At 46.8% G+C, this 57,671-nt stretch carries 53 protein-coding genes (2 of these 53 cut by a window edge); 19 read left to right on the top strand and 34 right to left on the bottom strand.

Features of this window, described 5'->3' with window-relative positions; genetic code table 11:
* On the top strand, positions 1-493 hold the 3' end of the coding sequence (locus GXP65_RS13210; protein ID WP_162093015.1) for a Tex family protein. Its footprint begins 1,829 nt before the window's first position; the window shows 493 of its 2,322 coding nt (coding positions 1,830-2,322); its start codon lies off the left edge, out of view; the stop codon is at positions 491-493.
* Between the two features lie 124 nt (positions 494-617).
* On the opposite strand, the gene GXP65_RS13205 is transcribed toward GXP65_RS13210, so the two are convergent.
* Together GXP65_RS13205 and bioH are read right to left on the bottom strand one after the other, a co-directional pair.
* Positions 618-1,082, bottom strand: a complete 465-nt coding sequence (locus GXP65_RS13205) for an ATP-dependent Lon protease (RefSeq protein WP_077201183.1) — start codon at positions 1,080-1,082, stop codon at positions 618-620.
* 135 nt (positions 1,083-1,217) lie between these two features.
* A complete protein-coding gene (gene bioH, locus GXP65_RS13200) occupies positions 1,218-1,982 on the bottom strand; it encodes a pimeloyl-ACP methyl ester esterase BioH (protein ID WP_077201292.1) in 765 nt (254 codons plus the stop codon).
* A gap of 84 nt (positions 1,983-2,066) precedes the next feature.
* Between bioH and GXP65_RS13195 the strand changes: the two genes are divergently transcribed.
* From GXP65_RS13195 to cysQ, 4 genes are all read left to right on the top strand, one after another.
* A complete protein-coding gene (locus tag GXP65_RS13195) occupies positions 2,067-2,792 on the top strand; it encodes a phosphoribosyltransferase family protein (protein WP_162093014.1) in 726 nt (241 codons plus the stop codon).
* Between the two features lie 97 nt (positions 2,793-2,889).
* On the top strand, positions 2,890-3,474 hold the full coding sequence (gene nfuA, locus GXP65_RS13190) for a Fe-S biogenesis protein NfuA (RefSeq protein WP_005430072.1): 585 nt from the start codon (positions 2,890-2,892) through the stop codon (positions 3,472-3,474).
* 175 nt (positions 3,475-3,649) lie between these two features.
* On the top strand, positions 3,650-4,216 hold the full coding sequence (nudE, locus tag GXP65_RS13185; RefSeq protein WP_005448482.1) for an ADP compounds hydrolase NudE: 567 nt from the start codon (positions 3,650-3,652) through the stop codon (positions 4,214-4,216).
* Between the two features lie 47 nt (positions 4,217-4,263).
* A complete protein-coding gene (cysQ, locus tag GXP65_RS13180) occupies positions 4,264-5,091 on the top strand; it encodes a 3'(2'),5'-bisphosphate nucleotidase CysQ (protein WP_162093013.1) in 828 nt (275 codons plus the stop codon).
* Between the two features lie 290 nt (positions 5,092-5,381).
* On the opposite strand, the gene GXP65_RS13175 is transcribed toward cysQ, so the two are convergent.
* Genes GXP65_RS13175 through gspC form a run of 12 tightly spaced genes read right to left on the bottom strand, consistent with a single transcriptional unit; the run spans position 5,382 to position 16,779 of the window.
* Positions 5,382-6,143, bottom strand: a complete 762-nt coding sequence (locus GXP65_RS13175) for a type II secretion system protein N (RefSeq protein WP_162093012.1) — start codon at positions 6,141-6,143, stop codon at positions 5,382-5,384.
* Between the two features lies 1 nt (position 6,144).
* Positions 6,145-6,636 carry a type II secretion system protein M gene (locus GXP65_RS13170; protein ID WP_005430160.1) on the bottom strand — a complete coding sequence of 164 codons (492 nt, stop codon included), beginning with the start codon at positions 6,634-6,636 and terminating at the stop codon, positions 6,145-6,147.
* 7 nt (positions 6,637-6,643) lie between these two features.
* Positions 6,644-7,846: a type II secretion system protein GspL gene (gene gspL, locus GXP65_RS13165; protein ID WP_162093011.1), complete on the bottom strand. Its 1,203-nt coding sequence runs from the start codon at positions 7,844-7,846 to the stop codon at positions 6,644-6,646.
* Entirely contained in the window at positions 7,815-8,825 is a 1,011-nt protein-coding gene (gspK, locus tag GXP65_RS13160; RefSeq protein WP_045456064.1) for a type II secretion system minor pseudopilin GspK, read from the bottom strand. The genes gspL and gspK overlap by 32 nt, the downstream gene beginning before the upstream one ends.
* Positions 8,818-9,534 (bottom strand): type II secretion system minor pseudopilin GspJ, encoded by a 717-nt coding sequence (gspJ, locus tag GXP65_RS13155; RefSeq protein WP_228904541.1) that lies wholly within the window; start codon positions 9,532-9,534, stop codon positions 8,818-8,820. Before gspJ ends, gspK begins: the two co-directional genes overlap by 8 nt.
* 22 nt (positions 9,535-9,556) lie before the next feature.
* Positions 9,557-9,952 (bottom strand): type II secretion system minor pseudopilin GspI, encoded by a 396-nt coding sequence (gene gspI, locus GXP65_RS13150; RefSeq protein ID WP_005430093.1) that lies wholly within the window; start codon positions 9,950-9,952, stop codon positions 9,557-9,559.
* On the bottom strand, positions 9,933-10,538 hold the full coding sequence (locus GXP65_RS13145; protein ID WP_005430102.1) for a GspH/FimT family pseudopilin: 606 nt from the start codon (positions 10,536-10,538) through the stop codon (positions 9,933-9,935). The genes gspI and GXP65_RS13145 overlap by 20 nt, the downstream gene beginning before the upstream one ends.
* Positions 10,539-10,569: 31 nt before the next feature.
* Positions 10,570-11,013, bottom strand: coding sequence for a type II secretion system major pseudopilin GspG (gspG, locus tag GXP65_RS13140; RefSeq protein WP_005430189.1), 444 nt, complete (start codon positions 11,011-11,013; stop codon positions 10,570-10,572).
* Between the two features lie 60 nt (positions 11,014-11,073).
* On the bottom strand, positions 11,074-12,294 hold the full coding sequence (gene gspF, locus GXP65_RS13135) for a type II secretion system inner membrane protein GspF (protein WP_162093009.1): 1,221 nt from the start codon (positions 12,292-12,294) through the stop codon (positions 11,074-11,076).
* On the bottom strand, positions 12,294-13,796 hold the full coding sequence (gene gspE, locus GXP65_RS13130) for a type II secretion system ATPase GspE (protein ID WP_038890212.1): 1,503 nt from the start codon (positions 13,794-13,796) through the stop codon (positions 12,294-12,296). The genes gspF and gspE overlap by 1 nt, the downstream gene beginning before the upstream one ends.
* Complete coding sequence (gene gspD / locus GXP65_RS13125; RefSeq protein ID WP_061007893.1) at positions 13,789-15,819, bottom strand: type II secretion system secretin GspD; 2,031 nt, start codon at positions 15,817-15,819, stop codon at positions 13,789-13,791. The genes gspE and gspD overlap by 8 nt, the downstream gene beginning before the upstream one ends.
* Positions 15,820-15,855: 36 nt before the next feature.
* A complete protein-coding gene (gene gspC, locus GXP65_RS13120) occupies positions 15,856-16,779 on the bottom strand; it encodes a type II secretion system protein GspC (RefSeq protein ID WP_162093008.1) in 924 nt (307 codons plus the stop codon).
* Between the two features lie 255 nt (positions 16,780-17,034).
* Here gspC and hslR point away from each other — a divergent pair, with 255 nt between their 5' ends.
* From hslR to GXP65_RS13100, 4 genes are all read left to right on the top strand, one after another.
* Positions 17,035-17,421 carry a ribosome-associated heat shock protein Hsp15 gene (gene hslR, locus GXP65_RS13115; protein WP_005430076.1) on the top strand — a complete coding sequence of 129 codons (387 nt, stop codon included), beginning with the start codon at positions 17,035-17,037 and terminating at the stop codon, positions 17,419-17,421.
* Positions 17,422-17,452: 31 nt separating this feature from the next.
* The gene (gene hslO / locus GXP65_RS13110) at positions 17,453-18,328 is read left to right on the top strand and encodes an Hsp33 family molecular chaperone HslO (RefSeq protein WP_005430180.1); all 876 of its coding nucleotides are present in this window, start codon (positions 17,453-17,455) and stop codon (positions 18,326-18,328) included.
* Positions 18,329-18,665: 337 nt separating this feature from the next.
* Positions 18,666-20,294, top strand: coding sequence for a phosphoenolpyruvate carboxykinase (ATP) (gene pckA, locus GXP65_RS13105; protein ID WP_162093007.1), 1,629 nt, complete (start codon positions 18,666-18,668; stop codon positions 20,292-20,294).
* A 160-nt stretch (positions 20,295-20,454) separates the two neighbouring features.
* The gene (locus tag GXP65_RS13100) at positions 20,455-22,650 is read left to right on the top strand and encodes an AsmA family protein (protein ID WP_162093006.1); all 2,196 of its coding nucleotides are present in this window, start codon (positions 20,455-20,457) and stop codon (positions 22,648-22,650) included.
* Here the strand turns inward: GXP65_RS13100 and GXP65_RS13095 are convergent.
* The 3 genes from GXP65_RS13095 to GXP65_RS13085 form a co-directional block, all read right to left on the bottom strand.
* Positions 22,636-23,553 (bottom strand): bifunctional GNAT family N-acetyltransferase/hotdog fold thioesterase, encoded by a 918-nt coding sequence (locus tag GXP65_RS13095; protein WP_038890206.1) that lies wholly within the window; start codon positions 23,551-23,553, stop codon positions 22,636-22,638. The two genes, GXP65_RS13100 and GXP65_RS13095, sit on opposite strands and share 15 nt — an antisense overlap.
* 108 nt (positions 23,554-23,661) lie before the next feature.
* Positions 23,662-24,096 carry a D-aminoacyl-tRNA deacylase gene (dtd, locus tag GXP65_RS13090; protein ID WP_005430105.1) on the bottom strand — a complete coding sequence of 145 codons (435 nt, stop codon included), beginning with the start codon at positions 24,094-24,096 and terminating at the stop codon, positions 23,662-23,664.
* A complete protein-coding gene (locus GXP65_RS13085) occupies positions 24,068-25,012 on the bottom strand; it encodes a virulence factor BrkB family protein (RefSeq protein WP_005529070.1) in 945 nt (314 codons plus the stop codon). The genes dtd and GXP65_RS13085 overlap by 29 nt, the downstream gene beginning before the upstream one ends.
* Positions 25,013-25,047: 35 nt before the next feature.
* Between GXP65_RS13085 and GXP65_RS13080 the strand changes: the two genes are divergently transcribed.
* Positions 25,048-25,689 carry a DUF2959 domain-containing protein gene (locus GXP65_RS13080; protein ID WP_005529068.1) on the top strand — a complete coding sequence of 214 codons (642 nt, stop codon included), beginning with the start codon at positions 25,048-25,050 and terminating at the stop codon, positions 25,687-25,689.
* Positions 25,690-25,778: 89 nt separating this feature from the next.
* On the opposite strand, the gene GXP65_RS13075 is transcribed toward GXP65_RS13080, so the two are convergent.
* Entirely contained in the window at positions 25,779-26,333 is a 555-nt protein-coding gene (locus tag GXP65_RS13075; RefSeq protein ID WP_162093005.1) for an AAA family ATPase, read from the bottom strand.
* Between the two features lie 75 nt (positions 26,334-26,408).
* Positions 26,409-28,238, bottom strand: a complete 1,830-nt coding sequence (gene typA, locus GXP65_RS13070) for a translational GTPase TypA (RefSeq protein ID WP_005430066.1) — start codon at positions 28,236-28,238, stop codon at positions 26,409-26,411.
* A gap of 531 nt (positions 28,239-28,769) precedes the next feature.
* Between typA and glnA the strand changes: the two genes are divergently transcribed.
* From glnA to add, 6 genes are all read left to right on the top strand, one after another.
* On the top strand, positions 28,770-30,179 hold the full coding sequence (gene glnA / locus GXP65_RS13065; RefSeq protein ID WP_005529054.1) for a glutamate--ammonia ligase: 1,410 nt from the start codon (positions 28,770-28,772) through the stop codon (positions 30,177-30,179).
* A 197-nt stretch (positions 30,180-30,376) separates the two neighbouring features.
* Positions 30,377-30,958: a DUF4124 domain-containing protein gene (locus tag GXP65_RS13060; RefSeq protein ID WP_162093004.1), complete on the top strand. Its 582-nt coding sequence runs from the start codon at positions 30,377-30,379 to the stop codon at positions 30,956-30,958.
* A gap of 130 nt (positions 30,959-31,088) precedes the next feature.
* A complete protein-coding gene (glnL, locus tag GXP65_RS13055; protein WP_009707979.1) occupies positions 31,089-32,135 on the top strand; it encodes a nitrogen regulation protein NR(II) in 1,047 nt (348 codons plus the stop codon).
* A 60-nt stretch (positions 32,136-32,195) separates the two neighbouring features.
* Positions 32,196-33,599 carry a nitrogen regulation protein NR(I) gene (gene glnG, locus GXP65_RS13050; protein ID WP_038890201.1) on the top strand — a complete coding sequence of 468 codons (1,404 nt, stop codon included), beginning with the start codon at positions 32,196-32,198 and terminating at the stop codon, positions 33,597-33,599.
* A 112-nt stretch (positions 33,600-33,711) separates the two neighbouring features.
* Positions 33,712-36,258 carry an EAL domain-containing protein gene (locus tag GXP65_RS13045; RefSeq protein ID WP_162093003.1) on the top strand — a complete coding sequence of 849 codons (2,547 nt, stop codon included), beginning with the start codon at positions 33,712-33,714 and terminating at the stop codon, positions 36,256-36,258.
* Between the two features lie 151 nt (positions 36,259-36,409).
* Entirely contained in the window at positions 36,410-37,414 is a 1,005-nt protein-coding gene (gene add, locus GXP65_RS13040) for an adenosine deaminase (RefSeq protein ID WP_162093002.1), read from the top strand.
* A 67-nt stretch (positions 37,415-37,481) separates the two neighbouring features.
* On the opposite strand, the gene hemN is transcribed toward add, so the two are convergent.
* From hemN to GXP65_RS13015, 5 genes are all read right to left on the bottom strand, one after another.
* Positions 37,482-38,873, bottom strand: a complete 1,392-nt coding sequence (hemN, locus tag GXP65_RS13035; RefSeq protein WP_005529036.1) for an oxygen-independent coproporphyrinogen III oxidase — start codon at positions 38,871-38,873, stop codon at positions 37,482-37,484.
* 185 nt (positions 38,874-39,058) lie between these two features.
* On the bottom strand, positions 39,059-39,547 hold the full coding sequence (locus tag GXP65_RS13030) for a DUF2489 domain-containing protein (RefSeq protein WP_162093001.1): 489 nt from the start codon (positions 39,545-39,547) through the stop codon (positions 39,059-39,061).
* A 7-nt stretch (positions 39,548-39,554) separates the two neighbouring features.
* Entirely contained in the window at positions 39,555-40,097 is a 543-nt protein-coding gene (yihI, locus tag GXP65_RS13025; protein ID WP_045402659.1) for a Der GTPase-activating protein YihI, read from the bottom strand.
* Positions 40,097-40,735 (bottom strand): class I SAM-dependent methyltransferase, encoded by a 639-nt coding sequence (locus tag GXP65_RS13020; protein WP_005430039.1) that lies wholly within the window; start codon positions 40,733-40,735, stop codon positions 40,097-40,099. Before GXP65_RS13020 ends, yihI begins: the two co-directional genes overlap by 1 nt.
* Positions 40,736-41,510: 775 nt before the next feature.
* Positions 41,511-42,128, bottom strand: a complete 618-nt coding sequence (locus GXP65_RS13015) for a c-type cytochrome (RefSeq protein ID WP_005430024.1) — start codon at positions 42,126-42,128, stop codon at positions 41,511-41,513.
* A gap of 159 nt (positions 42,129-42,287) precedes the next feature.
* Between GXP65_RS13015 and yihA the strand changes: the two genes are divergently transcribed.
* Complete coding sequence (gene yihA, locus GXP65_RS13010) at positions 42,288-42,947, top strand: ribosome biogenesis GTP-binding protein YihA/YsxC (protein ID WP_005429993.1); 660 nt, start codon at positions 42,288-42,290, stop codon at positions 42,945-42,947.
* A gap of 757 nt (positions 42,948-43,704) precedes the next feature.
* Here the strand turns inward: yihA and polA are convergent.
* The 3 genes from polA to hemB all read right to left on the bottom strand — a co-directional run bounded on the left by polA (position 43,705) and on the right by hemB (position 48,738).
* Positions 43,705-46,497, bottom strand: a complete 2,793-nt coding sequence (gene polA / locus GXP65_RS13005) for a DNA polymerase I (protein ID WP_045402661.1) — start codon at positions 46,495-46,497, stop codon at positions 43,705-43,707.
* Positions 46,498-47,116: 619 nt separating this feature from the next.
* On the bottom strand, positions 47,117-47,551 hold the full coding sequence (locus tag GXP65_RS13000; protein ID WP_162093000.1) for a GNAT family N-acetyltransferase: 435 nt from the start codon (positions 47,549-47,551) through the stop codon (positions 47,117-47,119).
* A 125-nt stretch (positions 47,552-47,676) separates the two neighbouring features.
* Complete coding sequence (hemB, locus tag GXP65_RS12995; protein WP_005429984.1) at positions 47,677-48,738, bottom strand: porphobilinogen synthase; 1,062 nt, start codon at positions 48,736-48,738, stop codon at positions 47,677-47,679.
* A 186-nt stretch (positions 48,739-48,924) separates the two neighbouring features.
* Here hemB and GXP65_RS12990 point away from each other — a divergent pair, with 186 nt between their 5' ends.
* The gene (locus GXP65_RS12990; protein ID WP_162092999.1) at positions 48,925-49,689 is read left to right on the top strand and encodes a TatD family hydrolase; all 765 of its coding nucleotides are present in this window, start codon (positions 48,925-48,927) and stop codon (positions 49,687-49,689) included.
* Between the two features lie 1,044 nt (positions 49,690-50,733).
* Here the strand turns inward: GXP65_RS12990 and tatC are convergent.
* The 7 genes from tatC to rmuC all read right to left on the bottom strand — a co-directional run bounded on the left by tatC (position 50,734) and on the right by rmuC (position 56,919).
* Entirely contained in the window at positions 50,734-51,483 is a 750-nt protein-coding gene (gene tatC / locus GXP65_RS12985) for a twin-arginine translocase subunit TatC (RefSeq protein ID WP_005429982.1), read from the bottom strand.
* Between the two features lie 68 nt (positions 51,484-51,551).
* A complete protein-coding gene (gene tatB / locus GXP65_RS12980; RefSeq protein WP_005430029.1) occupies positions 51,552-51,950 on the bottom strand; it encodes a Sec-independent protein translocase protein TatB in 399 nt (132 codons plus the stop codon).
* A 3-nt stretch (positions 51,951-51,953) separates the two neighbouring features.
* Positions 51,954-52,202 carry a Sec-independent protein translocase subunit TatA gene (gene tatA, locus GXP65_RS12975; protein ID WP_005429959.1) on the bottom strand — a complete coding sequence of 83 codons (249 nt, stop codon included), beginning with the start codon at positions 52,200-52,202 and terminating at the stop codon, positions 51,954-51,956.
* A 48-nt stretch (positions 52,203-52,250) separates the two neighbouring features.
* A complete protein-coding gene (ubiB, locus tag GXP65_RS12970; protein WP_162092998.1) occupies positions 52,251-53,885 on the bottom strand; it encodes a ubiquinone biosynthesis regulatory protein kinase UbiB in 1,635 nt (544 codons plus the stop codon).
* Positions 53,882-54,517 (bottom strand): SCP2 domain-containing protein, encoded by a 636-nt coding sequence (locus GXP65_RS12965; protein WP_162092997.1) that lies wholly within the window; start codon positions 54,515-54,517, stop codon positions 53,882-53,884. The genes ubiB and GXP65_RS12965 overlap by 4 nt, the downstream gene beginning before the upstream one ends.
* Positions 54,518-54,528: 11 nt before the next feature.
* On the bottom strand, positions 54,529-55,308 hold the full coding sequence (gene ubiE, locus GXP65_RS12960; protein ID WP_162092996.1) for a bifunctional demethylmenaquinone methyltransferase/2-methoxy-6-polyprenyl-1,4-benzoquinol methylase UbiE: 780 nt from the start codon (positions 55,306-55,308) through the stop codon (positions 54,529-54,531).
* Positions 55,309-55,386: 78 nt separating this feature from the next.
* Positions 55,387-56,919 (bottom strand): DNA recombination protein RmuC, encoded by a 1,533-nt coding sequence (gene rmuC / locus GXP65_RS12955; protein WP_005430064.1) that lies wholly within the window; start codon positions 56,917-56,919, stop codon positions 55,387-55,389.
* Between the two features lie 169 nt (positions 56,920-57,088).
* Here rmuC and GXP65_RS12950 point away from each other — a divergent pair, with 169 nt between their 5' ends.
* Positions 57,089-57,671, top strand: the 5' portion of a protein-coding gene (locus GXP65_RS12950) for a DMT family transporter (protein ID WP_162092995.1). Its footprint extends 326 nt past the window's final position; 583 of the gene's 909 nt are visible here — the first part of the coding sequence; the start codon lies at positions 57,089-57,091; its stop codon lies beyond the right edge, outside the window.

The following is a 57,671-nucleotide window of genomic DNA, read 5'->3' as shown; positions in this document are numbered from 1 at the left end:
CGGTGTACCAACCATTACAGACATCATCAAAGAGCTAGATAAGCCGGGTCGTGACCCGCGTCCAGAATTCAAAACAGCAACGTTCGCAGAAGGCGTAAACTCGGTTTCTGACTTGGAGCCGGGCATGATTCTAGAAGGCGTGGTATCGAACGTAGCCAACTTCGGTGCCTTCGTTGATATCGGCGTTCACCAAGACGGTCTTGTGCATATTTCTGCACTGACAGACCGCTTTGTGTCTGACCCACGTGAAGTGGTGAAAGCGGGCGACATCGTAAAAGTGAAAGTGATGGAAGTGGACGTGCAGCGTAAGCGTATTGGTTTATCGATGCGTTTGAACGACGAACCGGGCCAAGACAACCGTAGCCAACGCTCATCAGCAGCGCCGCGTCGTAATGACCAACCGCAACGTCGTCAGCCTCGCCGTGATGACTCGTCATCTAACAGCGCAATGGGCGGTGCTTTTGCAGCAGCGTTTGCTAAAGCGAAAAAGTAATCTCGCCTAGGCTTCACCACGAATAACGAGGCTTCACCGCTAACGAGCTTTCATAGCTAAAAAGAAAACGCTCTAATCAGTTGTTCTGCTTGGAGCGTTTTTATTTGAGTAGGATATTGAGTCGTCATAATACTGCTATCACTTCTGACGGTGTATGGGGCGCGACCGAGTGACCATAATGAAACTTAATCACCTTCCTGCGCTTTTCCATCAATCCCTCTTTGACCGCAGCATCCAAAATGCGCTTAGGTAATCGAAAGCGTATCGCGTAGCCCTTACCCTGATCTTCGCTGTAACTCTTGAGCGCAAGCAAACCGAACAGACGCTCTAGCATGTCTTCTGGTTCTTCGTGATAACGGGTATCCACCTCGGGTTCCACTTCGTAGTCTGGATGCTCCGATGGGTCCCACGAGGATTGGCGTCGCCGCTTCTCATCACTTTTTACTTTGCGCTCCGCATTGGCTTTCGCCAGTGCGACTGTTGGCGTCACAGGTTCTCGGACTTTATTGTCACGAGCAGCTTGTTCCGTCTGCACATTAACGGATGGGGCGATCAGTGGCACGCTTACGTTAGCCGGTGACACAATCATTGCGAACCCTCCTCAGAGTCGCCCAACTCGTCAATACAGCAAACTCCTCCCGCAAGAAGAGTTCGCTAAAACTTATATCGACCAATTTTTAAGCAGCTTTAGGGCTTTATTCGCTTAGATTTGTAGACTCGCTAATTAAGCGGCAAATTCTCGCACTTGGAGACAAAACGCTTCATGTTCGGTCATGAACGGCGCATGAGAAGATTGGTTGAAAACGAACTGCTGAGTGCTTGGCAACTGCTCACTTAAGTCACTTGCCACTTTGATTGGCACTAAACCATCAAGTCGACCATAAAGACGCAGCATCGGCATAGAGAGAGAAGTCAGCGCATCGCGCAAGTCCACATCGGCAAGAATATTCAAGCCAACCAACAATGAATCAGGATTCGGCTGCGGACGCGATAATACAGCTTGCTTGAGTTGCTTAACGTCTTTGCGCGCAGATGGACTGCCCATCGCTTGCAGCGCCATAAAGCGCTCAATAGTGACAGAGAAGTCTTCCAGCAATTGATCGGTGAATGCGGTTAACACGTTAGGTTGAATGCCACGCCAAGGGCGTGCAGCGGCGAATTTTGGTGAACTTGCTACCGTGATTAACTTGCTTACACGCTGCGGAGCATTAAGTGCAATGTGGGTTGCCACCAAGCCACCTAATGACCAGCCAAGCCAGACAGCTTTTTCTGGTGCGTCTTGCAGAACAAGGTCAGCAATTTTTGCTAAGTCTTCAGCGTGAGATTCTGCGCTGTGTCCGTATCCAGGAAGATCGACCACATGCACTCGGAAATAAGGTTGAAGAGACTCGACGGTCTGCTGCCATACCGCACCATTCATACCCCAACCATGAAGCAACACCAAATCTGGTCCTTGACCAAATGACTGCCAGTGTAAATTCGTGCTCATGCTCTCGTTCTCTCCCACTTATCTTATTCCTTACCACGCAATCCAAGCTTTAGTCTAATGACTCGCACACCTCGGATGGATTGTATGTTATCTCATCAATGGCAAAACATCATGCATCGCGTACTCAGTAGCCAATGCGGATTATGCCGATTTCCCATGCCTCACCGCCAAACGCCCAACTTAATGCGTTGGTGTGAAAGCTGTTTTGACCACCTCACACCAATTGTGCGCTGCGTACGTTGTGGTTTAAAAATGACAGAAAAGGAATCACAAGCCGCCACAGAGTGTGGAGAATGCCTGAAAGAACCACCACCATGGCAGCGTTTGTATACCTTGGGTGATTATGACTTCCCGCTCTCTCAACAAGTACAGCGTTTTAAAGATCACGGCGAAGTCTGGCATGTGGGCGCGCTCACTCAATTATTAGCAGAGCGAGTTGAGCAGCCTGCCCCAGTGATTACAAGTGTGCCCGTTCACTGGCAGCGCTTCTTAAAACGAGGTTTCAACCAGAGCCACATCTTGGCCAAACACCTCGCCCATCATTTAGATATGCGCTATGAAAACAAGGTATTTAAACGCGTCAAAAGCGTCCAATCACAACGAGGAAACAAAAAAGCCAGTCGCGAGCAAAATTTGCAAGGGGCATTTGCCCTACAAGGTGAGGTGTACTTTTCCCACGTCGCGATTGTGGATGATGTGGTTACAACAGGTAGTACGGTCCGACAATTATGTCATTTACTACTTGAAGTTGGCGTAGAAAGCATCGATATTTACTGCATCTGCAGAACTCCTGCGCCCGGTTCGCTCTAGATCGCTTCGCCATGTCTTAGCATCAAAAAGACTAGACCGAGGCGGTAACAGGAGTAGAATAGCAGCAATAGCCTACAAATTTACTCAGGTATTCGTCGTGTCAAATATTACTATTACAGAAACTGCGCAAACGCATTTCGCCAACCTTTTAGGCCAACAACCTGAAGGTACTAACATCCGAGTTTTCGTTGTTAACCCAGGAACCCAAAACGCAGAGTGTGGCGTATCTTACTGCCCACCAGAAGCGGTTGAAGGCACTGACACAGAAATCCCTTACAGCGGTTTCTCGGCATTCATTGACGAGCTAAGCCTACCGTTTCTAGAAGACGCTGAAATCGACTTTGTGACAGACAAAATGGGCTCTCAGCTAACGCTAAAAGCGCCAAACGCAAAAATGCGTAAAGTGTCTGACGATGCACCGCTTGTAGAGCGTGTTGAGTACGTAATCCAAACTCAAGTGAACCCGCAACTTGCAGGTCACGGTGGTCACGTAAACCTAGTTGAAATCACAGACGATGGCATCGCAATCGTTGCATTTGGCGGTGGTTGTAACGGCTGTTCAATGGTCGATGTGACACTAAAAGAAGGCATTGAAAAAGAACTTCTTAATCAATTCGTTGGTGAACTGACAGCAGTTCGCGATGCAACCGAGCACGATCGTGGTGATCACTCTTACTACTAAGTCGTTCATGGCTTGCTAGTAATGCATATCGACGAGAAATGGGAGGCGTTTGCCTCCCATTTTTGTTTTCAATTGAGTTAAGCTGAACCATCACGCTAGAAACTCGAGCTTTCTTCTCATATATTAAGAAATCTCATTTCCCTCGATGAGTTAACGACACTAAGGAGCCAGCGTTATGTCGAAAAGGACCCCACCAGAGATTCTCTCTTGTCAGACGGTCGCACAATCTAAGCTGTTTGCTGTGGAAGCCCTCGACCTTCGCTTCTCTAATGGCGAACTGCGTACTTATGAACGCATGAAACCAAGTGGTCGCGATGCCGTGATGGTTGTGCCTGTCACTGAGCAAGGTGACTTACTGCTAGTACGTGAATACGCGGCGGGCACAGAACGCTACGAACTGGGCTTTCCGAAAGGTCTTATCGACCCTGGAGAAACACCGATAGAAGCAGCAGATCGAGAGTTAAAAGAAGAAATTGGTTTTGGTTCTCATGAGCTAACACCCTTAAAACAAGTGATCCTTGCGCCTTCTTACTTCTCGAGCAAAATGACACTGTTCTTGGGACAAAACCTATACCCAGAGAAACAAGAAGGTGATGAGCCAGAACCATTAGAAATCGTTCGCTGGCCATTAGCGCAAGCGGAAGAACTATTAACGCACTTAGATTTTTGTGAAGCACGAAGCATCACAGCGTTGATGTTGGCACTGAAACACTTACAAAACACCACTCACAAACAAAACTAATCGCAGCCGAAGAGCTGGACCATAATTGTGAGAAAGGACCATTACTTATGCCAATGACAAAAGATTTATCTCACCTGCTCCCGCAAGTCATCGAAATTGCTCGCAGCGCGGGACAATTGATTCTCGATATTTACGAGAACAAGCAGTACGAAGCTTACACCAAAAGTGACGAGACCCCAGTCACCAGTGCTGATATCGCCGCGCACAAGCTGATCACCGAGCGTTTAAGCGAGCTTACGCCAGATATCCCCGTGCTTTCTGAAGAAGCCGCGGACATCAGCTTAGAGCAACGTGCGCAATGGGAACGCTACTGGCTGGTTGACCCACTTGATGGTACACAAGAGTTCATCGCGCGCAGCGGTGACTTCGCGACCATTATCGCCCTTATCGACAACAACAAGCCAACCATGGGTGTGGTTTACGGTCCGGTTTCTGGCGTGACTTATTATGCTTACAACGGCAAGGGCGCGTGGAAGATTCCAGACATGTCTGAGAGCGTGAAAATCCACACTCACAAACATGAACAACCTGGGCAAAACATCGCTATCGCAATCAGCCGTCGCCAAGACATCAACCGCATCACGAGCCGCATGAGTAGCGCTTGGAATTACGATTTGATTCCACTCGGCTCTGCCGCACTCAAAGCGTGCCTTGTTGCTGAAGGTGCAGTGGACTGTTATTTACGTCTAGGTCCAACTGGCGAGTGGGATACCGCTGCTACGCAGTGCATTGTTGAGGAAGCGGGCGGACGAATTCTCAGTACGCAACTTGAACCGCTGTCTTACAATGAGCGCGAGACGTTGGAGAACCCGAACTTCATCGTACTGGGCGATGCGGATTTGCCATGGGATGAGATTCTACAGCGCAAAGATTAACCCCAACCCAATCAGCCCCATTGCTAGATTTTAAAAGGCCACGAATCGAGTTCGTGGCCTTTCTTTTTTCTTCTTGTACAGCGATAGAAGTATTTGGCCTACTATGATCTAAATACTTCCTTAGCTGTACACACTTAAATTATTCAATTAAAAATCAATAATTTACTCCAAAACCCATAATCAGCTGGATTTCTTGTACAGCGAATAGAGGGTTTGGCCTACCATGATCCAAAAGCAAAAAGAGCTGCACACTGGCAGCTCTTTGATAATGTTCTGAATGACAGATTTGGCTAGAAACGCCCTTTGTAATCAAACTCGTATTGCCCTTGAGCGTTTGGATTACCTAACCATTTCAGCTGGTCACTCATGCCTGATGGGAACTCTGCTCCTGGCTTAAACCACGCTTTGGTAGAGTAACGTTGATTTGGCATTAACTCAGCAGAAAACGCCGCTGATACTTGCTTGCTCTTTTGCTCACCCGATGCTGAAAGTACGCTGTCTTTACAGTTTAAATCAGCAATGACAGGGCCTAGTTCAAGACTGCCAAGTGGGCTTTGAATACCACTTGCGCTCCAAACTAGCGTGCCTTCAGCCGTCTTACACCAAGGTGCAGCGTACGTCGCATGACGGATGTTCAACTCGAGCTGGCCATCCACACCAACAGGTACAGGAAGGCGAGCTTGCTCCACCACTTTGGCCGCTGGAATCGACGCGACTAAGTTTTCTGCGTATGGACCGCTGGTAAGACTGTAGCCAACCAAGCCACGTCCACGCACGTCCATATCGCTCCCACGACCAAAACGTACCGCGAATTCCGCTTTACCAGTAAATAGGCCAGAAAGTTGGAAGTCCCAGTTCACTTCACCTAAGTTTTGACGCTGCCAACGCACATTGGATGCACTGCCTTGCCAAACCGTGCCTTGCGCACCTTGAATATCCAAACCTCTTACCATCGGCACTTGTTGCAATACCCAAGAGATTGGCAAGCCAGCGATCAAACTGGTCGAGAAAAAGGCAATAAAAATCACCACATAAAGAACGGCTTTCTTCACCTTAACCTCGCTTAAATTGCAGGCGGTTTACGTCAATCATACCGGCTTGGTCGGTACGGTCGATGTCTAGGAATTCCACCTCAATCCCTTGTTGTTCTTTTAGATAACGCAACCAATCCACCATCTGGTTAAACGCCAATGGTTTGATCCACACTTGGACACTGTCATTACGCGGCTGGACGCGAATGAGCTCAACTTTGTAACGGCGAGCCGATGAGGAGACTACTTGGTTCAATGGTTGATTAGAGAAGCTGACACCACCGCTTTTACGTAGCGCGGTAATATCATCGGCTTTGTTTTGCACCCACGTTAGTAGCTGCTTCTCACTTTGAATTCGAGATTGCGCTAGCTCTGCACGTTGATTCATTGGCTGCAAGATGCCCCAATAAATGATACCTAGCACAGCAATTGCGCCACAGCCCATCACCAAACGTTGTTCACGCTGTGAGATGCTACTCCACCAAGTTTGAGCTTGTGCGATTAAGTTTTTCATCATCACCTCACTGACGCTTCAACACGAAGCTGCCCATCACAACATTGCCGTTGCGGTTCAGCTGACCTTGTTCAACGTTAAACTTCTCTGCCAATTTCACACGAGCTTGCTCGAATGGCTGGAAGTCAGAGCTGCTCGCTTGAATACGAACTTCGCCACGTTGACCATCATATTTGAAGCTAGCGATCTGAAGATCATTAACCTGACCTAATGTCGCTGGCAGTGCCGCGATCCAAGACAGCATCGCCACATCACTCGAACCACCAGACAAACGACGCTCTTCATCGGTCATCTGACGCTTCAAGTAACTAACGGTAGGAATGCGTTTTTTATTCGGGAAAACTTGGCGGAAGATACGTTCACTCTCTTCACGATACGCTTGGGCCTGTGCTTCGTACTTATGCACCATCAACAACTGCTGACCAACCAACACGACAAGTAATACACCCGCAGCAATCGCGGCCTTTTGCCAAACCTTAACGTACTTACCCCAAGAGGATTTTGGCTTGAAAGTACCAGTCAGTAGGTTGACCTTGCTTTCTGTCGTTCCTTTCGCCAGAAGCGCCATCGCCATTTCTTCTGGCTTGGCGATCCAAATGTCTGACACTGCAGGTTCAGGCACAGAACTGTAGCAATCGAGCTTCCAGCCTTCATGACTTTGTAAGTAAGAGGATAAGTACAGGTCAAGCCAAGACGCATCGACAACCGCACCTTGAGTTTGAGAATGACGAATCAGCCATTGCTCACCCAATTGGACGGCAGAACTGCTTTCTTCATCAACAGGCATCGCCAGAACATCAGGCAGCATACGCTTGATAACAAGGCCTTGGCTGGAGAAACGCTGCAAAATGGTTTGAATCCAAGCACGCTCGACAGCACACACTTGTGCTGCTTCCGCTTGCTTGTCTAATACTGTGAAATGCAGGTTGTCCACGTCTTGCGCGACTTCATCTTCCACCAAATAAGGCAGCATGCTGTCAAACTGACGCGCAGCACCTGGCGGAATATCCACTTTTGTTAACACAACATCATTACTCGCCAGTAGCGCCACAATTTGTCGCTGATCGGCGTAAGCAGCCAGTTCGTCCAGATGTTCCCATCCGGCAAGCTCACCACTGGCAATCACTTCATGCTGTTGTGTCGACCATACCAACCATGGAATGGTACTTTGTTGTTCGCTACTCAGCCGAACGGTCAGAAACTCGCTCACTGATTCCTCCAAAACGACGGCGAACGACAGTCACCGTTTCTCTATCTGTACTTTGTAAAAGGCTACGGAGGCGTACTCGGGATTCATCCACCAGTACTTGAACATCCAGCTCAAAGAAAGCGCTGTCGACTCCTAAGTAACCTTTGGCATTTTTCTTTACGTCATCGCTTAAGCCAGCTAATTCTGACTCAGACAAAAATTCATCTACGCTGTCCCAACCATCAAAAGGACGCTTTTCTATCAACTGCACCGCATCGCTGCTGCTAAGGCCCGGCGTGAACATTGCCACCAAAATAGGCGCTTGTTCGACTTCAATGGTATTGATGTTCAAGCGCCAGTCATCGCTAGGGAGCGCACAGACCATTGGGGCTATCTTCTGGTAAATATCCCCACTCACTTGGTAAACCGCTCGCAGTTCACTGGCATCGGCCATCCAACCATTCGGTGGCAGGTATTGCGGTTTCATCGCTTCATAAGTACTGTCTTCAACACCAGCCGTAGAGCGCACCGTGCTGTCACTATCGACATATTCCCAAGTCGAGTCTGCAATCACTTCAGCTTGATAAGGTTCAACGTCTTTCTCTTCCATCAATCGTTGGAAGACTTGTACTAAGTATGGACGATTTGTCGAATCCCCGGAGGGTTGTACACTCGCTAACACGTTCAAATTGAAGCAGGCTTGTTTATCGATGATGCGGCCAGCGGCTTGACCATAATCCAACGGGTAGACCTGCTCTTTTATCGCCCAAGGCTGACTTAAGTTGATGTTATCGTCGTCTTCATAGCTCTGTTCGATACCAATCTCAGCCAACGCTTCTACCCCTAAGCTATACCAATAAGCTTGTTGGTAATTAATTTGATTCGAACCACGCTGAAACTGCAGAAACAATCGCTCTGACATGCTTGCGGCTACCGTGGTCATGATGGCAAGTAACATCAGCACGATAAGGAGTGCGACCCCACGTTGACGACTAGCCATTATTGCCTCCAGATGAATCGCTCCCCCCAGATGAACTGTTACCACCGGATGAGTTGCTGTCTCCTGATGAATTGCCACCACCAGAGTTATCTTGACCACTTGATACCAGTTTTCCATTTGGTGTCAGGTAGGTACGAGAGATCTCTCCGTAGTCTTTCAGCTTCAATATCACAGACACAGCTTTGGGTAACTCACTGCCGTTTTCCCACGTTTTCTTCCATGATTTTCCATCAAAGAAGCGCATATCGAATTCTTCGACATTGGTAAGCAATGGCGTCACAATGCCTTCTTGCCCTGTTGGCGTATCTGGGTAGCGCCACCACACACGTTGCAGCACTTCATCTTTAATGCGATAGCCCACTTTCGTGACTTCACCACGTGGAAATTGCTGTTGTGGGTTGTGCCAACCCAAACGCGCAAACAGCACGCCTTTCGCATCCGAATCCAGCAGGTATTCGGACCAAAACAGCAGCTGCTTTGATGGCTCTTCGCCATTGGTGCGCACCTGGCGCATGGCCATCTGACGGAAGTCATTATCCATCATCACCATCGCACGCTGCAGTTCATTCAAGCGTTGGGTGCGTTCTTGCGACAGAACATTACTGCGCTGCACTTGCGATACGACTTGGTAAGCGGCCACGCTCATGCTGGCAAAAATCGCAATCGAAACCAGTACCTCAATCAAGGTAAAACCTCGATTTGATTTCATTGTTGGCGCCTTATATCGCTTATTACTCAGCAACATAACTTCTCACCGTGACAACAGGGCTCGCTTCTTTCTCAGTTGCGACGCTGACATCAAATGCTTTCAGCAATGGCTGCGCGGTGGCAACAGGAGTGACCTTCCAATACCAAGTACGCCCCGCCAACTCTTCAGTGCCTTTTTTAGCTTTGAGTTTTTCCGTCGAGAGCATCACATTGGCCATTTGGTTATCCACAACCATGGCTGCAAACATTTTTTCTTCTAAATAACTGACGGTATTGATGTGCTGGCTCACTGAGCGAATCACACTGATCGCAGCAGTAGCAAAAATCGCCAGTGCGACTAGCACCTCAAGTAGCGTCATACCTCGAGCATTGCGGTGCGATGAACCAATACGGCTTGGCTTAGAATATTGAATTGTCATCGTCTTCCGCTTCTTCCCCAGGTGCTAACAATTTAATTTCACCTGTTTCTTTACCAATGATTCGCCAGCCATCATTGAATGCATCCCCTTCTTCAGGAAAGAAAGATAAGGTGAATGGCGTAATCTCAGCACTTGAGAAAATGAACACTTGAGGTGGTTTCACTTTCTTCTTTTTCTTGTCCTCTTCCTCGGCAAACATGTCTTCATCAAACAGCGAGCCGGGCTCGAACAATCGGTCATCGTCACCCCATGCGCCACCGCCTAATTCCAATTGCACTGAGATATCCCCTTCAAGCTTTGTTTCGCTTGGGATTTGCTTTAACTCAAGTGGTTGCCAACCGTCTTGGGTCAGGCTCAACAAAGTGTAGGTGGATTTAACGTCATCAACACGCAAGCCAAAGTCTTTACCACTTAGTACCGCTTCTTCATTAAGCAGTTGTAAGCGCTGGAAAAAGCTTTGCGCATATTGTTTGGAAAGGTCTTTTTGACTGGTAGGCAAGGTAGCGATCACCGCAACGGCGGTAAGAGATAACAAAACCAGCACCAATAGAATTTCTATCAATGTAAAACCGAGATGTTTTTGCATTTTCTTCATTAGTGCTGGTTTAAGCTAGAGCTTATTGGAAATCTTGCATGTTCCAGTTGCCGATATCCGACGCAGGACCTTCACCGCCCTCTTGGCCATCCGCGCCTAGAGTAAAGATATCAATCGTGCCATTGTCACCAGGGCTCAGGTATTGGTACTCGTTGCCCCATGGATCAGATGGTAGACGCTTGATGTAACCACCATCGCGGTAGTTGCGTGGCTCTGGGTTAGAAGGCTTGTTCACCAACGCATCTAGACCTTGGTCCGTTGTTGGGTAAACGCTGTTATCCAGCTTGTACATGTCCAACGCATTCTCCAACGCCACGATGTCAGTAATCGCTTTTTGTTGGTCTGCTTTTTCTTTGTTGCCTAGTAGGTTAGGAACAACCACACTTGCCAAAATACCTAGGATAACCACAACAACCATCACTTCTAGAAGTGTAAAGCCTTGTTGTTTACTGCGTTTAAATTTCATTATTTTCTCCGAAAGTTAGATTCAAGCCATGTCATTAGTAGACACGACTTAACTCGAATTTTATCCGCTCATCAAGTTATTCATTTCCAACATTGGCATCAATGTCGCCATTACGATGAAAAGAACGAGACCAGCCATCAATGCTATCAGCACTGGAGTGAAGATCCCTAAAGCGATATTCACTGTAGATTCAAAGTTTTGGTCTTGGTTGTCCGCCGCACGTGTCAACATGCTTTCAAGCTCACCACTTTGCTCACCACTGGAAATCATGTGTAGCATCATTGGTGGGAACAAGCGAGTTTGATCAAGGGCTTTGCGCAGACTTGCCCCTTCACGTACGTTGTCTGCCGCCACTAACACTTGTTGTTTCACATAACGGTTCGACATAACGTCAACTGCCACACGCATGCCTTCAAGAATAGGAATCGCACTTGAGGTACAAATCGACAAGGTGCGAGCAAATCGTGAGGTATTCAGACCGCGAGAAATCTTGCCAATTAGCGGTAAGCTAAGAATTTTTTGGTCCCAAGCCAAGCGAAAATTTGGTTTCTGTAGTGCCAGTTTTAAACCGTAAAAGAACACCACGAAGACAACGAAAATGATTAAGCCCCATTCTTGGACAAACTCACTCGCAGACAATAGCATTTGCGTCGACTGTGGTAGCTCTTGCCCCATTTGAATGATTGGCTCAATGATTTTCGGCACCACTGAAGACAGCAGCAACGACACAATACCCACCGCAAACACCACCAGCACAACTGGGTAAATCATGGCTTGTAGCAACTTAGAACGCATCTTTTGGCGGTTTTCTACATAATCAGCCAATCGTTCTAACACTGTGTCCAAGTGACCAGATTTTTCACCCGCAGCAACCATCGAAAGGTAAAGCTCATCGAAAACATGCGGGTAATCACCCAAACTGTCTGCCAGCGGATAACCCTCGGTGACTTTCGAGCGCACGGCCGCAATCATTGAGCGAATACGTGGCTTTTCAGCCTGCTCTGAAACGGCTTTCAAACACTCTTCCAATGGCATGCCAGATTGCACAAGCGTTGATAACTGACGCGTAATTAGGGCAAGCTCTGCGGTTTTGATACCACGTTTGAATCCAACTGATGCACCTGAAGACTTCGCAGCTTTGGCTTTGGCTTCCATCACCTCAACAGGGATCATGCCCTGTTCTTTTAGGCGTTGGCGCACCTGACGAGCATTATCCCCTTCAATGGTGCCTTTCTTTTGTTTGCCTTTCGCGTCTAGCGCTTTGTATTCAAATGCTGCCATTACGCTTCCTTGGTCACTCGCATCACCTCTTCAAGAGAAGTGATACCACGACTGACTTTGCTTAGGCCATCGCTACGAATGCTTGGTGTGTGTGCTCGTACGGCTTTTTCAATTTCTTGTTCACCCGCTTCACTGTGGATCAGTTCTTGAACTTTCTCATCCACCATCAGCAGTTCGTGAATACCAGTACGACCGCGGTAACCTTTTTGGTTACACACTTCACAGCCTTTTGCACGATGCAGAACCAGCGATTCGTGCTCTTCCAGACCGAACAGTTTCTTCTGTTCTTTATCCGCTTCGTATGGCTCTTTACAGTCAGAACAAAGGGTACGAACTAGGCGCTGTGCTAGCACGCCCAATAGCGAAGAAGAGATCAGGAAGGGTTCAATACCCATGTCACGCAGACGAGTAATCGCACCCACAGCCGTGTTGGTGTGTAGTGTCGACATAACCAAGTGACCAGTCAAAGAGGCTTGCACCGCAATCTGTGCAGTCTCTAAGTCACGGATCTCACCGACCATCACTACATCCGGGTCTTGACGAAGAATCGCACGCAGACCTCGCGCAAAGGTCATATCAACCTTAGGGTTTACCTGTGTTTGGCCGATGCCATCGATATCGAATTCGATAGGATCTTCAACAGTCAGAATGTTGCGTTCATTGCTGTTGATCTCTTGCAAGCCCGCGTACAAGGTCGTCGACTTACCCGAACCTGTCGGACCGGTTACCAGGATGATGCCGTGAGGGCGACCAATCAAATGACGGAAGTTGTCATGCACTGAAGGCGTCATACCCAAACTATGCAAATCAAGACGAGTGGCGTTCTTGTCCAGTAGACGCATTACTACGCGCTCACCATGCGACGAAGGCATGGTAGATACACGTACGTCCACCGCACGACCACCGATACGCAGAGAAATACGACCATCTTGAGGCACGCGTTTTTCAGCAATATCTAGCTTCGCCATGACCTTCACACGAGAAACCAGCAAAGGCGCTAGTTTGCGGCTTGGAGTTAAGACTTCACGCAATACACCATCGACACGGAAACGAATCGAAAGGGTTTTCTCGAACGTCTCAATATGGATATCCGACGCCCCTTCTTTGATCGCTTCACCTAACATGGCGTTAATCAATTTGATGATTGGCGCATCATCTTCCGATTCCAACAAATCTTCGTCGTGAGGTAGCTCTTCTGCTAATGAGAAGAAGTCATCACTGTCTGCGCCAATGTCTTCCATCAACTGACGGGCTTCAGAAGAATCACGTTGATAAGCTTCAGTGAGCTTTTTATCGAACGCTTCTTTGTCCATCACTTGAGGAATAAAGTTTTGTTTCAGTACTCGACGTACTTCAACCAGAGCCGCAGGGTTAAGCGGCTCTACGTAATACAGAATTGGAGGGCGCTCAGGGTGCTCCGTCTCCAAAACCAGTTTAAAGCGGTTGGCAAAACTGAATGGCAGACGACGCATACTTGGCGCTGTGTCTAACATATCAACCATTATTCTTTACCATCTGGTCAATGAACGCTTGGATTTCAGCAGGATGCTTACGATCTTGACCAAACTCAGGAATCACTGGGATATTTGAGTCGTCCATTAGCTTCAAGCCTTCTTGCGCTTTGTATAACTGCTCTGCACGAATGAAGTTGTATTTACGCTGAGTAATACCATCTGCCGTCATACCATCGCGGATGATGGTTGGTTTGATGAATACCATCAGGTTGCGCTTCTCAGTTTGCGTACTGGTTGATTTGAACAGTTGACCAATCACTGGGATATCACCCAGTAGCGGTACTTTAGATTCACTCTCCAGAGCACGTTCATCGACGAGGCCACCAAGCACCAACATCTGGCCATCTTGGATCATCACAGAGGTGTTTAGCTGACGCTTAGCAAAACGTACGTCAACCGCACCATTTGCACCCAAAACGTTAGACACTTCTTGCTCAATGTTTAGCTGAACTGAGTCACCTTCGTTGATTTGAGGAACCACTTTCAGTTTAATACCGACTTCTTTACGATCGACCGTTTGGAATGGGTTATCGTTGTTCGAGCCAGCTGTCGAGCCTGTAATTACAGGCACCTCTTCACCAACGATGAAGGACGCTTCACCGTTATCCATCACTGTAATGCTTGGAGAAGATAGGATGTTTGAGTTTGAATCCGATGACACAGCAGTAATCAATGCCGTCCAGTCACCCATCATGATGCTCATTGCCGCACCATTAACACCACCAAGTGCAGCGGCTAGTGTCGAATAGTCGCCCTCTTCCGTGTAGTTTCGGGTTTCCCATTTATTGGTGTCACTATTCCAATAACTCTCTTCTTTAGTTGTGTCTTTCGCTTCTTCAAGACCAACCATGACATTACCGATTTGTGCGCCAGTATTGCCGTATTGGATCACTGCGCCAGTTTCTAGGTTACCCCATTGGACACCTAGGTTGATACCGTCACCTTCTGACATTTCCACGATGAGCGCTTCAATCAGAACCTGTGCACGACGAATATCAAGCTGAGCGATCACGTCTTGCAGCGCCATCATGATATCTGGCGGAGCAGTCAAAACTAGCGAGTTGGTTGCTTCGTGAGCGGCAATCACTACTTCACCACGCTGTGCACTTGATGCGCCTTTTTGACCTGCTTGCTTCTCAGCCTGTAGGTTGTCAGATACGCCTTTTAGTACATCAACTAGGTCTTCCGCTTTCGCGTACTTTAAGTAAACCACGCGGTTATTGCCTTTGGTCGCCATTTCAACGTCAAGTTGACGAATCAAACGCTTCAGGCGCGCACGAACTTTAGGGTCACCAGAAATCAGGATGGAGTTAGTACGCTCATCCGCTACGATTTTTGGTTCTAGGAATTCAGGCGTGCTCTTTTGGTTGGTCGTTTTGTTCAGGGCATCAACGATACGCACCATCTCAGAAGCAGACGCATTGCGCAGCTCTACGACTTCAATTTCTTTGTCACCCGCTTGGTCAACGCGCTTGATGATTTCCGCTAGGCGGTTTACTACCGCAGCACGGCCCGTAATCAAGATGATGTTAGCTGGATCGTAGTGCACCACGTTACCGGCACCTGCGTTATCAATCAGTTGACGCAGTAGCGGAGAAAGTTCACGAACCGACACATTACGCACCGCAACCACACGGGTAATCACGCTGTCGCCTTGCGCACTGTCATCACCCAAAACAGGGATTGCTGACGTTTTTGAATCTTTCGCTTTGATGACTTTCAACACACCATTGTCCATTTCGACAACGGCATAACCGTACACTTCCAGAACGTTCAAGAAGAAGCTGTAGTACTGCTTTTCGTTAAGAACGTCGTAACTACGTACGTCAATCTTACCGCGTACAGACGGGTCAACGATGATGGTCTTCTCTAGATTGCGACCAACAATATTGATGAATTCTTGAATATCAGTGCCTTTGAAACTTGCACTAAACTCGTTCGCCATCGCACCCGGAGCGCAGAGTAGTGTCCCTGCAAGTAACCAAGTACTTTTGCTAAACCAATGTTTCACGTATGTCTCCCTGAACTTACGCAGCTTGCCTAAGTATTACAATTGGATATAGATGTCGTACTGCTGGCCATCGCGCTCAACAGTCAAATTCAGTTCTTGCGGATCGTTCATCACTTGCATCAGTTCTACTGAAGATGAAGGATCACTTAAATCGATCCCATTTAATTGCACCGCAATATCACCAGGTTTTAGACCGACATCATTAAACAACGCCGCATCACGACCTGGTGAGACGCGATAACCGACGATTCCTCCATCCTTTTTGACTGGAGAAATGTTGATGTACTTGAATACGCTTTGCGGGTCTTTGGAAATCTCCGCACGAATTTGGTCGACCTTCTCACTCACCGCTGATGATTTATCCGCTTTCGCCGCTTGCGGGCGGGCTGCTGGACGTGTTTCAGACAGTTTGCTGTACTCGATACCTTCGAGCATTAGGGTTTCATCACGGCCTTGGTTATCGATGATCACACGATCGACCAATACCGCTTTTAATTCTGCACGTGTGCCGTCAATTTCTTCGCCGATACCATAAGTGGCTTGCTTACCTCGATTGGCGATCACCGCTAGGCTCGTTTTTGCGTTGCTGCTCGCAACTGCACCAACAAGTGTTAGGTTTAAGCGAGTTTTAGGCGCATCTTGCACGACAGGTTGTTCTACTACGACCGGCTTTTGCTCGGTGTACTTTCCGAACAAGTTCGCATTTTGAAGGGCATTGAAATCAATCGCGTCCTTTTTATTCGTAGACGCAACAGCACCTGCTGATGGCTTCCATTGAGTCACATCAGAAGTTTGAGGCATTGCTAGCCACGCCACTTTACCCAATATCCAACCTGTCATTGCTATAAATAGACAAGTTAACAACAAACTGAGTTTCGCTTGTATGGTGTGATTGTTGGACTTAATCTGAGCCAGTAGCGGGCTGCTTGCTAATCCTGCACTTAGCTCTAAACGCTTCACTGAATTGATTCCTTTATTCTGACGTCGGTCGACCTTAAGTATAAGTAAAGATTGTCGACTCTATCTTGCTAAATTTGCAATAAAATTACTACTCAACAAAGAGCAGTGAACTATATCACAAGTTCTTTTTCATACCTTTTTCTTATGCAGTTTTTGCCAACTCCCTTGAAAAAAAACAGCCTTGGCTCCATCTGTAGGTGAATAATCCACCAGTCACTGCCTTATTATTGCAGTGATTAGATAGTGTAGAGTCGTATGAGTTCCGCAAATGAAGCCGTAAGGCTAGATAAATGGCTATGGGCTGCCAGATTTTATAAAACCCGCTCCATCGCACGCAATATGGTCGATGGCGGTAAAGTCCACTATAATGGGCAACGAAGCAAACCAAGCAAAATCGTTGAGTTGGGCGCTGAGATTCGTCTTCGCCAAGGTAATGAAGAGAAGACGGTGATTATCGAGAAAATCTCTGATCGTCGCATGGGCGCACCAATCGCTCAAACGCTCTATCGTGAAACTGACGAAAGCGTCAGCCAACGCGAAGAGTTCGCGAAACAGCGTAAACTCAACGCCCACAACCCAAGTCCGGAACGCCGCCCAGATAAGAAGCAGCGCCGTGACATCATTAAGTTCAAACACCAATAAAAGCCGGAATTACCGACGAGGAAAGCACTCCATGGCAAATAATGTTTTAAACCGCTACCTATTCGAAGATCTTTCAGTACGTGGCGAGTTGGTTCAATTGGATGAAGCATACCAACGTATTATCTCCAGCAAGGAATATCCGGCAGCACTGCAAAAACTGTTGGGTGAGCTACTCGTTTCAACCACTCTTTTAACGGCAACTTTGAAGTTCGAAGGCTCAATCACTATCCAACTGCAAGGTGATGGTCCTGTATCACTGGCTGTAATCAATGGCGATCACGATCAGAAGATCCGTGGCGTTGCACGTTGGGAAGGCGACATTGCGGATGACGCAAGCCTGCACGACATGATGGGTAAAGGCTACCTAGTGATCACTATCGAGCCAAAGAAAGGCGAACGTTACCAAGGTGTCGTTGGCCTAGAAGGTGAAACACTGGCTGACGTTATCGAAGGCTACTTCGCAAACTCAGAGCAGTTGAAGACGCGTCTGTGGATCCGTACTGGTGAACACGAAGGTAAAGCTCACGCAGCAGGCATGATGATTCAGGTAATGCCAGACGGCACGGGTACACCAGAAGACTTCGAGCACCTAGAGCAATTAACAGCAACCGTGAAGAACGAAGAACTGTTCACTCTACCGGCAAACGAACTGCTTTACCGCTTGTACAACCAAGATTCTGTTCGTCTATACGAACCGCAACCAGTGGAGTTCCACTGTGGCTGTTCTCGTGAACGTAGTGGTGCAGCGATCATTACCGTTGAGCGTGCTGAAATTAATGACATTTTAGCGGAAGAAGGATCAGTTTCTTTACATTGTGATTACTGTGGCACGTCATATTCGTTTGACGAAGCGGAGATCACTGAGCTCTATGCACAAGCCGCTCCAGAGAAGAAAACACTGCATTAATTTTCATAGCTTAACAAGCTTGTAATTTACCCTTCAAAAGGCCAGCATCATGCTGGCCTTTTTGTGATCAAACCCTCTAATTACCTAGCCTCAGACGTAATAAAGCAACCGCTTAATTTTAAATAATTAATAATTCTTTTCCCCTAGCGCAAAGGTTTGCGCCCACGATAAACTATTCGCACCAATATGTGACGGGTTACCTAAAACCTTACTTAAATCATGGGTATTTTTTGAGCTATATCCCTGTTTTATCCCCACCCCGTTGCTAGCATGGTGAGCAGATAAAAATTAAAACATTCTTACAAAATCCCTACAAAAATCCTTATAAGGAGCACCTATGACCGTTATGGAACATACAAAGGCTGCAACAATTGATCTGACCAAACACGGACTGCATAACGTTAAAGAGGTTGTTCGCAACCCAAGCTACGAAATGCTGTTTGAGGAAGAGACCCGTGCTGACCTAACAGGTTATGAACGTGGTGTGGTTACAGAACTCGGCGCGGTTGCCGTAGACACTGGTATCTTTACTGGTCGCTCACCAAAAGATAAGTACATTGTAAAAGATGCAACGACAGAAGAGCACATGTGGTGGACTTCTGACGCAGTGAAAAACGACAACAAACCAATCAACAAAGAAGTATGGGACGACCTAAAAGAGCTAGTGACTAACCAGCTTTCAGGTAAGCGTCTATTTGTGATTGACGGTTATTGTGGTGCAAACCCAGACACTCGTTTGAGCATTCGAGTGATCACCGAAGTAGCGTGGCAGGCGCACTTCGTGAAAAACATGTTCATCCGCCCAACAGAAGAAGAGTTGGCGACGTTTGAACCTGACTTCGTGGTAATGAACGGCGCGAAGTGCACGAACGACAAGTGGGAAGAACAGGGTCTGAACTCTGAAAACTTTACTGTGTTCAACCTAACAGAGCGCATGCAACTGATCGGCGGTACTTGGTACGGCGGCGAAATGAAGAAAGGCATGTTCGCAATGATGAACTACTTCCTTCCGCTGAAAGACATCGCATCGATGCACTGTAGTGCAAACATGGGCGAAGAAGGCGACGTAGCGATTTTCTTCGGCCTGTCTGGCACAGGTAAAACTACCCTATCTACCGATCCTAAACGTGCACTGATTGGTGATGACGAGCACGGCTGGGATGACGACGGCGTATTCAACTTCGAAGGCGGCTGTTACGCGAAGACCATCAAGCTATCGAAAGAAGCCGAGCCTGATATCTACAACGCAATCCGCCGCGATGCTCTATTAGAAAACGTGACGGTTCGTAGCGATGGTTCTATCGACTTTGATGATGGCTATAAGACAGAGAACACCCGCGTGTCTTACCCACTGCATCACATCGACAACATCGTGAAGCCAGTATCGAAAGGCGGTCACGCAAACAAAGTGATCTTCCTATCGGCTGATGCGTTCGGCGTGTTACCTCCGGTTTCAAAACTGACGCCTGAGCAAACTAAGTACCACTTCTTGTCTGGCTTTACCGCTAAGCTAGCGGGTACAGAGCGTGGCATCACTGAACCAACACCAACCTTCTCAGCGTGTTTTGGTGCAGCGTTCCTAACCCTACACCCAACTAAGTACGCTGAAGTGCTAGTGAAACGTATGGAAGCAGCAGGTGCAGAGGCTTACTTAGTCAACACCGGCTGGAACGGCAGCGGCAAACGTATCTCTATCCAAGATACACGCGGCATCATTGATGCAATCCTTGATGGCTCTATTGAAGATGCGAAAACCAAACACATTCCAATCTTCAACCTAGAAGTTCCAACTTCACTGCCAGGCGTCGATCCAAGCATCCTTGACCCACGTGATACCTACGTTGACCCACTACAATGGGAAAGCAAAGCGAAAGACTTGGCAGAGCGCTTCATCAACAACTTTGATAAGTACACTGACAACGCAGAAGGTAAATCACTAGTGGCAGCAGGTCCTCAGCTGGATTAAGCCACTCACTAGACCTTAGTGACCTAGCTACAAAAACAATCTTCAAGCCCCTCTTTTGAGGGGCTTTTTATTGAATCCAGCCCAAGATTGATACAAGCTTAAGCCTATCTAAGTAATTCAATATTCACTTACTCCAATTTATGTACAGGTTTGGGCAGGGATGAAAACAGCAAGTCGAGTTCTACTTCTAATACTCATACTGGCGATCGCAATTCCGGCCGTCTTTTTAGGCATGCTGACCACCTCGCATTCTCGCCAAACGTGGAATCTGTTTTCCGATTTAGTCGATTTGCCACTGCAAGCGGATAACGTTCAATACGAGTTTCCTTACCACCTCACACTCAATGGCATGGCAACCAAACAACAAAATCTACCCTTCATTGAGCAAGTCGATCTCTGGCTGAACCCAGATGTTCGTCGCGATGGAAAATGGATTGTCGACAGCTTGCTGATTGATGGATTGAGTCTACAGCAAGGTATGCCAACACTACCGGCGCTGGGCAACGTTTACTTCCATCAAATCGCCTTGAAGAACCTCGATTACGCCGATGATGCATTCAGCATTACGGGATTAAATGTACAAATCCAAGAGCCAATATGGTCAAGCGACACTCAGCAAGTGCCATACGGTGAGATTCAGCTCTCTGCCGAACAATTGCATTGGAATGGCGAAGCCTTTGATAAATTGCTCATCGACGTGGATTACAAAGCGCAAGACAGCACACTTTACGGCGCCTCATTTAACTGGCGTGGCAGCGAAGTATCGGGTCAAGGCGAACAATATCCACAAGGTTGGTCAATCATCAACATGACCGTCGATAAACTGAAAATCGACAACCTACAACTACAATCTTTGCTTGCTAAGCCTTGGCAAGCCCTGCCGGTTCATATCAGCCATATCAACAGTCTCGATCTGTTGAATGCAGATATCGAATACGGAGATTGGCATTGGCAAAACCTAGAGCTATCGCTAGAAAACGCCTCTTTACCATTGTCACTGTGGGGGACAACTGCGCAGCTTTCTCTGCAGGCAGACAGCGTCAGTTTTCAAGATCAAACTGCGATTGAACCTCGCTTAAATGCCACGCTCAAGCCGGGTTCGATTCAACTGCAAGAACTGAGTTTGGATTGGCAACAAGGTCGTGTGCAGGTATCTGGTGAGTTTGAGCCTGAGCATTGGAAAATCAACAACGCGACTATCAGTGGATTGAAATGGGCGATCCAACCAGATGACAAGGTGGACTGGTGGCAAAAGGCCACGGAGAGGCTCCAGCAAGTAGATGTGAAGCAGTTAGAGATAGAACGCAGCCAAGTTATCCAGTTATCCAAACAGCCTTACTGGCAGCTTTCTGGCTTGAATTTGGAAGGTGACCAGCTCGAAGTAAAGCACAACAACGGTCATTGGGGCATTTGGAGTGGCAAGCTTGATGCCAGCGTGATAAACGCGAGTTACGACCAAGTCATCACATCACACGCGGCGATCGCGACACAAAGTGACGATGGACTCTGGCAGTTAACGCGTTTGTTTGCACCTCTGGAGCAAGGCTATGTTGAAGGCTTAGGTCAAATCGACCTCAGTACCACCAGTCAACCTTGGACGCTTAACCTCAATGCGGATGGAATCCCTCTGCAGCTGCTTCATCCCTACTTACCAACAGCATTCGCGGTCAATGGCTTCTCCGATTTAAGCCTCGATTTAAAAGGCTTGGCAGGAGATCAAAATATGCTTGCTTACAGCTTGTCGGGAGAAGTGGAAGCCAACCTGCGCGATACCACCCTGAAGTCACAAGCGGATGATTCACTCAAGGCGATCACCTTCAGCCCATTACGTTTACGTGCTCAGCGTGGTGAAGTAAAACTTCAACCAGTGACCATTTCAGGCAACGCTATTTCGGGTAACTTGTCTGGTGAATTTGATATGGCAAACAACCCGCTTTCTGGCGTGATTTATCAACTCAAAGACACGTGTGGAGTGATTAAAGGTGATGTGCTGAGTGGCGAAATCGAAACAAATGAGTGCCAACATAAGCCAAAACAGACGGAGCAAGCGGAGCCAGAACAAAGCACTCCCGAACCAAGCAAGGTTACGCACATTGCGGCAATCAACTTAGAGCAGCATGAAGAAGAGGTAAGTGAGGAAGTGATGGAGGAAGAAGAGCCAACCGCAACATCACATTCCGAAGAGCAGCTTATCTCTGCTCCAGAGGCCTCAGCGAACAACTCGATTAACGAAGAAGCGTCTCCTGAAGAACACAATACTCCAGAGGCGAACCATTCAGTGACGGAACAAGGCGCTTCAGCTAATCAAGATGCGCCAAAAGAAACACCAGCCTCTTCCCCACTAACAGCTAAGTAGTTGAGAGTAATTCGGCAACAGCATGTACGTGCCTACAAAATCAACCGCTGGTACGTCTCCACTGTAAATCACCACATGGATAACAATACGCGCTTTACGCCCCGATGCGAGCCTGTCCAAATCACCACTAATACCATCAAGCGAGGTACTCGCTACTGGGTTCTGCTCGACCGGATGACGATAACGAATTGAACTGTCTGCTAATACGATGTCACCGTGCAAACCACGCTCTTTCATCAACAGCCACGTCATGCCCCACCCAGTCAGTGTCGCCAGAGTAAAAGCAGAGCCCGCAAACATGGTATTGTGTGGATTCAAGTTTGGGTTAAGCTGCGCGCTACACTCAAACTGGTAACCTGTGTATTGGTTGATTTTGATCCCCATTTTATCCGCGATCGGGATCTGCGCTTCCCAACGCTGTTGCAACTCGGTACACCAATCAGGGCGACGTAGCACATCCGCCATTGGGTCAAGCTGTTTAACCATTTGTTGGTGACGCACGGGACCACGCTCATCGGTCAGCTCACCGCGACGCTCAAAACCATTCTTCTCATAGAAGGCAATCGCGTCTTCACGGGCATTACACACCAGACGCTTCGCCCCTTCTTGCCGAGCTAACGACTCAAGCGCCACCAGCACTAATGAGCCCATGCCTTTGCTGCGACGGTTGTTCTTCACCGCCATATAGCGGATCTGACCATCGTTATCTGGGGTAATGTACAACCGACCAATCGCCATCGGACGACCACGGCTGTCGGTAATCATGCGGTGATGGCTCATGCCATCGTACTCATCACGCTCAGAGCCTACGGGCATACGCCAAGGTTCGCGTAGCAACTGCCAACGAAATTGATAGTACTTGTTGAGCTGATTTTCTGTTTTTGGAGTTATGAGTTTGAACATATCAATCCTTTGAAAGTACAAATCAAATGAAAGCCTTAGGAGAAAATACCCAAGCAAATTCAATTTACTTGGGCTTAAAGCTTAGACCATGATGTTGTGGTTGCCAGATTAGACCTGTAGCCAAAAAGTCACTGGACCGTCATTAATTAATGACACTTTCATATCCGCCGCGAAGCGACCGCGTTGTGTTGGCAGTTCTTGCTCACACAAGTCCGAGAAGTAGTCATACAGACGTTCTGCATCCGCAGGATGCGCGCCGCGAGAAAAACCTGCGCGAGTGCCCTTTTTAGTATCCGCTGGTAACGTAAATTGAGACACCACCAAAACCTGACCGTTCACTTGTTTGACGTTGAGGTTCATTTTGCCTTCGTCGTCTTCAAACACACGATAAGTGGTTACGCGCTCCATCAAACGTTTTGCTTTTGCTTCATCATCGTCCTTCTCTACACCAAGTAGGACAAGTAGACCTTGGTCGATTTCACCGACAACTTCACCTTCTACACGAACGGCGGCTTCACTGACTCGTTGAATTAGCGCTATCACGACTCTCGCTTCCTTCATCTGTTAATTGTAATTCAGCGGTCGAGTGTATCATTTCTAAGTCGTCACTCCAGTGCTCTCTTTCACCCAAAGCAGCCGTGACTTCCGCACCAATGAGCACAATCAACCAGCACAAATACACCCACACAAACAGAATCGGAATCGCAGCAAGCGCACCGTAAATCAATTGGTAAGAAGGGAATTGAGTAATGTAGAAAGCAAAGCCCTTCTTACTCAATTCAAACAACACCGCGGCGATGGCAGCACCAATGGCACCGTGGGACAGATAAACCTTCTTGTTTGGTACTAAGAAGTACAGTCCCATGAAAGCGAAAAATGACAGCAGCAGAGGCAGCCAGCGCAAAAACAGGTTATAAGCGCCCGACAAGGTTTCGTTTTCAATCAGCTTAAGCGATGTTACGTAAGAGGTTGCGGCAATACTCGCGCCGACCAGAATCGGACCAAGGGTCAACACCATCCAGTACATAGAAAATGAGAATACTGGGCGACGTTTGTCTTTCACTCGCCAAATGTAGTTTAAGTTTTTATCGATGTTGGAAATTAGCATCAAGGCTGCGACAAACAAGAACGCACCACCCACGGCTGTCATCTTGCCTGTGTTCGATACAAACTCTTGCAATGCGGTTCTTACCGCATCACCAGAAGCGGGGACGAAGTTATCAATGATATACCCTTGCAAGGTTTCGCCCACATTCTCAAATACCGGAAACTTCGACAATATCGACAGCAATACCGTCAACATCGGCACAATAGACAACAAAGTGATGTAAGCTAAATAGCCTGCGTTAACATTGACGCGATCGTGCGTCATGCGCTTGAGCAAATATTGGAAAAACGCGACGCTCCCCGGCACGAGCTTGCTCAATCTCACCTTGTAACTCTCTGATAACTGGTTCATAGTTCATCCCATAAATTAGCGTCGAGGACATAAGAATGCCTTATTTATTAGCAATTGTACTATCAATTTTCACTTTGACAGGATGTCAATCCGCATATTATTCAGCAATGGAGCAAGTGGGATACCACAAACGCGACATTATGGTTGACCGCGTGGAAGACGCCAAAGAGTCTCAACAAGATGCACAAGAAGAATTTACCAGTGCGCTAGAAGCCCTTTCGGCACTGACCAACTTTGACGGCGGTGAGCTAGAAAGCGTCTACAACAACATTAACGATAAATACGAAGACAGCGAAAAAGCGGCGCAAGATGTGCGCGACCGTATTGCTGCAATTGAAGATGTGTCGGATGCACTATTTGAAGAGTGGCAAGGCGAGCTAGACCTGTATACTAGCGCCAAACTGCGTCGCTCTAGCGAACAGAAGTTGCGTGAAACCAAAGCCTCTTACAAGAGTATGCTAAGCGCAATGAAGCGTGCAGAAGACAAGATGACGCCGGTGTTGAATACGCTGCGTGACAACACGCTTTATCTCAAGCATAACTTGAACGCGAGCGCGATCGGCTCACTGAAAGGCGAGTTCTCTAGCCTAGAGAAAGACATTCAATACGCAATTAAGCAAATGAATGCCGCGATTGCTGAATCAGACAAGTTCTTGCAACAGCTGAATCAAAAGTAATTCGATAAAGCCTCCTCCTCGTGAGGAGGTTTTGCTATCTGGCGACCAAACTCAGTTCTTCGCTAAGTGAGCTAAATACCGACCAAGCTCTATTCACCTTCATCCCCATCTACCTCGACCACTAAGCCCATCACTTGGCGAACAAACGCAACACGCATTTCGACACTACCCCATGGAACATCGATCACCTCATAGCCCAACTCAGCATAGGTATCGACTAAGGTTTGATGGATTTGCAGGGCCTCTTCAAAACTGTGTGGACGCACATCATCTTGAACATAAATAGAGGCTTCAGGTCGACAAGTGAGCACCTTACTCTGGTACCCAGCACTCTCGGTCAAGAAGGTTTGCTCAACAGGACAACCGCCTACTTTCAGGTATGCCACGATGTCTGGGATAGCGCGGTCCACGAAGGCGACCTCATGACTCAGTGCCTCTTGCTTTTGCTTGCCCATCAACTCAAGGCATAAGTTAGCGAACTCAGGTAGGTTGGTCCAAGGCAAGACACCGTTGTCCAGCTGGCTTTGCTGTTCAATTAAGGTGCGAGAGCCCTCAGCAAAGGTGGCGTAACCCAACTCTCCCAACGCATTCAATAAGGTGGTTTTACCCGCCCCAGGGCCGCCAGTAATCACGATTGGCTGCATAGCCTTATTCCTTCAGATACAAAAAGCCCCGAGCATGACTCGGGGCTTATTCTTAATCGAATCCGTTACAGCAGATTATTTTGCTGAACGTGAAGCACGTTTACGATCGCTTTCCGTTAGGAATTTCTTACGGATACGGATGCTTTCAGGTGTTACTTCTACTAGTTCGTCATCATCGATGAACTCTAGTGCTTGCTCAAGAGTCATCTTGATTGGCGGAGTAAGAACCTGTGCGTCATCTGTACCAGATGCACGAACGTTAGTCAGCTGCTTACCTTTCAGTGCGTTTACTGTTAGGTCGTTGTCGCGGCTGTGGATACCGATAACCATGCCTTCGTAAACCTCAACACCGTGACCGATGAATAGACGACCACGTTCTTGAAGGTTGAATAGTGCGTTAGTTAGCGCTTTACCCATTGCGTTAGCAATTAGTACACCGTTAACACGTTGACCGATGTTGCCGCCTTTGTGTGGGCCGTAGTGGTCAAATGTATGGTATAGAAGACCAGAACCTGAAGTCAGTGTCATGAACTCAGTTTGGAAACCGATCAGACCACGTGATGGCATTTCGAAGTCCATACGTACACGGCCTTTACCATCTGGAGACATGTCTTTCAGCTCACCTTTACGTAAGCCGATGTTCTCCATGATGCCGCCTTGGTGCTCTTCCATAACGTCGATCGTTACAGTCTCGAACGGTTCCATTAGCTGACCATCTTCTTCTTTGATGATTACTTCTGGACGAGATACAGCAAGCTCGAAGCCTTCACGACGCATGTTTTCGATCAGGATAGATAGGTGAAGTTCACCACGGCCTGATACGCGGAATTTGTCTGGATCGTCTGTTTGCTCAACACGTAGTGCAACGTTGTGTACCAGTTCCTTCTCTAGACGCTCAAGGATGTTACGTGAAGTTACGAACTTACCTTCTTTACCAGCGAATGGAGACGTGTTTACTTGGAACGTCATCGTTACTGTTGGTTCATCAACAGATAGCGGTGGTAGTGCTTCAACTTGGTTTTGTGCACAGATAGTGTCAGAGATTTTTAGCTCGCCAAGACCAGTGATTGCAATGATATCACCCGCATTCGCTTGCTCAACTTCGTGACGCTCTAGGCCTAGGTAGCCCATTACTGTACCTACTTTACCGTTGCGAGTTTTACCGTCAGCGCCGATAACTGTTACTTGTTGGTTTGGCTTAACGCTACCACGAGTTACACGAGCAACACCGATAACACCAACGTAAGAGCTGTAATCTAGCTGAGAAACTTGCATCTGTAGAGGACCGTCTAGGTCAACTTGAGGTGCTGTTACTTCTTCAACGATAGTTTGGAACAGTGGTTCCATGTTCTCGCCAGTTTCGCCTTCTTCTAGCGCAGCCCAACCGTTAAGTGCTGACGCGTAAACAACTTTAAAGTCTAGCTGTTCGTCAGTTGCACCTAGGTTGTCGAATAGGTCGAATACTTGGTCCATAACCCAATCAGGACGAGCACCAGGACGGTCAATCTTGTTGATTACAACGATTGGCTTAAGGCCGTGAGCAAATGCTTTTTGCGTTACGAAACGCGTTTGTGGCATTGGGCCATCAACTGCGTCAACGATAAGTAGTACTGAATCTACCATCGACATGATACGTTCTACTTCACCACCGAAGTCCGCGTGTCCCGGAGTATCTACGATGTTGATGCGGTAGTCATTCCAGTTAATTGCTGTGTTTTTAGCAAGAATGGTAATGCCACGCTCTTTCTCAATGTCGTTCGAGTCCATGACTCGCTCTTCAGCTTCACCGCGAGACTCTAGCGTGCCTGATTGTTGTAGCAGCTTGTCAACCAACGTTGTTTTACCGTGGTCAACGTGCGCGATAATCGCGATATTTCTTAATTTATCAATCTGTGGAGTAGCCATGGATATTGATTCACTTAGATAGATGAAATGCCCCCATGCCGAGAACGGGTGCTCTCTGGCGACATTTGCTGATTAAAAAAACGGCCATAATGTACCAGATTTTAGCAAAAAGCCTAGAAATATGTGATCTACTCCTTAGCTTTTATAGCAAATTTACGCTTAGCGCCCACTTTCTCTCGCCCGGCGAATTGATTCAACGCAATTTTATTCCAATCGTTGCTTATTAGAAATTGACTCTTGCTCAAAAACTGGGCTAGATAAGCAACACGGTTGTCACATTGTGGTGCAATAATAAAAGTATGCACCATTACAGTGCAGCCAAAGATCATTTTGGTGCAATCGTTTGCACCAAACTTGTATCTAAAAACATAATTCCTTGAAATTAATGGAATAATTTTTTTGGCACGGTTTTGGCTTTAGAGAAAACAGCATCGATTAATAAAATGTCAAATAAATTAATCAATGCTGGATTTAATCAATTTTTCATAAATCGAGCTTTTACCGCTTTATTAACACTGGAGGTTATCCAAGATGTCAGTAGAAAACGTTTTATCACTGATCCAAGAAAACGAAGTTAAGTTTGTTGACCTACGCTTCACTGATACAAAAGGTAAAGAGCAGCACATCTCTATCCCTGCTCACCAAATCGACGCAGACTTCTTCGAAGAAGGTAAAATGTTCGATGGTTCATCAGTTGCTGGCTGGAAAGGCATTAACGAATCAGACATGGTTATGATGCCAGATGCATCTTCTGCAGTGCTTGACCCATTCACTGAAGATGCAACGCTAAACATCCGTTGTGACATCCTTGAGCCTGCAACAATGCAAGGCTACGACCGTGACCCTCGCTCTATCGCTAAACGCGCTGAAGACTTCATGCGTTCTACTGGTATTGCAGATACTGTTCTTATCGGTCCTGAGCCAGAGTTCTTCCTATTTGACGACGTTAAGTTCGCAACTGACATGTCTGGTTCTTTCTTTAAGATTGACGACGTAGAAGCAGCGTGGAACACAGGTTCTGATTACGAAGAAGGTAACAAAGGCCACCGTCCAGGCGTTAAAGGTGGTTACTTCCCAGTAGCTCCAGTAGATTCATCTCAAGACATCCGTTCTGCTATGTGTCTAGTAATGGAAGAGATGGGCCTAGTTGTTGAAGCGCACCACCACGAAGTAGCAACTGCGGGTCAAAACGAAATCGCAACTCGCTTCAACACGCTAACAACGAAAGCTGACGAAATCCAAATCTACAAGTACGTTGTACACAACGTTGCTCACGCGTTTGGTAAGACAGCGACATTCATGCCTAAGCCACTTGTTGGTGACAACGGTAGCGGTATGCACGTTCACCAATCTCTAGCAAAAGACGGTGTAAACCTATTTGCTGGTGACAAGTACGGCGGCCTATCTGAAACTGCACTTTACTACATCGGTGGTATCATCAAGCACGCTCGCGCAATCAACGCATTTGCTAACCCATCAACTAACTCGTACAAGCGTCTTGTACCAGGCTTCGAAGCGCCAGTTATGCTAGCTTACTCAGCACGTAACCGTTCTGCTTCTATCCGTATCCCAGTGGTACCAAGCCCTAAAGCGCGTCGTATCGAAGTTCGTTTTGGTGACCCAGCGGCTAACCCATACCTAGCGTTCGCAGCAATGCTAATGGCTGGTCTTGACGGTATTAAGAACAAGATCCACCCAGGCGAAGCGATGGATAAAGACCTTTACGACCTACCAGCTGAAGAAGCAGCAGAAATCCCAACTGTTGCATACTCACTGAAAGATGCTCTAGAAGAACTAGATGCTGACCGTGAGTTCCTAACAGCAGGCGGCGTATTCTCTGATGACTTCATCGATTCTTACATCGGTCTTAAGTCTCAAGATGTAGAGAAAGTAAACATGACAACTCACCCACTTGAGTTCGAACTTTACTACTCTGTATAAGGTCTCAACTGTGTAAAATGTAAACACAGAAACAAAATATTAGGCTCGCCTCGCAGGCGGGCCTTTTTTGTATTCGTTCGCCCTATATGGGCGTTTAACATGGAGGGATAACTAAAATACGCTCAAACTCTTTTACTTGATAAGTCAAAGAGCTAAGCAATCCAAACGTGAAATCATCTATCAAAAGAAGGTGAGCAATGAAAGTTCAGCTTTTACCATCGCTATGCGCCTTAAGTGGCTTACTGATCGCCACAACAGCCTCTGCTCAAGTCGCTTACACTTGGGTCGATAAAGACGGCGTTGTGCATTTTAGCGATACTCCACACCAAGGCGCAAAAGCCATCTCGCTACCTAATCTAGAATCCAGTGCGCCAGCACCAAAAGTAGAAAGTACCGAGTCTCTGGCACCACAAGCAAAAACGACATCAGAGCCCACAACAGATGAGCAAACAAAGTTAGAAAAGCCACTACCTCTTTCCCTTTCTATGCTCACGCCACAGCATGATGAAACCATTCGCAGCAACCCTGGCGCTATCAATATCCAACTCGAAGCCAACCGTAAATTGGGGATTGGCGAGCAGTTGCAACTCTTCCTTGATGGTAAGCCATATGGGGCGCCACAAAGCCGTTTAACTTGGCAATTGAAGAACATCGATCGTGGTACACACACCCTCGCGGTACAAGCCAAAAGAAGCGGCAAGCTTATTGCATCTACTAGCCCTATAACGGTGCATTTACATAGAGCGAGTATCAAGCCGACCATTAAAGGGGCAAAGTAGAATATTAAGTGAAAAAAACCGCACTCTGATGGCGCTTTTCACTTTTTCTTCTTAGGTTTATTCGCCATACTTACGTTCTATTGCACCAATATAGTGCAGCGCACAAATACAACGCAAACAAGGACGTAATGTGGATACCAGTCTCTCCAGTGCTATTCTCAACAACATGGTGACAGCAACGCTGATTCTCGATGATGGATTAGCCGTTCGCTACGCCAACCCTGCGGCTGAGTTATTGTTCTCACAAAGCGCCAAGCGTATTGTCGAGCAGTCGTTGTCTCAGCTGATTCAGCATGCGTCATTGGATCTCGCGCTACTTACGCAACCTCTACAGAGCGGACAAAGCATCACGGACAGTGACGTGACCTTTGTGGTTGATGGCCGCCCTTTGATGCTGGAAGTGACTGTCAGCCCGATCACATGGCAGAAGCAGTTAATGCTGCTGGTTGAGATGCGTAAAATTGACCAACAACGCCGCCTCACTCAAGAGCTTAACCAACACGCCCAACAACAGGCGGCGAAGCTTTTGGTGCGTGGTTTGGCGCATGAAATCAAAAACCCTCTCGGCGGCTTACGCGGTGCAGCACAGCTACTGGAGAAAATGCTGCCCGATCCTTCTTTGACGGAATACACCCACATCATCATTGAACAGGCCGACCGCTTGAGAGCATTAGTCGATCGCTTGCTAGGGCCTCAAAAACCGGGCAAAAAGACCCAAGAGAACCTACACCAAGTGCTTGAAAAGGTGCGCCAATTGGTGGAGTTAGAATCTCAGCATTCGGTTGTGATTGAGCGTGATTACGACCCGAGCTTGCCAGAGATCTTGATGGACGCTGACCAAATCGAGCAGGCGATGCTCAACATTGTTAGCAATGCGGCGCAAATCCTCTCTCACCAAGAGCACGGCAAAATAACCATACGCACCAGAACGGTGCATCAAGCCAACATTCATGGCCAGCGTTGCAAACTCGCGGCTCGCGTCGAGATCACCGATAACGGTCCAGGCATTCCACCCGAGTTACAAGACACCCTCTTCTACCCGATGGTCAGTGGCCGTGAGGGCGGCACAGGACTTGGGCTGTCAATTTCACAAAATTTGATCGACCAGCACAACGGCAAGATTGATGTCGAGAGCTGGCCGGGTCACACCACTTTTACGATTTATTTGCCAATCTGACTTGATTGAAAGACTGTTCAATTCGTCAGTTTTTAGGCTTTTGCTGCAAGGATTTATTACATGAGTAAAGGATATGTTTGGGTCGTCGATGACGACAGTTCGATTCGTTGGGTAATGGAGAAAACCCTCTCCTCTGCCAACATCAAATGCGAAACCTATGCGGATGGGGAAAGCGTGTTAATGGCGCTAGAGCGCGAAGTACCAGACGTTTTGGTTTCAGACATTCGCATGCCGGGAATCGATGGCTTAGAGCTACTCAAACAAGTTCAACGTGACTACCCAGACCTACCCGTGATCATCATGACAGCGCATTCCGATTTGGATGCTGCGGTGAACGCGTACCAAAAGGGCGCTTTCGAATACCTACCAAAGCCATTTGATATTGACGAGACGTTAACGCTAGTAGAACGCGCGATAGCCCATAGCCAAGAGAATAAGCGCGAGCAACTTCTGCCGGACGACATCCCAACCGATACGCCTGAAATCATTGGTGAAGCACCAGCGATGCAAGAAGTGTTTCGCGCCATCGGTCGCTTATCGCGTTCTTCTATTTCCGTTCTAATCAACGGTGAATCTGGTACCGGTAAAGAGTTAGTTGCTCATGCCCTGCACCGCCACAGCCCGCGCGCCAACAAACCTTTTATTGCCCTCAATATGGCTGCAATCCCGAAAGACTTGATTGAATCGGAACTGTTTGGTCATGAGAAGGGGGCGTTTACTGGTGCGAATAGCGTCCGTCAAGGTCGTTTTGAGCAGGCCAATGGTGGCACCCTGTTTTTGGACGAAATCGGTGACATGCCGCTAGACATCCAAACTCGTTTGCTACGTGTTTTGGCGGACGGTCAGTTCTACCGCGTCGGCGGCCACTCTCCAATTCGTGTCGACGTACGTATTGTTGCAGCCACCCACCAAAACCTTGAAAAATTGGTACACGAAGGCGATTTCCGTGAGGATTTATTCCACCGCTTGAATGTCATTCGTGTTCAGATCCCTGCACTAAGAGAACGTAAGCAAGACATAGAGAAGCTGACACAACACTTCCTCGTTCGAGCGGCGGATGAACTCGGTGTTGAAACCAAAACCCTGCACCCCTCTTCGGTGGAGATTTTGAACCGTCTTGACTGGCCAGGTAACGTGCGTCAACTGGAAAACATCTGCCGTTGGCTGACCGTTATGGCAAGCGGTAGTGAAGTCTTGCCAAGTGATTTACCCGCAGAGTTGCTGGAAGAGAAGAAAATCGCCACGGAAACCACCAGCGGCAGCTGGCAAGATCAATTAGCAGATTGGGCTCGCCAAGCCTTAGAAGCTGGAGATAAAGAGCTGCTTTCCTACGCATTACCTGAGTTTGAACGCATTTTATTGGAAGCTGCGTTAGAACACACTAAAGGTCACAAGCAAGATGCCGCTAAAGTACTAGGATGGGGACGCAATACCCTAACCCGAAAATTGAAAGAATTGTACTGATCTCGAACGGATACGAGTTTGGCTAATGGTTATCAAGCGCACAATTTTTCCCTCGCTTGATAACCTAAGTGTCAGTACAATTATGGTACGACACCCCTTATGTGACTAGGCAATGTCAAACGCGACGACTCAAATTACACTACGTACTGCTGTTCTCATCCCTTTCGTGATGATTTTTCTGCTGGCTATCGGTGTGATTGTCTACGTCCAAAAACAGAGCTATGAGGAAGTTGTTACCGACATCAGTGACAAGCAACTTTCAGTATTGACTGAAAGTGTTCACGACCACCTCAATGACTACCTGCGTAAACCTTTCACCGCAGTCAATGCGCTGGGGCACAACGTTAGCTACCACAACTTATATCATCCTAACGACACCAAAGATATCCAAGCTTATTTGTTGAGTGCATTTAAAGATTTGTACCACTCAATACCGCAGCTGGATGTGATTGCATTTGGATCTGAATCCGGTGACTTTACCGGCTACCGACGCGAAGCGGGTGACAGCTACACGCTGATGGTTCAAGACCATCGTACTGATGGTAATTTGGTTATTTACGGCAGTGAAGACGTCAGTGATGATATTCGTACTGTGATTGCTCCTTACGACCCTCGCACCCGCCCTTGGTATCAGCCCGTCGCTCAAGACCACAGAGCCCGTTGGTCACCGATTTACGCCAATGCCGATGAGCGCCAAGACATCACCCTTTCGGCCATGACTCCCATTTACGAGCTGGGTGAGTTTGCAGGAGTCCTAGTTACCGACATTCGCATCAACACCTTTAACTTGTTCTTACAAGATCTCAAGCGAGACACCAGTGCATCCGTTTACATCATGGATCAGGAACACCGCTTAGTGGCGCATTCAGGGCAAGGCAGTGTGATTTCTTGGGGAACAAAGTTCTCAGAAAAGGGACAGCGTTTACTGGCTTCGGAAAGTGCAGATCCTATCATCCAAATGAGTGCGTCTCGCCTAATGGGCCAAGACCTCAGCCACAGCGACAAACCTTACACATTCGAGTTCGACTTCAATGGTCAGCGCACCTTTAGTCGTATCACGCCATATCATGACGCCAATGGCTTAACTTGGTTTATTGGCACTTCGGTTTCTGAAACCGATCTACTCGGTAACCTACCCAATAGCCAACAGAAAAGTTGGATGGTCGGGGCCTTGGTGAGCTTATTTGGTGTTGGGATTAGCCTACTGATATTCAATCGCGTTACTCGCCCTATCAATGCCACGGCAACAGCGGCGCAGCACTTAGCCAAAGGGGATTGGGATAGTACAATGCCTCGCCCAGGTTACGTGTACGAAACGACGGTGTTAGTACAAGCATTTAATGAAATGGCCAGCAACCTAAAAGCCTCATTCAAAGCGCTTCGCGAGCAACTCGAATTTGACTCCTTAACGCGCTTATACAGCCGACAAGGTTTAATTGAAGTAAGTGAAACCTTAACTCATTCAGGTCAAAGCAGCTTGTACCTTATCGGGATCAACAAATTTAGAGATATCAATGACAGCATCGGCCATCACAATGGTGATCAACTGCTGGTCCACATCGCTGAACGCCTAAAACAGCAGTTGCAAGATGAAGCAATTCTAGCTCGAATCGGCGGTGATGAGTTTGCGGTATTTATGCCAAACACACACGACGATGAAGAGATACGCTCGACAGAACGACGCCTACAACAGTTGCTCGCTGCTCCGTTTATGCTAGACGGAGAAACCGTGGTGATAAAGATCTCTATCGGCGTCGTGCGTACGCAAGCTTCGCAAAGCATGCCGCTCTGGTTACGTAACGCAAGTATTGCTCTGAGCTCTGCCAAGCAAGACTCGCGCACCAGCGTGTGTCACTACAGTCCAGAGATGGCGAGTGCATCTAAGTTCCGGACACAAATGCTGGCGAAGATTCAAACGGGCATTGATAATCATGAATTCGTTCCTTTCTACCAACCAATTATTGACCTTGAGAGCGGCAATATTTGTGGTGCAGAAGCGCTCGCACGCTGGCACAGTGAATCAGGTATGATTTCCCCATTGGACTTCATTCCTATCGCTGAAGAAAATGGCATGATCAAAGCGATTGGCCAACAAATCCTACTTCAAGCTTGCCGTGACACACGTAAAGCCATCGACAATAAGCAATGGCCTGAAAACTTCCAGCTACACGTCAATGTGTCCGTTCATCAGTTATCGAGCCCTAACTTCGTCGAATCTGTCGCGAAAATACTGCTTAAAACAGGTCTATCGGCAACCAACGTAACATTAGAGATCACCGAGTCGCGTATCATTGATAGCGCACCAACCACGCTAGATAACTTAATCAAGCTCAGAGAGATGGGGCTGGGTATTGGGATTGACGATTTCGGTACGGGTTACTCGTCACTCGCCTACTTGCATGCTCTGCCATTCACCTGTTTGAAGATAGATCGCACCTTCATTAACCGTCTGACCAAAGAGAATCTCGACAGCTCAGTGGTAGCGGCGATCATCAATATCACGAAAGGTATGAAAGCGAATGTGGTCGCGGAAGGAGTTGAAACCGCAGTACAAGCACAACTGCTCCGTTCACTTGGCTGTGACCAAGTTCAAGGCTTCTACTATAGCCGCCCGATGGCGATGGAAGAATGGCCAACACATTTGGTTAACATGAAGTAGAAAACAGCTGAAATCGTTGATTTCCTAGTCATCGTCTACTGACAATCTACCTAACTGTTATTTATACTTAACTGCAAATCTTCCCCATGTATTGTCATTGATAATGTTTGGGCTGAGTTCCTGTTCACAACAAAAAACCCGGATCGACATAATGATAACTAAGAATCTTCCCCTAACTGATTTGCACCGTCACCTTGACGGCAACATTCGCACTAAGACTATTCTTGAGCTTGGCCAGCAATTTGGTATTGCTCTACCAGCTTACGATATCGAGTCGCTAACACCACACGTTCAAATTGTTGAAGCTGAGCCATCTCTTGTTGCTTTCCTTTCTAAGCTTGATTGGGGCGTGGCAGTGTTGGGCGATCTAGACGCATGTCGCCGCGTTGCTTACGAAAACGTAGAAGACGCACTTAATGCACAAATCGACTATGCCGAACTTCGCTTCTCACCTTACTACATGGCAATGAAACACAAACTACCTGTAGCTGGTGTGGTAGAAGCCGTGGTTGATGGCGTACAAGCGGGTATGCGTGATTTCGGCATCAAGGCAAACCTAATCGGTATCATGAGCCGTACTTTCGGCACTGACGCTTGTCAGCAAGAGCTGGATGCGATTCTTAGTCAGAAAGACCACATGGTTGCCGTTGACCTAGCTGGTGATGAACTTGGTCAACCGGGTGATCGTTTTGTGTCTCACTTTAAACAAGTTCGCGACGCAGGCCTGAACGTGACCGTACACGCTGGTGAAGCGGCGGGTGCAGAGAGCATGTGGCAAGCAATTCAAGAGCTTGGTGCAACACGTATCGGCCACGGAGTGAAAGCAATCCACGATCCTAAACTGATGGACTATCTTGCAGAAAACCGCATTGGTATTGAATCTTGCCTAACGTCAAACTTCCAGACCAGTACAGTTGAATCACTAGCTAACCACCCTCTTAAGCAATTCCTTAAGCACGGTGTACTTGCATGTCTGAACACGGACGATCCAGCGGTGGAAGGTATTGAACTGCCATACGAATACGAAGTGGCGGCACCAGCAGCAGGCCTGACTCAAGAGCAAATTCGCCAAGCGCAAATCAACGGCCTAGACATCGCTTTCCTATCAGATGCAGAGAAAACTGAACTGAAAGAAAAAGTAAAAGATCGCGTATAATTGCCGCGAAAGATATGAAAAATGCCAGCATTTGCTGGCATTTTTCATATCCGAAATCCGTAAGAGATTAAATCACGCGAGAGAATTGCTGTTGACGCGCTTTCGCTCGTAGGTACTTATCAAAGCACATACAAATGTTACGAATCAGAAGGCGGCCACGCAGTGTTACGCGAATTTCGTTGTCATCCACTTCCACCAATTCATCATTGATGAAGGTTTGCAGTAGACCTAAATCTTCTTTGAAGTATTGCTCGAACTTCACGCCGAACTCAGACTCAATCGACTTCTTATCCAGCTTGAAGTTACAGATAAGCTGTTTGATCACTTCACGGCGCAATAAGTCATCCGCATCCAGTGAAACACCTTTCCACAGCGCGTGGCGAGATTCATTCACCTGTGCGTAGTACTTCTTCAATTCTTTCTGGTTTTGCGCGTACGCATCACCAATCATTGAAATCGCCGAAACACCAAAGCCAACCAAGTCGCATTCACCTTGTGTAGTGTAGCCTTGGAAGTTGCGGTGCAAAATGCCTTCACGCTGAGCCACAGCAAGCTCATCATCCGGCATAGCAAAGTGATCCATACCGATAAACTGGTAACCAGCACCTGTTAGCGTCGCGATGGTATCTTGCAGAATCGCCATCTTCTCTTCCGCTTTTGGCAGATCTTCATCTTTAATCTTACGCTGCGCCGCAAACAGTTGTGGCATGTGCGCGTAGTTAAACACGGACAAACGACCCGGCTGCATTTCTAGCACTTGCTCTAGTGTCTTCGCAAAAGATGCCTTGGTTTGCTTCGGCAAGCCGTAAATCAAATCAAGGTTAGTAGAGCGGAAACCAAGCTCTTTTGCACGAGCAACCATCGCAAAGATAAATTCCTCATCTTGCTCACGGTTCACAAGCTGCTGAACTTCTTTGTTGAAGTCTTGTACACCAATACTTAGACGGTTAAAGCCTTCACTGCGTAAGTGATCCAGCATAGTGAGCTCAATCTCACGTGGATCAACTTCAATACTGATTTCCGCATCGGCACTGAAAGTGAACTCTTGGCGCAACAAGTCCATCACACGCGTAATCTGCTTCTCAGATAGGAAAGTTGGTGTACCACCACCAAAATGCAATTGAGTCACTTGGCGTTCACCCAATAGTGACGCGCGTTGGCGGATCTCGTGCTCAAGTACATCCAAATATTCGTCAGCTTTGTGCGAATGGCGAGTAATCACTTTATTACAGCCACAGTAGTAGCAAAGCTTATGACAGAACGGAATGTGAACGTACAAAGACAGCGGACGATCTGGGTACTGAGTGCATGCCATATCGTAGTCCGAAATGGTAAACGCTTCATGAAACTCCAGTGCTGTCGGGTACGACGTGTAACGCGGACCGGAATAGTTGTACTTATCCAATACCGCTTGATCCCAGACGATTTGCTGTTTCGATTCAGTATGTTGATTCGACATGGTGGTACTTTCCGTAAAATGCGAGGGAGACGAAAGCCGTCCCCCAATATTCAGAAACCGTTATTCTGCCATACGACGATGACAACTACGGCAGCCACAGGCGGCTTTTTAAGTATAAAACTAAAGAAGTGCTAGCGTGATCACGATACCCCCAATAGTTATAAGGAAACCATTAGGGGCAGCAATTAGATCATCTGAATATTGATTTGGTTATTCAGTGGCTTAACGTTTTTTTGCAACACTTTGAGCTCTTCGATGATCGCGTCCGCTAAGCGTTGTTCTGCTTTATGACGCGTCAAGTTCTGCTGCATACGTTCTTTCTTGGCAAGGTTCTGACGATCTTCGCCACGCGCCATATCTTTCACGACATGGTAAAGCTCTGAAATCGCAGGATATGTGGCGTCAAAATCAACACGGTCTTCACCTTGAACATAGTCCATGATGTTGTAAACACGGATACTGATTTCCGACAAATCACACTGGCCTTGGATGCCCGCCTGACACAAGGTATGCACGTTCTCAAAAATGTTGGCGTTACGCTTATCGATCGCCAATTTTTGATGCTTCAGCTGCAATTCCTTTTGCTTTTTCAATTGAAGCAGAAGGTAACCTGCATAAGAAGCCAGCGCGATAATGATCACTGCACCCGCAATCGCTAATAAGGTTACGTTCATGAATTACTTATCCTTTGTAGTCGTCGAAGTTGATATCGTCGAAGTCTGCTAACAGATCATCGTCGTTACGAGAACCTTTCGCCGCTGGTGCAGTAAAGTCTTCGTCTTCTTCCGGCTCTAGTAGACCCAGTTGATCCATCAGCTTCTCGATGCGATCTAGCTTCTCGTCTACGTATTTTTGTAGACCAGTGCCTAGATTCTCACCCGCTTCGATGCGATCCAACAACACATTCAATTGCGCATCGTTCTCTAGCATCTCCAGCTCTTGCTCTGCAGATAGACGACGCTCTTGTTTGGTTTGCTTCTTCACCGGTTCAACAATCAGAGGGATTTTCTTCTTGCTGCCTAGGCGAGGATCACGTTTCTGTGCTGCTGCTTGTCTCTTCTGCTCTTCAGCATCAGAGTTACGGCTACCAGTCTTCAAGCCTTTGCGCTTTTTCGCACGCTTGCGTAGACGACCTTCTACATCTGACTCTGTACGGTTACGAGTGACGACAAACTCAGGTGCGCCAGAGGCACCCGGCTTTCTTGATTTCTTTTTACGGCTCATTACTGGGTCTTCCTCAGTAAAATTACATCATTACCAATAAATTCGAGTTCGAGCTTATCCCGCTCTGCTAGGAACTGGAACGTGTCACGGCTAAAGAACACCACGTGTGTAGGATCGTTCTTATAATGCCATGTCCGAAAGGCTTCTACGTCGATGACCATTTTCGTCATCAGGCCTATCCAGCCACCTGGCTTAACTAAATTCAACCATTGCTTCCACACCAAATCTGGGTGGTAGAGGTGTTCGATCACCTCTGTTGCTGTCATGAAGTCATACTGCTTTTCTAACACACAAGTATCTGGGTGATAGTAAAGATCGTACAACGCCATGTTGTGCCCCGCTTCTTCTAACATTAAGGAAAGCGTTGGGCCCGGACCACAACCAAAGTCGATTCCGTTCGATTGTGGTGAAATTCGCTCTGAGATTGGATCAGCAATTCTCGCCAAAAAGCGGCGATATCCCATATCTTCAGGATTGTTCTCATGCAGATCATAGTGAGCTTTTTCAGTTTCCGCATCCAAACGTTGATCTGGATTGACGAATACCAAACTGCACTGCTCACACTGAAGATACTCGCGTTGCTTGTCTTCAAAAAAGTGGTGAGTGCGCTGATTCTGGCATAAAGGACAGGTGTGCATGCTGACTTCCTCAAACAGGGATGCGAAACATACCAGAAAGTGGACTCAGATTGGAGTGTTACTGGATACTTTTTCAGCAGTTTTTATTAAAAAAACTTTGATTAGGAAAAATAGATATAAAAAAAGCGACAGTGAGACTGTCGCTTTCTGAATGCCACCATTGGTGGCGAAACTGTGTTGCACTCATTTGGTGCACCAAGAATCCTTTTGTTTTTCGAGCTTTCCATGCCAAAAAGTGTTGTTCTTCATCTTCCTGATGAGTTTTGGCTATCCTTTTACTTCCTGTCAGCTGAGCTACTTCCTGAGCTTGATCCGTTTCGCTGTCTTAACCGTTAGACTAGATGACCATCCATATCTGATAGGCCCCTTGCCTATCTAAGTCCCTTTTCCGACTACCAAACATCCTTCGTTTGCGTCCTTGGAGACCTCATATCCATGGTCTAAATTCCTGTGATTCACTCCCTGTGAACAATGTCTACTTTACGGATTGGATAAAAACCAACAAGTCATTGAAAGCAATTATTGATACGAATTTTTCCAGAAAAATAAATAGCCATTTCTATCAATAACTTAAAACGAGGAGAGAGAAATAGTATCGAACAAGTATGGCAAATATCTCACAAAGCCCCGAGCGAACTATCTCTTTACCTTGAATCACCATGTGTGACTGAGATCACTAACGTACCGGACGTTAGCCAATGCTCTCACCAACAAAAATGCCCCAGCGAAAACGCTAGGGCATATTTGTATAACTGTGCTCGAACTTTGTAGGGGTTTAGTGCAGACCGCCAACGTATTTCGACAGAACTTCGATGTCTTCGTCTGTCATTTTCTTCGCGATGTCACGCATCATGGCATTCATATCGTTACCACGGTTACCATCACGGAACTTCTCTAGCTGAGCTTTGATGTAGTCAGAGTGCTGACCAGAAATTTTAGGGAAACCTGAAAGCTCAGTGCCGTTACCACGAGGGCCGTGACATGCGATACATGCGGTTAGACCACGTTCTGCATCACCAGCGGTGTACAGTACTTTACCTTTCTCAACAACGTCTTCTGGTGTTGAGCTCTCTGAGATTGGTAGAGAGGCGTAGTATGCAGATAGATCAGCGATGTCTTCATCGCTCAGTGGCATTGCCATACCACTCATTACAGGGTCGTAACGACCTTGCTTACCACCACTAGTCATTCCTAGTTTCAGATCTTTTAACTGCTTCTCAAGATACTTAGCGTGTTGGCCTGCAAGTTTCGGGTACATTGCGATTGCACTGTTACCGTCCGCTCCGTGACAGGCGACACAAGTTTGTGATTTTGCTTTACCAGCTTCAATATTACCTTGGGCCCATACTGAGCAACTGGCTAAAAGACTCAAAATTAGCGCTAATTTCTTCATGACATTCCATTATAATTATCAAGCTTCCAGTACCACGGAATGTGAACATACCGCGTACACTCATGGTACAATAGGCGACCTTATGCCGAGCACGGTTATTTTACACAATTTCACAAAAAAGTAATCAATCGACTACACAAAGTCGAGATGGAGTTAACAGTGAGCGTAAAAATTCATTACCAAAACACGCATTTCATCACCAGCGCACCCGATATTCGTCACTTACCTGAGGACGAAGGTGTCGAAATTGCGTTTGCAGGACGCTCAAACGCTGGTAAATCGAGTGCACTTAACCGTCTTACTAACCAAAAAAGCTTAGCGAAGACATCAAAGACACCCGGTCGTACTCAATTGATCAACCTTTTCAAAGTGGAAGAAGGTTGTCACATTGTCGATTTGCCAGGATACGGCTTCGCTCAGGTGCCGGTTGAGATGAAGAACAAATGGCAAAAATCATTAGGTGAATACCTACAGAAACGCGAGTGCCTAAAAGGCTTGGTGGTTCTGATGGATATCCGTCACCCAATGAAAGACCTCGATCAGCAAATGATTTTCTGGGCAATCGACAGCCGCATCCCTGTTCAAGTTCTTCTGACTAAAGCAGACAAACTGAAAAGCGGTGCTCGCAAACAAACGCTGCTAAAAATCCGCAAACAAGTGGAAACATTTGGTGGTGACGTATCGGTTGATGTTTTCTCTTCACTGAAAGGTCTAGGTGTCGATCAGCTTCGTGCCAAACTGGACACTTGGTTTGCACCAGCATTTGCACACTTGATTGAAGAAGACGAGCAAGACGTTCCAGAGAACGGCGAAGAATAATTAACAAAATTTGTTAAAATTTTTCGACACAGCCCTGCCTTTTGGTGGGGCTTTTGTTTATTCGCTATCGGAAAACGTGAATTTCAGGCAATAAAAATCCCCACCTTCCTGGCAGGGATAACGGGAGAGAAAAATTGGTAATTATTGTTATGTGGCGAAGCATTACTGAACTGAGATTCGATTTCAATAGGTTAAAAAGCAATCTTACATCCTGCCTCATACCAAACATTTCCTCTCAAACCATCCAATAACTTTAATATTCAGATAGTTAAGTTAAACAAAGTATCAGAAGTACGTAACTTAGTTTCTTTCAAGAAAAAATAATAGTGTGACTGGCGTAAATTTACAGCATGAATAACGCAATAAATTTGAAGGAAAACTTGTGATTTTGCAGTGACTTAGAGAGGTCAAAAGAGAAGGTTTTTGAGGGTTTAGTTTAACTTATTGATCAAAAAGAAAAATTTTCTTTCGCCCAATAAAAAACGCCCCAGTCAAAAACTGACTGGGGCGGCTGAATCAGCCTAATCCAATAACGTGAAACAAAAGGTCTGAAAGATAGAACATCTTACCTCTGTACCCTACGAGAGATAATGTACAACAATTGGTCAGATATGCAAAGAACTTTTGTAGTTTTTTTTCATGAAAGTTTTATTAAGTAACATTAAATCTCAGATCGGATTTGCTTTTTTAATGGCACAAAAAAGCCAGCGTTTGTGCGCTGGCTCATATTAAATCGGCTAAATTGGCTTAAAAATGACTAGTGCGCTTGATCCCAGTTGTCACCGTGACCCGCTTCTGCCACTAGAGGCACTTTCAGCTCTGCTGCAGATTCCATCAAATTCTGTACTTTACTTTCAATTTCGGACAAAGACGACTCTTCAACTTCAAACACCAGTTCATCGTGTACTTGCATCAGAAGTTTCACTCGACCATTGCCTTCTTCTTGAATCCACTGATCAACTAACAGCATCGCTTTCTTGATGATGTCCGCAGCGGTGCCTTGCATCGGCGCGTTGATCGCTGCACGCTCTGCCGCCTTACGACGCATGCCGTTGCGAGATTGAATTTCAGGAAGGTGCAAGCGACGACCAAAGATTGTCTCGACGAAACCTTGCTCTGAAGCCGCACTGCGCGTGTCTTCCATGTACTGCATTACGCCTGGGTAGCGCTCGAAATACTTGTCCATGTATGCTTGTGCCTCACCACGAGGAATGCCCAGTTGCTTCGCCAAACCAAACGCACTCATGCCGTAGATAAGACCGAAGTTAACCGCTTTCGCACGGCGACGTTGCTCACTTGAAACGTCTTCAATAGAAACGCCCATGATTTCTGCTGCGGTTGCCGCGTGGATATCTTTACCGTCACGGAACGCATCAAGCAGTGCTTGGTCACCTGATAGGTGCGCCATAATACGCAATTCGATTTGAGAGTAGTCGACTGCCAGAATCTTGTAACCCGTAGGGGCAACAAATGCCTGACGAATACGACGACCTTCTTCATTACGAATTGGGATGTTCTGCAAGTTAGGATCGGTGGATGATAGACGACCCGTTGCGGTCACCGCTTGGTGGTAAGAAGTATGCACACGACCCGTCGATGGGTTGATCATCTTCGGCAACTTATCGGTGTAAGTTGATTTTAGCTTCGCCAGACCACGGTATTCCAAAATCAGTTTTGGTAGTGGGTAATCCAAAGCCAGCTCTTGCAGCACTTCTTCATTGGTAGAAGGCGTGCCTGATGGCGTCTTCTTGATGACTGGTAGACCCATTTTTTCAAACAGAAGCGCTTGCAGTTGCTTCGGTGAGTTCATGTTGAACTCTTGCTCAGCAATCTCGTACGCCTTTTGCTCAAGCTCATCCAGGCGTGCAGCAATTTCTACAGATTGCGCACTAAGCTTCATGTCATCAATCAACACACCAGTACGCTCTATGCGTGACAGCACGGGCACAAGTGGCATTTCGATTTCTTCGTATACGGTTTTTAGCTTTTCATCTTGTTCGATGTTAGCAAACAAACGGTTATGCAGACGAAGTGTCACGTCTGCATCTTCTGCAGCATATGGTGAAGCTTCATCCAGATCGATTTGGTTGAAGGTCAGTTGGTTTTTACCTTTACCTGCGATTTGCTCGAATGAGATGCAGCTGTGCTGTAGGAAGCGCAGTGCCAAGCTGTCCATATCGTGCTTGCCGCCTACACTGTTGTAGACGTAAGACGCCAACATGGTGTCGTGCTTGATGCCTTTCATCTCAATGCCGTAGCGAGCCAGCACAGACGCATCGTATTTTAGGTTTTGACCGACTTTCGCCTGAGCCTCATCTTCAAGAATCGGCTTCAGCTGTTCCAGTACCCAATCACGATCCAGCTGCTGAGGCGCATCTAGGTAGTCATGAGCCACTGGTACGTAAGCAGCAATGCCTTCGTCAGTTGCAAATGACAAACCAACCAAGTTTGCCACCATGTAATCTAGGCTGTCAGTTTCGGTATCAAACGCAAATAATTCAGACGCTTTTAGCTTGTCTAACCAAGCATTAAATGAAGCTTCATCTAGGATGGTTTCGTACTGGCTACGATCGATTTTTACTGCTGAAGTGTCCATATCTGCTTTAGATGAAGCAGAACCACCACGCGCAGCGCCGGTTGATTCATCCGCTTCAACTACACCTGTGCCGCCTTCTAATAGCTCGTTCAACCAAGACTTAAACGTCAACTGACCGTACAATTTGATCAGCTCATCGGTGCTTGGTTCTGCTTTTAGCAATGATTCTGGCGTCTCTTCCAGTTCCACATCCAGCTTGATGGTCGCAAGCTCGTAAGACAGCATTGCGTTGTCTTTGTTATCGACTAGCTTCTTCGCCATGGTTTTTGAACCACGGAAGCCAAGCGCTGCAATATCATCGAGGTTTTCATACAGCTTTGTCAGACCGCCAATACCTTGTAGCAGAGCAGTTGCGGTTTTATCACCCACGCCCGGAACGCCAGGAATGTTATCGACTTTATCGCCCATCAACGCTAGGTAGTCGATGATCAATTCTGGTGGGATACCAAACTTCTCAACGACACCTTCACGATCCATCACGACGTTGGTCATGGTGTTGATCAACGTAACGTTATCATCCACCAACTGCGCCATATCTTTATCGCCAGTACTGATCAAAACAGGCATACCTTGTTGCGATGCTTGATAAGCCAGAGTACCAATCACATCATCGGCTTCTACACCTGGAATACAGATCAATGGCAGACCCATAGCACGAATAACGTTATGTAGAGGTTCAATCTGGCAACGAAGATCGTCCGGCATTGGTGGGCGATTCGCTTTGTATTCCGGGTACATATCGTCACGGAAGGTTTTACCCTTCGCATCGAACACCACTGCGATACGATCAGAAGCAAACTGACGCATCATGCTGCGTAACATGTTTACGACACCGTAAACTGCGTTAGTTGGAATTTCACCGTTACTCATCGTGCCAGGGTAAGCGTGAAAAGCGCGATATAGATAAGAAGAGCCGTCGATCAGAATCAACGGATTTTCAGGAATACTTGCCATAATTGTCTGTATCCAAATCAGTACTTAATAGATCTGCTTAGAATGCCATGACTGCTAAGCTGAATCTATCTTGTTCGCTCGATCGAGGTCGCGGAAGTTTTCCGATATTATTCACGAAATTTGCACTCTCTTGTGGATAACTCTGTTTATAGAAATTATCCACTGGTTATCCAACGGAAATAAAACCAACAAAACATAAGAATAAGTACATGTTTTTATTAAAAATAAATACCAACAGGCGAGAAGATCAACGATCCTAAAATGATCATGTCATGTGGAAAAGTTACCAATAGAGGCGTCAATTAGAAATCTCAGAAAAGAAAAAAGCGACCCAATTGGGTCGCCTAGCAGAAGTGGTGAAGCTATTTCCATTTGTATGGCAGCTTAACCAAGAAGCTATAAATTACACTGGAAGCAATGTGAGCAATGTCGTGTCAAAAAGAATTCGTGCAAGTTCTGGGAAAATTGTTTCATCACCTTCTCAACACTCAGTTAATAAACTGCAGTTAATTAGCAATTCAACGTCCTTGTGAACTTTCCTCATTCCCTAAGACAGGTTTAATAATAATGATTCTCATTTAACAGTCAACAACTAAATGAGAAAAAATCTCATTTATTTTTATAGCGCTTTAATGAAGTGGACTCGAGACTCACGTAAATTCGACTTTTCTTCAAATTTTTCAATGATGTAGTCATTTCTTAGCAATAGACGAAGCATGGCAGGAAATTGGTTGCGCGATTTTACTTTTAACGTCTTATAACCCTGCTCAGCGACCCAGTCTTCTTGTGCTTCCAACAACATCTGCGCCACACCTTCATTGCGCGCTTCTGGGGCCACACCACCAAACCAACTGTAGAAGGTGTAATCATCTAATTCGTAGCCAATTTTAAAACCAAGGATCGTCCCAGCTTTCTCAGCTACTAAAGTTAGGCTCTTTTTCTCTCCAAGGCGCTCCGCCATAGATTCAACCGTTTCACCACGAGCAAACTCAGTAACACGAGCCACCACTTGGATCGCTTCTTCCAGCGTGCCTTCACGAATCAGCATTGTCATTGTCTTACTCTCCAGAAATAAATATACCCAAGTAACTTCAAGCCGTTTGTATTCCGTCTTGAGGGTACTTGGGTATATTCAGACCGACAACAATTGTCGGTCTGGCTTTTCTCATTGAGCGATAATTACTCGTCTGTCGCTTCTTGCGCTTTCACTAAGTGCTCTGCAGTTTGTGCGTTTTCTTCCGCTAGCCATTCTGCTACATCTTTCGCGAAGTAAGTCAGGATGCCATCAGCACCTGCGCGCTTGAAGCAAAGAAGCGATTCCATCACAGTCTCACGCTCTTTCAACCAACCATTCATGATGGCCGCTTTGTGCATCGCGTATTCACCAGAAACTTGGTAAGCGAAGGTTGGAACTTGAAGCTCAGTCTTCACTCGGCGAACCACATCAAGGTAAGGCATGCCTGGCTTAACCATCACCATGTCTGCGCCTTCATTGATGTCGAGAGCCACTTCATGTAACGCTTCATCCGTGTTCGCAGGGTCCATTTGGTAGTTTTTCTTGTTGCCACCTTTTAGGTTCGCTGATGAACCAACTGCATCACGGAATGGGCCGTAGTAGTTTGATGCATACTTCGCAGAGTAAGCCATGATTTGAGTATGGATGTGACCCGCTTCTTCTAGTGCTTCACGGATTTTACCAATACGACCATCCATCATGTCTGATGGTGCAACCACATCTGCACCCGCTTCTGCATGAGACAGCGCTTGTTTTACAAGTACTTCAGTTGTCTCATCATTCATTACATAGCCATCTTCATCGATGATGCCATCTTGGCCATGTGTAGTGAATGGGTCGAGTGCCACATCTGTGATCACGCCGATTTGAGGCACGTGCTCTTTTAATGCACGTACTGCGCGCTGAACCAAACCTTCTGGGTTGTAAGCTTCAGCAGCACATAAACTTTTAGCGTCTTGGTTTACGACAGGGAAAAGCGCGATTGCTGGTACGCCTAAGTTTGCTAGGTATTGTGCTTCTTCTAGCATTAAATCAATCGACAAACGTTCTACACCCGGCATCGATTCAACACTTTCACGACGATCTTTGCCCATCAGGATGAACATTGGGTAAATCAAATCGTTTACTGAAACTTGGTTTTCAGCCATCAGACGACGACTAAAATCGTGCTTACGCATACGGCGCATACGGCGTGCAGGGAATGGACCTTGAATTGATACAGACACCACTTTCTCCTTGTCTGGAAGGTTACGATGATCAAATCATCTGGTGGCAAAATCATATCACTCTTGATGCACCTTGCGAGCAGCAATATGGAAAAACGGCATGAAAAAAACCGAAAATGACCCAGCACTCACACTCAAGTATACTTCTCACTAATTCCATGCACCGATAACCCATAGAGACCAACCATGATCGATACTCACGCTCATATTTACGCTAGCGAATTTGATAACGACCGCGACGAGGTGGTGAAGCGCGCTTTAGAACAAGGCATTGATAAAATTCTGCTGCCGAACATCGATCTTGAATCTATTGAGCCGATGCTAAAAACCGAGGCGGCTTATCCTGAGATTTGTCGTTCTATGATGGGTTTGCATCCATGTTACGTAGATGGCAATGTCGAGCAAACACTAGCAATCATTCGTGGCTGGTTTGAAAAGCACAACTTCATTGCAGTGGGTGAAATCGGTATCGATCTGTACTGGGATAAAACCTTCCGAGCAGAACAAGAGATGGCGTTTGTGACTCAGTTAAACTGGGCAAAAGAGATGAATTTACCTGTCGTTATCCACACACGTGACTCAATTGAAGAAACGCTGACCTTACTTAGTCAAGAACAAGACGGCAGCTTGCGTGGTGTATTCCACTGTTTTGGTGGCAGCGTAGAAGAAGCGCAAGCAATCAATGAGCTAGGCTTCCACTTAGGTCTGGGTGGTGTCTCTACATTTAAAAATGGTGGTATGGATAAGGTTATCCCGCATCTGGACATGAATTGGGTGATTCTAGAGACAGATTGCCCTTACCTTGCGCCAGTACCGCATCGTGGGAAACGTAACGAGCCCGCTTACACTTCTTTGGTGGCTGCGCGAGTAGCGGAATTACGCGGAGAGAACGTTGAAGCAATTGATGCTATTACAACCAAAAACGCTGAGGCATTGTTTAACCTAAGCTAATACCCGCACTTATATAAGTTACAATCAAACAACTTCTTATATTTCATGGCATTATATTTGAAAGTATAAATAATGTGCTATTGAGATGTAACACTTGTCCTTCCTAAAATATTGCCCACACATTCAACACAGTGGGCAACCTATGAATACTTGCCAGCATGGTATTTACCTAAAACGTCAAAAGCGCACGCTACTGCAAAGACTGGTAGGCATTAAAGAGATCTACATTTGCACTAAATGCGGACATATCATTAAAGTGAAACCATAATGAGATGGCAGTTCAAATTTGCAACTCAAGTTACTGACAAACAAAACATTTACACAAAATTTTTATAAACATCGCATACGTTAAGATGAACGTTTAACAAGTTTTTCAATCTCAAAAACAAGACAAAATCTCTGCCTATACTTGTTGACGCATACTCATAAAAATGAATATGGAAGTCATAAAATGTGTGAACACGGAATCTATTTACAGCGTCGGCAACGAACTTTTTTTGAAAAAATCTTAGGCATTAAGGAAGTGTATGTCTGCTCTAAATGCGGCCACGTCCTTAAGCTGAGATAATTGGCTCAGTCCAATCCAACCGCAATAAGGCGACTCTTTATGGGTCGCCTTTCCCCTCATCGTTAACTCGACAAGTCACAAGTCGTTACACAGTTGAAATTGCTTCACTTTCCCTCGATTTAATCCTCCCTCCGCAATTTCAACATTCTCTTCCTACACTTAATCAGAATTTTATTCCTCTCAATTTTGCCGTATTAATTTGACCTATAAGCTGTTGAATTTCATATCGAGAGAGCATTTAACATAGAGAGCAGCATTACTTAAGGTCATACCAAATAAACAACAAAAGTAGGGACACTTGTGTGTAACCATGGAATTTACTTGCAACGCCGGCAGCGTCATTGGTGGGAGAAACTACTGGGAATTAAAGAAGTGTATGTCTGTTCTCGATGCGGGCACATCAGACGAATCAGGTGATGATTGAAGTTAAACAAAAAAGCGGCTGTACGCCGCTTTTTCAATATTGAAGTTTGGAATTACTCTTCCACTTCTTCTTGTTCGTCGTCTTTACGTGTGTAGAAACGCGCGAAGAACAAACCCACCTCAAATAGCAAACACATAGGAATTGCCAGTAGGGTCTGCGAGATCATGTCTGGCGGCGTCAATAGCATACCGACAATAAACGCACACACGATGATGTATGGACGCTTCTCTTTCAGATCTTGTGGTGTGGTTGCGCCAGTCCAACATAGCAAGATAATCGCTACAGGCACTTCAAACGCGATACCAAACGCCATAAACAGCGCCAGTACAAAGTCGAGGTAACTCGAGATGTCGGTTGCGAACTCCACCCCACCAAGAGAGATGGCGGTAAAGAAGCCAAACACCAGTGGGAATACCACGAAGTAAGCAAACGCCACACCGCAGTAGAACAACAGTGAGCTAGAAAACAGCAATGGCATGATCAATCGACGTTCATGCTTGTATAAGCCCGGTGCAACAAATGCCCACACTTGGTACAAGATAAACGGCACCGCAATAAACACCGAAGCAATCAAGGTTAGCTTCAAAGGCGTGAAAAACGGTGAAGCCACATCGGTTGCAATCATCGTGGCACCTTCAGGTAGACGCTCTACCAAAGGAGCTGAGACAAACTCATAGATGTGGTTAGAGAAGTAAATTAGTCCAACAAACACCACCAATACTGCAGCAATGGCTTTAAGCAGTCGGTTGCGAAGTTCTAATAAATGACTAATTAAAGGTTGTGTCTGCTCGACGGTAGACATGGCAAACCTCTTTTTTAAAACCTGATCAAAAAGGAGCTACCAATCACTAGTAGCTCCTCCTAATGAGACTATTCGGCTTTCTTATCTGCCGCTGTAACCTTAATCTCTTCCGCTTTCTCAACGGTTTCAGTCGCAGGTGCCTCTTGTTTAGGCTCCGCTTCTGATTTGGTTGGCTCCGCGTAAGGGCGGTTTACAGATTGCGCCGCTTTCTTCAATTCTTCGACCGAAGATTTTAGCTCAGGAGACAGATCATCCATCCCCATTTGCTCAGCTTTGCGCAAGTTTTCTTGCAGTTCTTGAACTTTCAGCTCGTGTGACAACTCGTCTTTGACGCTGTTTGCCATACTCTTCGCTGCACCGACAAAACGAGAGACACTGCGGATGGCATGTGGCAAACGCTCGGGACCAAGAACAACCAGACCAACAACAGATATTAATACCAGTTCCCAAAAACCGATATCAAACACGTTTTACGCCTGCTCTTTGTCTTTTTTCGATTCAGGAGCTGCTTCTTTCTTTTGCTGCTCTTCTAGACTTTTTGGCTCGAAGTCTGCGTCTTTGTCGTCTTTCTTCGCAGGCTCATCTTCGCTCATTGCTTTTTTGAAGCCCTTAACGGCACCACCCAGATCGCCACCGATACCGCGTAGTTTCTTAGTTCCGAATAGCAATACAACAATTACAGCAATGATTAGAAGTTGCCAAACACTGATACCACCCATTCTTTTTACCTCGGGTCTTTAAACAAAATTATTTCAAGAGTTTAACGTCTATCGACGATAAGCTCGCCAACTAAGCAGCCAAAATGTGACCCCTGCGATACCGCTAGCGATCGATAGCTGCTCATAAGCGTTATCCACCAATATTGCCGAGCATACGACTAAAGTGGCTCCAACGCCAAATAAAAACTTTCCTGTCGCCTGCTGACGCTTGCTGTGACGGTAACCTTGATAAAGCTGATCCATGCGTTGATTCATGGCTTTACCTTGTCTCAGGCTATCGTAAAGCAGCTCCGGCAGTTCCGGTAACTTTTCTGCCCAAAACGGCGCGCGGTCTTTAATGGCATTCACTAAAGCTTGCGGACCAACTTGGTTCATCATCCATTCTTCAAGGAAAGGCTTCGCGGTCTCCCACAAATCAAGTTGCGGGTATAACTGGCGGCCCAGACCTTCGACGTACAACAGCGTTTTTTGTAGCAATACAAGCTGCGGCTGCACTTCCATATTGAATCGACGCGCTGTGTTGAACAGGTTCAACAATACGTGACCGAAAGAGATCTCACAAAGTGGCTTGGCAAAGATTGGCTCACACACAATGCGAATCGCAAATTCAAATTCATCGACATTGGTATCAGCAGGTACCCAGCCCGAATCAACGTGCAATTCCGCTACGCGGCGGTAGTCACGATTGAAGAAAGCGAGGAAGTTTTCCGCCAGATAGCGTTTGTCTTCACTATTAAGTGTACCAACGATCCCGCAATCCAGCCCAATCCACATCGGATTCTCTGGATGCTCCGGTTTAACGAACACGTTGCCCGGGTGCATGTCGGCATGGAAAAAGCTGTCTCGGAACACCTGAGTGAAGAACACACTCACACCGCGTTCCGCGAGCAATTTCATATTGGTGCCATTCGCTTCCAAGCCTTTAATATCAGAGACTTGGATGCCATATATTCGCTCAGAAACCATGACAGTTTCATTACTAAAGTCAGGAAAAACTTCTGGTACATAAAGCTCTTCACTGCCTTCGAAGTTACGACGCAGTTGAATCGCGTTCGCCGCTTCACGACGCAAATCGAGTTCATCAAGTAAGGTTTTTTCGTACTCACGAACCACTTCAACTGGTTTCAAACGACGTGCTTCAGGCATCGCTCCGGCGACTATACGCGCCATTCGGTGCATCAGTTTTAGATCTGAATCAATGACCGGACGAATATCTGGACGGATGACCTTTAATACCACTTCTTGGTTAGTGTCTTTTAATCGCGCGGTATGCACCTGAGCAATCGACGCAGACGCTAACGGTTTGATATCAAATTCAGTAAACCAGTTTTCTAATGGACCGCCCAGAGCGAGTTCCATTTGTTCTTTCGCTAACTGCCCATCAAATGGCGCAACTTGGTCTTGCAAAAGCGCAAGAGGATCAGCGATATGCGGAGGGAAAAGGTCACGGCGAGTCGACATCATCTGACCGAACTTAATCCAAACCGGACCAAGTTCTTGCAGAGCGAGACGAAGGCGCTCACCCAGCGGTTTCTCTGGGTGCTTGTTCTTAATCCAGAATAGGCTTTTGCGCATCAAAAGCGGCGCTTTGGTCAGTTGATGATCAGGCAGCAACTCATCCAAGCCGTATTCCAGCTGAACTTTAATGATTTGGTATAAGCGTTTTATTTCTGCTGGCGTCATGAGTTCTCCAGCGCAGGCTTATCCGAATCGAATTTGTTTAGTAATGCGTTTAGGCGCGCTTCAACGCGAGAGGCTTGGCTGCGTACGTCGTCCACTTGGTCACAGAAGTGGGCAATTTCTAGCGGTGCTGGCGCCAGCTTCCACTCTTCTGTTACTACTTGAGCAAGATGACGCTGGTGTTTTTCTGCTTGAGAAGCAAAGAAACCGCCGACGTTTTTGGTGCCTTGCATAAAAGTATGTGCCACGACATCACCCGTCACGCGAGACAGCCACTCTTCGATATCGGGTTTGCAATCCACCATCAATTGAGAGAATTTCTGTGCCAATTGGATGTCACCTTCAAGTTCAAGTTTGTCTTGTTTGATAAGGCGAGTGATGTTGGCTTGATCGCGCAACTCAGGCAGTACGCTTAGATTCAGTGACAGATAACAATCTGGTTGACCTTCGTAGTTGCCCAAAACATCAATTTGCTGGCTGAAGATGAACGTCAGCGTCTTATTGATTTCTTTCAGATGAATTTGAATCACCTGACCTTTAAGACGTGACAAACGACGACCCAATTCAGGATCGTCTTTAATCAGCGTATTTAATGTCGTTTCAATAACGGCAGTGATAAGAGGTTCAAATGGCATACCGCTTATCCTTAGAATTTGTAGCCGCGGTGCAGCGCCACAATACCACCCGTTAGGTTGTAGTATTTGGTGTTTTCGAAGCCCGCTTCTTTCATCATGCCTTCCAGCGTGTCTTGGTCTGGGTGCATGCGGATAGATTCTGCTAGGTAACGGTAGCTGTCTGCGTCATTTGCCACTAGCTCACCCATCTTCGGCAATAGGTGGAAAGAGTACGCGTCGTACACTTTGGATAGTGGGTCTAGGACTGGTTTAGAGAACTCAAGCACCAACAGACGACCACCTGGCTTCAATACGCGGAACATAGAGCGCAGCGCTTTGTCTTTATCGGTGACGTTACGTAGACAGAAGCTAATCGTGATCACGTCGAAGTAATCATCTGGGAATGGCAGTTCTTCTGCGTTCGCTTGAACGTAATGCACGTTACCTACAATGCCGTTGTCGCGCAGTTTGTCACGACCTACATTCAGCATTGAGTTGTTGATGTCCGCTAGGATCACGTGACCTTGGTCGCCAACAATGCGCGAGAATTTCGCCGTCAGGTCACCAGTACCACCACCTAGGTCAAGAACACGTTGACCTGGACGAGCGCCACTGCAATCAATAGTGAATCGCTTCCAAAGGCGGTGAACGCCGCCGGACATCAAGTCATTCATGATGTCGTATTTCGCTGCCACTGAGTGAAAAACTTCGGCAACTTTGGTCACTTTTTCGTCTTTTGCCACTGTGGTAAAACCAAAGTGGGTAGTGTCGTTATCTAACGCTGTATTTGATTGCACACTTGTGTCCGTCATTCTGATTCCTCTTGGGCAGCACTTTCTCACTTCGGGGCGGTTGCTGACAAATATATTCGCCCACTGTACTGCGGGCGATTAGTTTACTTTATCCTCAGCCGGATGTCTTTCTACTAAAGAAGCATTTTCCGAAAATGACTCCGTCTGCGCCAACTGAGCAAGGTCAGGAGAAATAGGACGTTTTACCTCAACGCCGAGTTGCTTAAAGCTCTCCGCCTGACGGATCACGTTGCCACGCCCTGTCGCCAACTTATTCATCGCCCCTTGGTACGTTTGGTTGGCTTTGTCTAATGCGCCGCCAAGCCCTTCCATATCGTCTACAAACAAGCGCAGTTTGTCATACAGCTTCGCAGCACGTTCAGCGATCAATTGGGCGTTTTCGTTTTGGCGTTCGTTACGCCACAAGTTATCTATCGTACGTAGCGCCACCAGCAAAGTGGTCGGGCTGACCAAAATAATGTTTTGTTCCATTGCATCTTTAACCAAGCTTGGGTCAGCTTGAATCGCAACTTGGAATGCCGGCTCTACCGGAATAAACATCAACACATAATCTAAGCTCTGTATGCCTTTTAACTGGTGGTAATCCTTAAGACTCAAGCCTTTGATGTGCGCGCGCAGCGCGGCTAGGTGATCGCTCAGCGCCTGCTCTCGTTGAATGTCGTTCTCTGCGTTGAAGTAGCGCTCGTACGCCACTAACGCCATTTTCGAATCGACCACCACTTGTTTGTTTTGCGGTAAGTGAACAATCACATCCGGTTGATAGCGTTTGCCGGCTTCGTTTTGCAAGCTCACCTGAGTTTGATACTCGTGCCCTTCACGCAAACCAGACTCTGCCAAGACACGAGCCAGAACCACTTCACCCCAGTTGCCTTGCTGTTTGTTGTCACCTTTCAGCGCTTGAGTCAGATTGACCGCTTCTCGGGTCATGTGTTCATTCAAACGTTGCAGGTTCTTCAACTCATGCACCAAGGTGTGACGCTCTTTGGCTTCTTGGCTGAAGCTGTCGTTAACTTGTTTTTTGAACCCTTCTAACTGCTCTTTCAGTGGAGACAGCAAACCTTCCAAACTCTGGCGGTTTTGCATGTCGACTTTGGCGGTTTTCTCTTCAAACAACTGATTCGCTAAGTGCTCAAATTGCTGCTTCAAACGCGTTTCTGCTTGCTCAAGAATTTGCAGTTTTTCCGCATTGGCTTGGTTGATTTGCTCGTGGCGCGCTTGCTGTTCACGAAGCTGAGTTTCAAGGCGCGATTTGTGTTCACGCATCTGACCTAGCTCATCAAAATACTGCTGACGCTCTTGCTTCACGGCTTCGAAATAGCGCAGTTTTTCCATCGCCGCCATCAATTTACCATGAGTTTGGCGCACCTCGAATGCCGCTTTATCGCGTTCATCATCGAGCTCATCCAATTCCTGCTGCGCATCGGAGAGGTTTTGCTTCACTTGCTCAAGTTGTTGTTGATGAAGCTGTTTTTCAGAAGAGAGTTGTTGTTCGAGCAACTGAGTTTGCGTGGCAAAGCGTTGTTTGACCCACCAACCCACTGCAACACCGCTGATGGTTGCGGTAAAAAGAGAAGACAAAATGAGAGATTGATGCTCAAGAATCCATTGCATAATAGCGAGTTAGCCTGTGTTTTTTATCTCTAATAATGGTATTTACATACTGGATAAATGTCCAGTTTGTTGGATGAAAAATCCTCGCATACACTAGGCACTCCGTACAACATTCTCACACTAGCTCAAACCAACAGCAATGAGCGGTACATCATCACACAGAGGCATCATGAACGAGCGTCGCGCCCTAGGATTTGGGCTATCAGCGGTATTACTTTGGTCAACAGTAGCGACCGCATTTAAATTGACTTTGGCGGAATTCACACCGATTCAGATGCTGACCATGGCGAGTATTGTCTCGGCCATCGCACTCATCATGGTATGTGGTGTACAGGGGAAGTTGAATCAGCTCAGCTCGACATTCCTTTCCAACCCTTGGTACTACTTACTACTTGGGCTGATTAACCCGCTAGCGTACTACCTTATTCTGTTTAAAGCCTACGACTTACTGCCAGCCTCTCAAGCGCAGGCAATCAACTACAGCTGGGCGATCACACTCACCTTAATGGCAGCGGTTTTCTTAGGTCAGAAGATCCGCAGCAAAGACTGGATTGCTTGTGGTTTTAGTTATTTGGGCGTTATCGTGATTGCCACCAAAGGCAATGTGTTGGGAATGGAGTTCGAAAGCCCACTTGGTGTCGGGCTAGCGCTGCTTTCTACATTGCTGTGGGCAAGTTACTGGATTCTCAACACCAAAAACAAAGCCGACCCTGTAGTAGGTGTACTATTGGGCTTTCTGGTGGCGATTCCCT

The sequence above is a fragment of the Vibrio sp. LB10LO1 genome (assembly GCF_010092875.1).
GTDB classification, from domain to species: Bacteria; Pseudomonadota; Gammaproteobacteria; order Enterobacterales; family Vibrionaceae; genus Vibrio; species Vibrio campbellii.
The sequence above is the reverse complement of the archived record's forward strand: the minus strand, read 5'-3'. Positions and strand labels throughout refer to the sequence as shown.

Bases quoted from the DNA above. Each gene is read 5' to 3' on its own strand.
- GXP65_RS13205 (WP_077201183.1), bottom strand. From the start codon at position 1,082: ATGATTGTGTCACCGGCTAACGTAAGCGTGCCACTGATCGCCCCATCC.
- bioH (WP_077201292.1), bottom strand. From the start codon at position 1,982: ATGAGCACGAATTTACACTGGCAGTCATTTGGTCAAGGACCAGATTTG.
- GXP65_RS13195 (WP_162093014.1), top strand. From the start codon at position 2,067: ATGTTATCTCATCAATGGCAAAACATCATGCATCGCGTACTCAGTAGC.
- nudE (WP_005448482.1), top strand. From the start codon at position 3,650: ATGTCGAAAAGGACCCCACCAGAGATTCTCTCTTGTCAGACGGTCGCA.
- cysQ (WP_162093013.1), top strand. From the start codon at position 4,264: ATGCCAATGACAAAAGATTTATCTCACCTGCTCCCGCAAGTCATCGAA.
- GXP65_RS13170 (WP_005430160.1), bottom strand. From the start codon at position 6,636: ATGAAAAACTTAATCGCACAAGCTCAAACTTGGTGGAGTAGCATCTCA.
- gspK (WP_045456064.1), bottom strand. From the start codon at position 8,825: ATGGCTAGTCGTCAACGTGGGGTCGCACTCCTTATCGTGCTGATGTTA.
- gspJ (WP_228904541.1), bottom strand. From the start codon at position 9,534: ATGAAATCAAATCGAGGTTTTACCTTGATTGAGGTACTGGTTTCGATT.
- gspI (WP_005430093.1), bottom strand. From the start codon at position 9,952: ATGACAATTCAATATTCTAAGCCAAGCCGTATTGGTTCATCGCACCGC.
- GXP65_RS13145 (WP_005430102.1), bottom strand. From the start codon at position 10,538: ATGCAAAAACATCTCGGTTTTACATTGATAGAAATTCTATTGGTGCTG.
- gspG (WP_005430189.1), bottom strand. From the start codon at position 11,013: ATGAAATTTAAACGCAGTAAACAACAAGGCTTTACACTTCTAGAAGTG.
- gspF (WP_162093009.1), bottom strand. From the start codon at position 12,294: ATGGCAGCATTTGAATACAAAGCGCTAGACGCGAAAGGCAAACAAAAG.
- gspE (WP_038890212.1), bottom strand. From the start codon at position 13,796: ATGGTTGATATGTTAGACACAGCGCCAAGTATGCGTCGTCTGCCATTC.
- hslR (WP_005430076.1), top strand. From the start codon at position 17,035: ATGAGTTCCGCAAATGAAGCCGTAAGGCTAGATAAATGGCTATGGGCT.
- hslO (WP_005430180.1), top strand. From the start codon at position 17,453: ATGGCAAATAATGTTTTAAACCGCTACCTATTCGAAGATCTTTCAGTA.
- pckA (WP_162093007.1), top strand. From the start codon at position 18,666: ATGACCGTTATGGAACATACAAAGGCTGCAACAATTGATCTGACCAAA.
- GXP65_RS13100 (WP_162093006.1), top strand. From the start codon at position 20,455: ATGAAAACAGCAAGTCGAGTTCTACTTCTAATACTCATACTGGCGATC.
- GXP65_RS13095 (WP_038890206.1), bottom strand. From the start codon at position 23,553: ATGTTCAAACTCATAACTCCAAAAACAGAAAATCAGCTCAACAAGTAC.
- GXP65_RS13085 (WP_005529070.1), bottom strand. From the start codon at position 25,012: ATGAACCAGTTATCAGAGAGTTACAAGGTGAGATTGAGCAAGCTCGTG.
- GXP65_RS13080 (WP_005529068.1), top strand. From the start codon at position 25,048: ATGCCTTATTTATTAGCAATTGTACTATCAATTTTCACTTTGACAGGA.
- GXP65_RS13075 (WP_162093005.1), bottom strand. From the start codon at position 26,333: ATGCAGCCAATCGTGATTACTGGCGGCCCTGGGGCGGGTAAAACCACC.
- typA (WP_005430066.1), bottom strand. From the start codon at position 28,238: ATGGCTACTCCACAGATTGATAAATTAAGAAATATCGCGATTATCGCG.
- glnA (WP_005529054.1), top strand. From the start codon at position 28,770: ATGTCAGTAGAAAACGTTTTATCACTGATCCAAGAAAACGAAGTTAAG.
- GXP65_RS13060 (WP_162093004.1), top strand. From the start codon at position 30,377: ATGAAAGTTCAGCTTTTACCATCGCTATGCGCCTTAAGTGGCTTACTG.
- glnG (WP_038890201.1), top strand. From the start codon at position 32,196: ATGAGTAAAGGATATGTTTGGGTCGTCGATGACGACAGTTCGATTCGT.
- GXP65_RS13045 (WP_162093003.1), top strand. From the start codon at position 33,712: ATGTCAAACGCGACGACTCAAATTACACTACGTACTGCTGTTCTCATC.
- add (WP_162093002.1), top strand. From the start codon at position 36,410: ATGATAACTAAGAATCTTCCCCTAACTGATTTGCACCGTCACCTTGAC.
- hemN (WP_005529036.1), bottom strand. From the start codon at position 38,873: ATGTCGAATCAACATACTGAATCGAAACAGCAAATCGTCTGGGATCAA.
- GXP65_RS13030 (WP_162093001.1), bottom strand. From the start codon at position 39,547: ATGAACGTAACCTTATTAGCGATTGCGGGTGCAGTGATCATTATCGCG.
- yihI (WP_045402659.1), bottom strand. From the start codon at position 40,097: ATGAGCCGTAAAAAGAAATCAAGAAAGCCGGGTGCCTCTGGCGCACCT.
- GXP65_RS13020 (WP_005430039.1), bottom strand. From the start codon at position 40,735: ATGCACACCTGTCCTTTATGCCAGAATCAGCGCACTCACCACTTTTTT.
- GXP65_RS13015 (WP_005430024.1), bottom strand. From the start codon at position 42,128: ATGAAGAAATTAGCGCTAATTTTGAGTCTTTTAGCCAGTTGCTCAGTA.
- polA (WP_045402661.1), bottom strand. From the start codon at position 46,497: ATGGCAAGTATTCCTGAAAATCCGTTGATTCTGATCGACGGCTCTTCT.
- GXP65_RS13000 (WP_162093000.1), bottom strand. From the start codon at position 47,551: ATGACAATGCTGATTCGTGAAGGCACGCTGGAAGAAGCGATCCAAGTG.
- GXP65_RS12990 (WP_162092999.1), top strand. From the start codon at position 48,925: ATGATCGATACTCACGCTCATATTTACGCTAGCGAATTTGATAACGAC.
- tatC (WP_005429982.1), bottom strand. From the start codon at position 51,483: ATGTCTACCGTCGAGCAGACACAACCTTTAATTAGTCATTTATTAGAA.
- tatA (WP_005429959.1), bottom strand. From the start codon at position 52,202: ATGGGTGGTATCAGTGTTTGGCAACTTCTAATCATTGCTGTAATTGTT.
- ubiB (WP_162092998.1), bottom strand. From the start codon at position 53,885: ATGACGCCAGCAGAAATAAAACGCTTATACCAAATCATTAAAGTTCAG.
- GXP65_RS12965 (WP_162092997.1), bottom strand. From the start codon at position 54,517: ATGCCATTTGAACCTCTTATCACTGCCGTTATTGAAACGACATTAAAT.
- ubiE (WP_162092996.1), bottom strand. From the start codon at position 55,308: ATGACGGACACAAGTGTGCAATCAAATACAGCGTTAGATAACGACACT.
- rmuC (WP_005430064.1), bottom strand. From the start codon at position 56,919: ATGCAATGGATTCTTGAGCATCAATCTCTCATTTTGTCTTCTCTTTTT.